Raw genomic sequence first — 57,671 nt, 5'->3', positions numbered from 1 at the left:
TAACTATGTAGGTTTATGTCCCTTCCATCAAGAAAAGACCCCATCTTTTACGGTTAGTAATAGTAAGAGATTTTTCTATTGTTTTGGTTGTAAAGCAGCCGGTGACGTTATAAAATTTACTTCTAATATTAGCGGTTTATCTTATAATGAGTCTGCTATAAAGCTTGCAATCGATTACGGTATAGAGATACCGAAATTAACTGCAAAACAGAAAGAATTTTATGAAGAATCCGATGAAATTCTAAATATTTTAGAACTCGCCAATAAGTTTTTCAGGACACAATTAACACCTGAAATATTACATTATCTACACGAAAGGGGTATTACCGAAGAAACAGTAAAAGAGTTTTCAATAGGTTTTGCCCCGAAGAATAATAAATTTGAAAAATTTTTTCACGATAAAAATATAGATATTATAAAACTTGGTAAAGCAGGGCTAATCGGCAAGCGAGAAAACGGTGAAATATATAATTTATTTTCTAACCGTATTACTATTCCAATTAGAAATATTTACAATAAAATTGTAGGCTTTGGCGGTAGAGTACTAGGGGAGGGGCTGCCTAAATACTTAAATTCACCTGAAACTACAGTATTTCAAAAAAGTGAAACTCTATACGGTGAGCATAAAGCGATAAGCAGTAGCTATAAAAAAAATCATTCGATTTTAGTAGAAGGTTATTTTGATGTTATAGCACTACATCAAGCAGGTTTTAGTGAAACGGTTGCGAGTCTCGGTACTAGCGTTACTGAGAATCACTTACATAAATTGTGGCGTGCTGGCGATGAAATTATATTATGTCTTGACGGAGATAATGCAGGCATAAAAGCTAGTATAAGAACTATTAACTTAGCATTACCGCTTATTAATAGTGAAAAGAAAATTTCTTTTATTAGGTTACCCAGCGGACTTGATCCCGATGATGCAGTAAATAAAAACGGTGCTGATTTTTTTGCAAAGCTTATAGATAAAAGAATAAGCTTATCAGAAATGATTTGGCATATTGAGTATAGCGGCAAGAGTTTTAAAACTGCGGAAGAAAAAGCTAATTTAGAGAAAAATTTAAAAAATTATTGCAGCAAAATATCGGATAGTGATTTAAAAGTAAGTTATTACAGGTTTTTTAAAGATCAAATATGGCAAAATTTAGTTACAACGCAGAAGAAAGCTACAACTAAAAACTCAAATTTGGCTCCTATAATTTCAAGTCACGGCTATTCGGAGCTTGAAATACTAGAACACGCTTTTTGTGCTTTGTTGGTTAAATTTCCTATAATACTTGAAGAAAAAGATATTAGAGATTTCATCTTAAATTTAAATTTTAATAATAAATCGCTTGAAGAATTCCGTAATTGGTATTTAAACGAGATTATAGATAATAACGTAGAAGCAAGTGAAATTACTGCAATTGTGGAAAAAACTAGCTTTTTTGATATTTTTTTATTATTATCAAAAACGGATAATTTGTTTTTAGATATCTCATGTAATAAAAATAATATCAGACTGGATTTATTATGGCAGTGGCTACATAAGAAATATTATCTAATAAATTTACAACAAGAATACGCTATTACCATAAACAGTACTGACAATCACGACTTTGAAAAAGTTTTACTATATAAAAAAGAAATTCTGAAGATTGCAAATGAACTGCAAGTTTTAAACGAATCTTTTATTAATCACACGATAACTTAATTATTTCAAACTTCTTTTAAAAGAAAAAAGCATATAGGTATTTAATGAGCAATAGCAATATAGACAATGATCTAGATAAAATAGATAGTTTACTTAAAAAAGCTAAATCTAAAAAGATACCGGTCACTTATGATGATATAAACAACGCTCTTCCTCTTAATAAAAATCCTTCAATAAGACAATTAGAGGAAGCTATATTAAAATTTTCCGATGCAGGAGTAGATATTTTAGAATCTAATGAAGATGATGAAATTAAGCTTGATATCGGAATGGATGAAGAATTTAAGCTATCTACCAATGTTGATAATGAACCTGAGGATGAGGTAGAAGAAGAAAATATAGGTACTACCGATGATCCTGTAAGATTATATCTTAAGGATATGGGGGGAGTCGATCTTTTAACTCGTGAACATGAAGTAGAAATAGCAAAAAGGATTGAGGAAGGACATAAAACAATGACTGCTTCCTTATGTAGAAGCCCTATTGCTATGCGTTGTTTTATAGTATGGTATGAAGATTTAGTTAATGAAAAAATGTTACTACGTGATCTGATAGATTTAGAAGCTAACATGTTACATGACGAAACACCCGAAAATGATGAAGAACATAGTAGTGAGACCGAAGGAGAAGAGCATGAGGATAATCACTTATCTATGTCTAGAGTAGAAACGCAGATATTACCTAATATTATAGAGCGTATGAAAAAGATTGCTTTTATCTGCGAAGAGCTACTCATTGAAGCTAAAAAATGTTATGAGAAATCTTTTGAGCCAAAGGTTTTACAAAATAGCAAAAAATATAATAATTTGGAATTATTAATAAATGAAGTTTCGGAAATACATTTTAATTCTAAAAGAACGGAAGAAATTTTAGGTAAGATGTATGGAATAAATCGTGATTTAATTAATAAAGAAACAGCTTTTTTAAAACTTGCTGAAAAATATGGAGTAACTCGCCAAAATTTCCTTGATGAATATATAGGATCGGTTATCAATGCAGCATGGAAAGAAAAAATGCTGAAAAATAAAAAAGTCGCTTGGAAAGAGTTAATGACTAAAGAATCGGATTATATAGATCAAATGATTGCTGAATTATCGGTTATAGAATCTAAAACCGGTCTTTTAGTTAATGATTTTAAAAAACTAGTGAATACTATACAAAAAAGCGAGAGACAAACGCTACAAGCAAAAAAAGATATGATAGAAGCGAATTTACGTTTAGTTATATCTATTGCTAAAAAATACGCTAATAGAGGATTGCAGTTTTTAGATTTAATTCAAGAAGGTAATATAGGACTTATGAAAGCAGTGGATAAATTTGAATATCGCCGTGGTTATAAATTCTCTACCTATGCTACGTGGTGGATTAGACAAGCTATAACAAGAGCTATTGCCGATCAAGCAAGGACTATACGTATTCCTGTGCATATGATTGAAACAATTAATAAGATACTACGTACTTCAAGACAAATGCTTAATGAACTCGGATACGAACCAACAGCAACGGAAATCGCTAACCGTCTTTCAATGCCGCTTGATAAAGTGCGTAAAGTCATGAAAATAGCTAAAGAACCTATAAGTCTTGAGAATCCCGTAGGTGATGATAGTGACGGCGGTCAATTAGGCGATTTTATCGAAGATAAGAATGCAGTAGCACCGATTGATGCGGCAATTCAGTCAAATTTACGAGAAGTTACCACTAGAGTACTTGCCACCCTTACGCCTCGTGAAGAAAGAGTGCTTAGAATGCGTTTCGGTATAGGTATGAATACTGACCATACATTAGAAGAAGTAGGGCAGCAATTTAAAGTAACTAGAGAACGTATAAGACAAATCGAGTCAAAAGCTTTAAGAAAGTTACAACATCCTATTAGATCCAAAAAACTTAATAGCTTTAGAAGCGGAGGAAAGCGTGGTGATGGTAATCCATCGGATTTACTAGAAGCATGATAATACTTATACTGTCATCCTGTGATTTGGGATCTCAGGACACGGGCTGTGATACAAGATCCCGTGGTCAAGCCACGGGATGACAGTGGGCTATTATGTATCGATATAAAATTACCATTGAATATTTAGGCACGGATCTTGCAGGTTGGCAAAGACAAGCAGGAGTAATGTCGGTACAGCAGATATTAGAAGAAGCGATTTATAAATTTTCCGGTGAACAGGTGATATTGTTTGGGGCAGGAAGGACAGATGCCGGTGTTCATGCTGTAGGTCAAGTAGCACATTTTGATCTTTCAAAATATTTAGAACCTCACAAAATTATTACAGCTATCAACTATTTTGTAAGACCGTATGCCGTAGGAGTATGGAATTGTGAATTAGCCCCCAATAATTTTCATGCTAGGTTTTCGGCTACCTCTCGTTATTATATATATAGAATTATTAATAGACCTTATCCATCGGTAATTGATTTAAATAGAGCATGGTGGATTAGTTCACCTTTAGATGTTCCGGCTATGCAACAAGCTGCCGCCTATCTATTAGGCAAACATGATTTTACTTCATTTAGGGCTAGCTCATGTCAATCAAAATCACCGATTAAAACTTTAACTGAACTTAATATTATTAAAGAAGACGAAGAAATAAAATTATATCTTTCAGCCCCGTCATTTTTGCATCATATGGTACGTAATATTGTTGGCAGTTTAGTACTTGTTGGTAAAAATATTTGGCAGGCAGAACAAATTAAAGATGTTTTAGAAGCCAAAGATAGAAAAGCCGCTGGTCCTACTGCTCCCGCCTCCGGTCTTTATTTTGTGAAAGCAGCGTATTAACAACCATAAATTTTGTCATTACAATGCCTCCCTGCATAGGCATTGTTATGTGGATACCACCTTGTCATTGCGAGGAAATTACGAAGTAATCTCAGGATATTTGACGAGATTGCCACACAAGTACTACTGTTGCTCACAATGACAACTGGGTATCCATCTACAAAGCACACTCGTAATGACGTCCTAAATTAGTACACTACTACACTGTCAATAAACTGTATAATTTTTCATGGATGTTAGTTAGCTTACCTATATCATTTCCACCGGCTTGAGCAAGGCTTGCTTGTCCACCTCCGCCGCTGCCACCTAAGAATAAAGAAAGTTTTTTTGCAATTATATCTGCATTGTATTTGTCTGTTATAGCTTTACTCACCGCAACCGTAATAGATAATTTACCAATTCCCTCGGCAATATATACCATTATCAAATCTTCTACTTTTTTTGTTAAATTTTCGGCAGCTTGACGTAATATTTTATTGTCTATATTTCCTACTTTTTTATATAATAGTTTTATTCCTGTTATTTGTGCAGCTTGCTTTTCAATTTGCTCTATACTTAAATCTAAACTAGCTAAAAGAGTTTTTTCTAACTCTTTCTCAACTTCCTTGTTACGCTCTAAGATATTATTAACCTTAGTAATAAGTTCATTTTTATTAGTTTTGAAACTGCTTTCTATCGATTTAAGTAAACTATCATTTTCTCTCATTAATGTAATTACGAATTCACCGCAAACTGCTTCAATTCTACGAACACCTGCTGCTATAGCACTTTCGCTTGTGATTTTAAAGCAACCGATGTCACCGGTACGTCTGACATGCGTACCGCCGCATAATTCTAAAGAAGTCTCACCCATCTTAACTACTCTTACTTCAGAGTCGTATTTCTCGCCAAACAGTGCCATAGCTCCTTGTTTAATTGCATCTTCAGTTGCCATTAATGTAGTAGTTACTTCATGATTATCTCTAATAATCTCATTTACCTTATCTTCGATTAAAGTGATTTCTTCATTAGTCACAGCTTTAGAATGGCTAATATCAAAGCGTAAATAAGTCGGAGCGACTAACGAACCTTTTTGAGTAACATGTTTCCCAAGTACCTCATGCAGTACTGCATGTAATATATGCGTTGCCGAATGATGAATTCTTAAATTTTGCCTATATCTTATGTCTATACTAAAATTAGCATTCTCGCCTACGTTAATCTGCCCCTTTTTCAAAATACATTTGTGGACTATAATAGAACCTAAATATTTTAAAGTATCTATTACTTCTACTTCAGAATCTTTTGCAGATATCGTTCCGATGTCACCTATTTGACCGCCTGATTCACCGTAGAAAGGAGTTTGGTTGCTGATTAATAGGAATTGTGTATCTATTTCTTTTATATCATTAACTAAATTATTATTTTTGATTAATGCAATTATTTTACATTTTGCTTCATTAAGTGTATATCCTAAAAACTCCGTGCTACCATGTTGCTCTTTGATATCAAACCACAACTGATTGGTTTTTGATTCACCGGAGCCAAGCCAAGATTTTCTAGCAAGTTCTTTTTGCATAAGCATTTGTTCTTCAAACCCTTTGTGATCAACGGCAATATCACGGTTTTTTAGAATATCTTCGGTTAAATCAAGCGGAAATCCGTAAGTATCGTATAGTTTAAATGCTACTTCTCCTGATAATTTATTACCTTTTGTTAGCGTTTCTGTTTCTTCGGTAAGAAGTTTGAGACCACGTTCTAATGTGGCTTTAAATCTAATTTCTTCTTGTTCTAAGATACTGCTTATAAAGCTTTCTGCTCTTTTAAGTTCAGGATAAACATTCCCCATTAAATCAACAAGTTTTGGCAGTAATTTATACATTAAAGGTTCTTTTGACCCAAGCATATGAGCATGCCTCATGGATCTTCGCATAATGCGGCGAAGTACGTAACCACGCCCCTCATTTGAAGGAATAACGCCGTCAGCTATTAAAAAGCTACTTGCTCGTAAGTGGTCGGCAATAACTCGGTAAGAAAATTTAGCTTCTCCCTCTGCTTTCACTTTTACTATATTTTCGGTAAAATTAATTATTTCCTGAAATAAATCTATATCATAATTGTTGTTAACATGCTGTAATACTGCCGTCATACGCTCAAGACCCATACCGGTATCGATAGATTTTTGCGATAATTCTATGCTAGTATCTTTATCGATTTGTTCATATTGCATAAATACCATATTCCAAATCTCGATAAATCTATCACCGTCTTCATCTTTAGTACCAGGAAGTCCGCCATATATTTGTTCACCGTGGTCGTAAAAAATTTCGGAACAAGGACCGCAAGGGCCAGTATCACCCATTGACCAAAAATTATCGTTTGTTTTGATCTTTATGATGCGATCATCCCCAAAACCTGCTATTTTTTTCCAATAAGCAGCTGCTTCGTCATCAGTATGATAAATTGTTGCATACAGCTTGTCTTTTGGGAGTTCAAATTCTTTAGTCAATAAATTCCAAGCGTAATATATGGCTTGTTCTTTAAAATAGTCACCGAATGAAAAATTACCTAGCATTTCAAAAAAGGTATGATGTCTTGCCGTATAACCTACATTCTCAAGGTCATTATGCTTGCCGCCGGCTCTAAGAGACTTTTGACTAGTTACCGCTTTGTTATAAGGTCTTTTTCCTTGTCCGGTAAAAACATTTTTAAATTGTACCATTCCGGAATTAACAAACATTAAGCTAGGGTCATTGTGTGGAATTAACGAGCTGGCCGGTACATGTGTATGATTATTTGCTTTAAAGTAAGTTATAAATTTACTTCTAACTTCTTCAGTGGTAAATTTAGTCATGGTAAGATATATTATTTAATGTTATGTCATTCCGGAGAGGATCATTTTTCGTCATGGCGAGGAAAATTACGTAGTAATTGTACGTACGCAATCTCGTGCCAAAGTCCTGAGATTGCCACGCTCCTTTTAGTCGTTCGCAATGACGGTTCAGGTATCCACGCAGAAATGACGTCCAGTATAGTAAAATACACTGAATTATGATTAAAATAAATTTATTTATGAAAAATATTTTTGATTCGATCAAATTACATTTTGTTCAATTTGCTACAAAATTAAAAATATTTTTTTTCAAAAGAAAAAAGATTGTGGTGTTACTAGGTAATAAAGGTGTATTTCTTAGTACTTTTCTCGATAATAAATTATTAGATAAATTATTTATCCCTACTCGGGAACAGATAGACTTAAATCCTTATAAAAACTTTTTTAGTAAATTTCCAAAAAGCGATATTTATTTTTTACTTGACGGCAGTGAATGTAAAACACGGCACGATCAAATACCTATATTACAGTCAATAGTTAAACTTGATCCTATTGAACAATTTATTGAAGGTTATTTTAATAAAGAAGACATTATAGCACATTGTGTTTACGAAATTACTACTACCCCAAGTGAAATTTGGTCGACTTTAATTATGTCGTGTCCATTTGAAACACCTTTAAGTGATATAATTTCATGCATTATAGATAAAAGATCTCTTGATTTAAAAGGAATTTACTTTTTAACGTTAGAGCTAAAAGTTATTATAAATAAAATAGTGCAGAATATAGAAAATGATAAATATAACGATTATTTTCAAATTTGTGTATATGCGTCACAAGCTAGCGGTATAAAATTTATTATCAAACATAAAAATAATATAATAACAATTAGAAATCTTGAGTATCCATTTGATAAAACAATCGGCTATGTTCAAGGTATTATAGAACAAGAAATTAATGATTGTTTGATATTATTTAAAAACTATATAAGTAATCTTGACCAAAGAGCCTGTATAATTCTTATAGTAGATGAAGAGTTAAAATCTTTATTAGAATCAACAAACTTTGAAGAACGCCCTGTAATCTTTATACCGGTTGATAATATACTAAATAAGCGAACTCTAGAAAAAGAAAGATTTATAGATACGAATATTAGTAGACTGTTTCTAGAATATAAGAGTTTTCCCGCTTATAATAATAATTTAAAATCAATAAAAAAACTAGTTACTATAAAGGATCTGACATTTAAATTATATAGTGCATTACTTATAATATTAATATTAGTGGTTGGTATTATCAAATATAATACAAAACAAAATTACAAAGACATAAACTCTATTAATGAAAAATATTATGCAACAAATCAAGAATATGATGAGATCAAATATAAATATCCTTATATTAAAAATACTACTAGCCTAGCTGATTTATATGTAATAGAAAAATTACTAGAAGCACCGGTACCACTGCCGTTTGATTTACTTAAAAGGCTAATAATTACTTTAAATCCGGCTTTTAAATTAGAAGAAATTAAATGGGAATTAACAAATATAGATAATATTTTGTTAGTTTCTAAGAGACAATTAATAATCAAGTTAATACTTAAATATCATACTAATAATCTATCGGTATATGAATCTCTAAAGATGCTAGATGATCATATGACAAACGTAAAAAATAAATTATCTAATTTGCAGATAGATTATGTTATATATAAGGATAAAATACTTGATATATTCGGTAAGGTAGTAATTCCTTTATCGGTTAATATAGTTGATAATAAAACGTAATATTCCATGTCATTCCCACGTAGGCGGGAATGACATAAACCATGCAACGGCACTAATAACCCAAGGTAAAAATAATGTTTGAAAAATATATTATGTATTTAAAGAATCTTATATTTTTTCAATTTATTATATATTTCTTCTTTATTTCCTTAACTATTTGGATAATAAAAATTTTCCAGCAAGAATACAGTAAATCTATTCTTGATAAACAAGTTTTACAAGAAAATCTAACAGAGGAAGTTTTAAAGCTTTATTCTGTCATTAACTCTAAAGAAGAAATATTAGAATCGTACAAAAAATATGTAGATTTAAGCGTGCCAAGTAGTGTGAGTTACTTAAATTATCAAGAACTAATTCCTAAAATAAAAAGCTTAAGCAATAAATATGATTTAGTAGAACCTATAGATGTATTTATAAATTCAGTATTTTTTAAAAATAATGTTCAGGCGATTGAAGGAGAAGGTGAATCGATTTATGTAAATAATTATAGCATAAATATAAAATATGCATGTGCAGATTTTTTGACTTTTCTAAAAATATTCTCTGAAATTTATTCTTATATGCCTCCTAATACTCTTATATCTTTTGTACGAGTACGTAATGAAGAAGTATTAACACCTAAGAATATATATAAACTTTCAGTAAATCATGCTCCTAATCTTATTTATGCTAAATTGATATTATATATCAGAGAATTAGCCTCAAAATAAATTACCAAAATGAATAATGCAATAGTACTTAATAACGTAAATACTAATTTATTTAAAAAAGATATTGTTAATAATTTTGTCAATAATCTTATGAAATCTACTTGCTCTACTATTGCAAATATGCTTGCTATAGATTATACGCTAAGGCTTAATTCTAAACCAGAGGCTGAAAAATATATTAATAAATGTATTTCTAGACTCAAAAATTATTTAGGTATGCGGGTTATTAACGATGATAATTTTTCCGTAGCATTAGAGTTATTTGCAATAATGATTACTTCTGAAGACGAAAATGAGCAAAATAAGAATAATATTTTAGAGCAATCACAAGATATAATAGCAGCAAATCTTGTAGAAGTTTATTTTGGAGATGAAATAAATAGTACCGAAAAAGAAAAAATTAAAAATATATTTAAAACTCTTTTAAAAGAGAAGAATTTTGATAAAATAATAAATTATGCGGAGTCTCACAAAAAATTATTTAAGGCTTCTGTAATGTATGTAATGAAGAAATATAATAATATTGATGAAGCAACCATCTATATAAAGAAAGAATTTAATAAAATATTAGAGATGTCTTTAGTATTTACACAAAAAAGTAATATATTTAAACAAGCAACTGGAAAAATCGCCGGTGCTGTTTGTGCTTTATTAGTCGGAGCAATCAGTGTTGCGACTGCAGGAGCGGCTTTTTCTATAATAGTTGTACCGGCATCAATTTTTGCCGTCAGATATGCACCTGAACTTGGTGAAAAAATTGGAGGATTAATTTTGAATAATGATAATGCAATAAAACTAGAACAAAGCAATATAGATAAGTTTATGAAAACATTACAAAATGATAAAGAACGTCTTCTATCTCAAGAAAAAACAAAAAACATCAAACAAAATATTAAAGTTTCTCCTTCTCAAATCAATGTTAAATTAACTAAGAAAGTGGTTAATGAAAAACATAGATAGGGTATAGTCATTGCGAGAAGAATTACGCAGTAATTCGACGAAGCAATCCAGTAAAAATTCTGTAAATCAGAATTGTTTTAATTATTTTTCTAGATTGCCACATCTCTACGCTCCTCGCAATGACGACTACGGTATCAACGCAAGCAAAGCTATTCGCATGAAATAAAGCTATTTTTACTTGAGAATATAAAATATTACTCTTATTATCTTTTTTTAAATCAATAAAATAACTTAATGAGAAAAGTAGTAATATCCGGTATGATCGGCAACGCTTTAGAATGGTATGATTATGCATTATATGCGCAATTTGCTTATATTATAGGGCAGCATTTTTTCCGGATCCAGAAATGCAAGAGACGTTAACTTTTGCGGTATTTGCTGTAGGCTTTGTAGTACGACCGCTCGGCGGTATTATTTTCGGTAATATAGGTGATAGATTCGGTAGACGTACTGCTTTGGTGATGGGTATTATAGCTATGGCAATAACGACGCCGGGATAGGGCTCTTACCAAGTTATAAAACTATTGGAATTGCCTCTCCTATTATTTTAACTATTATCAGACTCATACAAGGTTTTTCTTTAGGAGGGGAATTTAGCGGTTGTATTTCGTATATTGTAGAACATGCTTCGTTCGAGCAGCGAGGACTTGCGGGGAGTAGTTCATTTGTTAGTATGTGCAGCGGTATGCTGCTTGGACTTGGTACAGCAGCCGGTTTTTCTTATTTTATGCCTGCCGATATGCTATTTGAATGGGGTTGGAGGATACCTTTTATTGCCGGTTTATTTATTAGCTCCGTAGGTTTATATATTAGAAAGAACCTAGCAGAAAGTCCTATTTATAAAAAAGCTAAGGGAACAAGGCGTTTAGCACGTTTTCCTTTACGAGAAACATTAACAAAATACCCAAAAGAACTAATTATCGCACTTGGTCTGTATATTACCGTAACTGCTCCTTTTTATACTTCTACGGTTTTTATTGGTAATTTTATGCAAACACTCGGTTATACTAATCAGCAAAGCACAATTGTTAGTAGTATAATATTAATCGTAATGATGATAGTATTTCCTATATCTGCGTATGTTTCGGATAAGGTGGGGCGACGTCCTATACTAATATGGGGGATTATCTTGTTAATTTTATCAGTCTATCCTATTTTTGTAGTCTTAGGATCGATGAATTTTACTTTAGCTATAATATCTCAAGTAATATTTGCTGGAGTTATTAGCATCTATATGAGGCCTATTCCAATGGTTTTAGTAGAGATATTTCCGACTAGCATAAGATTTACCGGTGTTGCACTTTCATATAACCTTGCAGCTGCTATATTTGGCGGTACTGCTCCAATGTTAGCAATGATGTTAACGAAAGTGACTGGAGACAATTATGCTATTGCATATTATTTAATTGCACTTGCCTTGTTATCTTATATAATTCTAAAATTCTATAAAGAAACCTATAAAAAGAATCTAGTAAATTAATATGAGCGAAGTTTTTGAAATACCAAACGGTGAAAGCAAGGTTTTACTCCATTGTTGTTGTGCTCCTTGTGTTGGCCCTTTAATGGAAAAAATGATCGATACCGGCATTAAGTTTATGCTTTTTTTCTATAATCCTAATATTCATCCTAAAAAAGAATATGAGCTTCGTAAAAACGAAAATATTAAATTTGCCGAGAAACATAATATAGAATTTATCGATGCAGATTATGATCCACAAAATTGGTTTAGGCGTGCTAAAGGGATGGAGCTTGAGCCTGAGAGAGGTATACGCTGTACAATGTGTTTTGATATGCGTTTCGAGCGTACGGCTTTATATGCTTATGAGAACGGCTTTAAAGTTATAACTAGCTCGCTTGGTATTTCTAGATGGAAAGATATGAACCAAATTAATGAATCAGGAACTAGGGCGGCATCTCATTATGAAGGGGTGACCTATTGGACTTATAATTGGCGTAAAGATGGCGGTGCTAGCAGAATGTACGAAATTGCAAAAGAAGAGAACTTTTATAAACAAGAATTTTGCGGCTGTGTTTATTCTTTCCGTGATACTAACGATTGGCGAGTAGCAAACAATCGTCCTAAAATCGAGATCGGCAAGGAGTATTATTAAGACCTCAAATTAATAAAAAAATATTTTATTTTTTTGCATCTTTATATTCTAATAATCTAGACAATCTAGCTATATGAGGATTTTATATGAATAAATGGCAGTTACACGAAGCAAAGAATAAGTTAAGTAATATTATTGATATTGCAATGCATGGTACCCCTCAATGTATTACAAAAAGGGGTAAAGAAGCAGTTGTAATTATTAGTATAAAAGACTATAAACAACTTACTAAACAAAAACCTGATTTCAAAGAATATTTATTGAGCATACCTAAGACAGATAATTTGGATATTCAGAGAGCAAAAGGATATGCTAGAGATTTTGAATTATGAAATATTTATTAGATACTAATGTTGTATCTGAAATTCAAAAGAAAAAATCCAATTCTCAAGTAGCAGCATTGTTTTCAATTATTCATTCTAGCCAGTTATACTTAAGTTGTATTACTATCGGCGAAATAAGAAAGGGAATATCAAAATTAGCCAAGAAAGATAAAATAGCAAGTTTGAAATTAGAAAAATGGTTAGAAAGAATAATAATAGATTATAATGAAAAAATTCTTAATATGGACAAAAAAATATGTGAGGAGTGGGGTGAATTAATGAGTATTGATAGTACGAATGTAATCGATGCTTTAATAGCTGCACAGGCAAAACAAAGTAATATGATACTAGTTACTAGAAATATTAAACATTATAATATGTTTAATTAAAAATATTTGATCCTTTTAACTGATCAAAATTTTCTTTCCCAATAATAATACCCTATGAAAAAACTATCATTTCAGCAAATTATTCTGACATTACAAAATTATTGGCAGGATTATGGCTGTGCAATATTGCAACCTTACGATGCCTATGTTGGAGCCGGTACGTTTCACCCTGCAACTGTACTTCGCTGCCTTGGTACTAAACCTTGGTCTGTTGCATATGTTCAGCCATCAAGAAGACCAGGAGATAGCAGGTATGGTATGCATCCTAATAGAATGCAGCATTATTATCAGTTTCAAGTTATCTTAAAGCCGTCTCCGGATAATATTCAAGAGTTATATCTTAAAAGCTTAGAATGTTTAGGCATAGATTTAAAAATTCATGATATCAGATTTGTTGAAGATGATTGGGAGTCGCCAACCTTAGGTGCTGCCGGGCTTGGCTGGGAAGTATGGTGTAACGGTATGGAAGTATCGCAATTTACTTATATGCAGCAAATCGGTGGTATTGAATGCCGTCCCGTTGCCGGTGAAATCACTTATGGACTCGAGAGGCTTGCTTTATATATTCAAGGTGTTGATGAAGTAAGAGAGCTTGATTGGAACGGGCAAGTAGGCGAAAAAGCTTTAAAATACGGTGAAGTGGATTTCGAAGCTGAATGGCAATTTTCAAAATATAATTTAGAGCTTGCCGATAGTGAAATGTTACTGCGACATTTCAAGGATAGCGAAGACCAGTGTGAGAGATTAATCAAAGCTAATTTACCTATGCCGGCTTATGATGAATGCCTTAAGGCAAGTCATGCATTTAATCAACTAAATGCACTTGGAGTAATCAGCGTCACTGAGCGTGCTTCTTATGTTTTAAGAGTGCGTCATTTAGCTAGAATTTGTTGTACAAAATGGTTGGAGATGAACAAGTGAGCGAGTTATTATTAGAACTATTTAGCGAAGAAATTCCGGCTTTTATGCAAAAAAATGCTGAAGAGGGTTATTTAAATATATTCACAAAAATTTTTGAAGAAAACGAAATATTTGCAAAAGTACAAGTATTCGCGGGACCTCGCAGGATAACGCTGCATGCTACCCATTTGCCAAAGATAACTTTGCCAAAAGAGGAAGAAATTAAAGGACCAAGCATAGAAGCTCCGGAAGCCGCTATTAACGGCTTTTGTAAAGCTCATAATGTTAGTAAATTAGAGCTTCCTACTAAATTAATTAGTAATCAGCTATATTATTTCTTTGTCAAAAAAACAGAAGAAAGAGAAATAAAAGAGATTTTGCCGGAGATTATTATAGAGGCTATTAATAAATATAGCTGGGCAAAATCGATGTTTTGGGGTGATTACAAAATAAAATGGATTAGACCTCTGCGAAATATTTTATGTATATTTGACGGCGAAATATTACCGATGCAATTTGGGCATTTAACCGCTAATAATATTACGTATGGGCATCGTCTTACTGATAATAAAAAATTAGAAGTAACAGATTTTGAAGATTATAGAAATAAGCTTTTAGAAAATCATGTTATTTTAGAAAGAGCAAAGAGAGAGGAGATAATTAAAACCGGTTTACTGGAACTAGCAAATTCTCATGAGTTAATTATAAAAGAAGATAATCGTTTAGTAGAAGAAGTAGTAGGGCTTAGCGAATTTCCTGTTGTGCTGCTTGGAAAAATACCGCAAAAATTTTTAGAGTTACCTAAAGAAGTACTTATTTCTTCGATGCGTACGCATCAGAAATATTTTTGTTTATTTGATAAAACAGGAAATTTCACACCGTATTTTCTCTTTGTCAGTAATGGCAGATTTACAAATGCTGAACTAGTTATTCAAGGTAACGAGAAAGTTCTATCGGCACGTCTTTCGGATGCTTTATATTTTTGTAAGCAGGATATAGCTAAAACTTTAGAATCAAGATTAGGCCAATTAGAAGCTGTAACATTTCATGCAAAGCTTGGTAATTTAAGAGAAAAAATTGAACGCATAACCGATATTTGTAATTATATAGCTCCAAATAATAAGGATTTAATTACAGCAGCTAGACTTTGCAAAAGTGATCTTGTTTCTGAGATGGTCAGGGAATTTCCTGATTTACAGGGGATTATGGGTTATTATTATGCAAAACATGAAGGGCTAAATGCAGAAATAGCCGCTGCAATTAAAGACCATTATAAACCGCAAGGTTTGAGCGACAATGTACCAAGTGGAAATGCGGCTTTACTTGCTTTAGCCGATAAGCTAGATAGTTTAGTAGGTTTGATGATAGCAGGGGAAACACCAACAGGCTCAGGTGATCCATATGCCTTAAGACGTCAAGCTCTTGGTATAATAAGAATAATACTTGAAAATAAATTAGAGCTAAATTTTAATGATTTAATTAATTTTTCTATAAACTTATATAAAGATTCATCTGACGAAAATAAGAATTTAATAATATCTTTTTTTGAAGAAAGAGCAAAATTTTACTTTAAAAATGACTATGATATTGCGTTAATTAATGCAGTGCTTGACTTAAATTTAGTAGATACAAACTTTAAGCTTGATGAGTTAAAAGAATTTTTAATAGAAGACGCAGGCAAGCAATTATTAAATGCTTACAAACGAGCTAGCAATATAATTGGTGATCAGAAAATTACCGGCTTAGTTGATGTGAGTCTCTTTAGTACACAACCTGAAAAAGAATTATTTGAAGTAATCCAAAAAATTTCTCCGCAAATTATAGATAGTATAGCTGATAAAGATTATAAGAAAGCCTTAAATTTATTATCGTCTCTATTAACTCCCATTACTAGCTTTTTTGATAATGTACTCGTTAATGACTCTGATCCAAAGATCGCTCAAAATCGTTTGTCGTTATTACAGAATATTTGTGAATTATTTGATAAAGTAGCTAAGTTTAACCGCTTATGATAAACAAAGCAGTTCAATTTATAAAATCAGGTAAAGTGGTTGTTTTTCCGACTGAAACAGTCTATGGGATTGGTGCGGATGCCACAAATAATGAGGCGTGTTTAAAGATTTTTCAGTTCAAAGAGCGCCCTGCTATCAATCCGCTTATCGTGCATGTCTCCTCCATAGAGCAAGCAAAGGAAATAGGGGAGTTTGATGATTTAGCTACAAAAATAGCAGAAAAATTTTGGTCTGGACCATTATCTATAGTTGTCCCTTTAAAAGAGAATGCAAATATTGCCCCTAGCGTAACAGCAGGACTAAATACCATAGCACTTCGGATACCATCTTATCCTGTAGCGTTAGAGCTTATCAAACAATCAGGCATACCTATAGCTGCCCCAAGTGCTAACCCTTCAAACTATATTAGTCCGACTAACGCTGAGCATGTCACAAAACATTTTAAGGATAATCAGGAAATTTTTATTTTAGCACCTGAAATCTATCAATCTAAATATGGGCTAGAGTCAACGATAATTGATACAACAACTGTTACTCCTACTATTCTTAGAGAAGGGTTTATAACTGCTGAAATTTTAGGAGAAATACTAGGGATAGAAGTTTTGAAAGCATCAGAGACAAGTATTATAAAAGCTTCGGGAATGCTTGCAAAACACTATTCACCAAAAGTACCGGTTAGGCTAAATGCTATAAATTTAGAGGATAAAGAAATCGGATTAAATTTTAGCAATAGCAATCTTACAGGAAGATTTTCATTAAACTTAAGTGTAAAAGGTGACTTTATAGAAGCCGCTGCAAATCTTTATGCTTATTTAAGAATACTTGACGATTATGCTGCATCTCATGATGTAAGAGGTATAGCAGTTAGCCCTATACCTCAAGTGAATATAGGGGCTGCAATTAATGATCGCCTAAAACGTGCCGCAAAATAATAAATTTCGGCGTTCTATTCGCCTTAATAGCTTTTTGATGATATTTGGTAATTACATAGTTATCGTGCGGTTTTAAATAATCGTTTTTATTTATAATTTCAAAATTACTGTTCTGTTGTATTAACTCTATTGCTTCATAAAAATAATTTTCGATATCGGAAGCAAATACTAAATTACCATTGTCTTTTAGCTTATCTTGTAAAAGCTTAAGTCGTTCTTTATTGAAAATACGTTTCTTTTTTTGCTTATTTTTTATCCATGGATCGGGAAATAAAATATAAATTCCGTCAAGGCTATTACTTGGTATCTCATTTAATATTAAATCCAAATTATTAGGGAATAATAAAAAATTCGTGATATTTTGTTCGCCTGCAAGCTTTAAAATATTTGCAACTCCGTTTAAATATACCTCTATCCCAATAAAAAGTGCATTAGGATTCATTTTAGCTTGATTAATGAAATGCTCACCCATACCAAAGCCTATCTCAAGAAATACTTTACGTTTTTCATTTACAAGCTTTTCTTTAGAAAATAAATATTTTGGTAGTTTGTTATCTAATAAATTCTTTTGCACTCCTGATAAGCTTTTACCGATACGTCTTGCATATGACCGATTGAGATTAATAGGAGACAATAATATTACCCTACTGTGACCTTGTAGATCCTTATAAACGCTTTCAATATTATAACCATGATCTAAGAAAATTTGGGTTACCGCTTCTTCCTGTTTAAACCCTATTTCTAATATAATCTTACCGTTTGGTTTTAAGAATTGTTTGGCATTTTCGGCGATGAGAAAGTAAGCTTGCAGTCCGTCTTTTTCAGCAAATAAAGCAATAGACGGTTCATAATTGATTGTTTCAATTGCCATCTCTGATTTTTCGCTGTGAGCTATATATGGCGGGTTGCTAACGATAAAATCAAATTTCTGAGTTTCAATATTCTCAAACCAATTACTGTGAATAATCTGAATGCGATCCGTTACCTCATATTTTGCCGCGTTACTTTTGATAATGTCTATAGCATCAAGACTTATATCGGTTGCAACTACATTAGCATTCGGTAACTCACATAATAGACTGATAGCAATGCAGCCGCTACCTGTGCCAAGTTCTAGGATATTTAAGAATTTGTCATTGCAGTTTTTGCTTATGTCATTCCCGCGAAAGCAGGGATCCGGTTGTTTTTTTTCTGGATTCCCGCTTTCGCGGGAATGACATTGAAATACAACATCCACCAAAACTTCAGTATCGCTTCTTGGAATTAATACATGTTTATTAACAATAAATTCACGTGAGTAAAATTCTTTAACACCTGTAATATATACTATCGGTTCATGCTTTAATCTTCTCGCTAACAGTTTTTCAAAAGCTTCTATCTTGGCTTCATTTAACTGTTCATCAAGATTAATAAGTAAATACTCAATAGGTTTATTTATAACATGCTGTAGTAAAATTCGTGCTTCTAATTGCGGCGAACTAATACCTATTTTATTTAATTTATCTGTAGCGTCACTAAGAATTTGCTTTATAGAACATTGCATGGAAAGTTTTATTTTCTGCCAAAATTTTTCATTTCTAAAATCTCATCTACACTACCTATCAGTGCTCGTTTTTTAAGTTCAGTAAATTCATGAAATATATTATTACCAAATTTATTCTTATAATATTCGGGTTCTAGAGTTATAATATCTATTTTAAGATAATTTTTGGTTTTAGGTATTTTAATTATTTTCATAAACCGTTTTATGTTATTATATCACCAATTATTTTTTTTCATCTATTTTACTGAAATCAAATTCAGAGAAAATCCGCAGAGCTTGTATATATTGCATGTCTATATTATCAGGTGCTTTTGCTTCTTTGCATGCAACTTTTATAAATTTATTTAATTGTTCTTCTTGCTCATTAAAATCATTTTTTTTAAATCTGCTAAAAATTTTTTTAATAAAAGTTCTTTCCTATAATTTGCATCATCAATATACGTACTATTATTAATATCTATGCCTGTTTTTAATCTTAGAGAAAGAAGTTCATTGACGAATTCAGCAATTTTAATTTCATGTTCTGTACTATATTGGGAAGAGCTAGCAATTTTCATAGATTGCGGTTTAAAAGATAAATTATTACCTAATTTTAAAATAAAATCTTTTATTTTTGGCCAATCTCTATAATTTGATATATCTAAGGAAATAATTTTGTCTGTGGCGGTACTTAAATTTTGCAGAAAAGTAAAAATCTTTTCTAAGCTCGCTTTTTGTTTTTAAGGTTTAAAATACCCTCTTCCATAGAATATAAGGCTTCTTATAATTTAGCATTAGCTTTTTTCATTTTATAAATAAATATTAATTTTTAATATAATATTAAGGATTAATATTTTGTCAATTATAAACTAATTATCTCTTCCATATCCCTTGGCAACTCACAAGAAAATTCCATAATCTCATTACTAGTCGGATGAGTAAAACTTAAATACCAAGAATGCAGGGCTTGACGTTTAAAATCAATTAATTTTGCTTTTAGTTCAGGGGGAGAATAAGCAATTTTTCGGTCGTTATTGCCGTAAGTTTGGTCGCCGACTACCGAATGCTTTAAATGGCTTAGCTGTACTCTAATTTGGTGAGTTCTACCCGTACTAAGCTTGCACTCCACCATACTAATACTACCTTTATAAAATAATTCTAGAGTCTTATAATGTGTAACGGCTTCTTTGCCGCCATATTTTAATATGGTCATTTTTTGACGATCGCTTCGGCTGCGACCTATATTATTCTTAATGACTCCTTCTAGTGGATTTATTACTCCCCACACTAACACTTTATATTTCCGTATTACCTGCTTTTGTTCTATCTGATTTGCAAGTAGCATATGTGCTTTATTATTTTTAGCAACTACCATCAAGCCCGTAGTGTCTTTATCTAAACGATGTACTATCCCGGGTCTTTCTGATGAGCCGATATCCGATAAGTTTTTTGTATGATGTAATAAAGCATTAACAAGCGTATCGTCATGATGCCCTGCTCCTGGGTGTACCGTCATACCTGCAGCTTTGTTAATTACTATCAAATCATCGTCTTCATATATTATATCAAGTGCTACATTTGCTGCTGCAATTTTTAGCTCTTCAGGTTCTTTAAAAGAAAATAATATAATATCATTCTCCTTGACCAAAACATCAGGATCAGAAATAATTACATCATTAACTAGTACTTGCGAATCTTTAATAGCTTTTTGGATTTGATTCCTTGAAACATTTTCAAGAAGCGATGATAGAGCTTTATCAAGCCTTATGCCATTTAGTTCGTGTGGTACGGAATATTTTAACATATTTTATTTTAAGATAATGAATAATACGCTTAAATGGTTAAGTGCAATCGGTGTTGAATATTATTGCCATGAACATCCACCGCAATTAAAGGTACGTAATAATACTGAACTAACTGAAAAGCCACAAGTAAAACTTATGTCTACAAAAGAAACTGTATTCAATATGAATGATAAAGTTCATGATAATATAACCCTAGCAAGATCTCTTGCCGATAAAGCTAATAATATCGAAGAACTAAAAGAATCTCTACTACATTTTAATGGTTGTGAACTTAAGAAATTTGCTACTAATACGGTTTTCGGTGACGGTAATTTGGAAGCTAAAATTATGTTAATAGGCGAAGCCCCGGGAAGTACCGAAGATTTGAAAGGAATACCTTTTTACGGCGAAAGTGGCAATTTACTTGATAATATGCTACATGCTATCGGAATTTCACGAAAAAATAACGCTTATATTACTAATACGGTATTTTGGCGTCCTCCTGCTAATAGACAGCCGACGTTCGAAGAAGTCGATATTTGTAGACCTTTTGTCGAGAAGCATATTGCTCTTATTAACCCGCAGCTAATTATTCTAGTCGGTAGCACGGCTGCAACTAGCTTACTTGGAAAAAATTCGGGTATTACTAAAATTAGACAAGAATATTATTTTTATACCAATAAATATCTATCCGCTCCTATTCAAACTACGGCAATCTTCCACCCTGCCTATTTACTCCGCCAACCTATGCAAAAACGCACCTCTTGGTATGATTTACTCAAGATTAAGGAGTATTTAGTCAATAATAGACTTCTTGCATAACTTGTACATTAATCTAGTACTAACAGCTTCACGTACTTTTCAAAATAATTTTCTACTGGACAATTAGTCGTATATATGCGACAGTGTAATCATCTCTAGTTAAGCTTAATATGCAAAACACTAAACAAATACAATTTTTATAACAGATATTCTGCTATTAAATGCAGGTAATAAAGATACTCAAGGCAAAGGTATTAAAAAAGCCTTAGAAATAATAGAAGAAGTTTATAAACGAAATTGAGGGTGTTATATGGAAAGTTTACAGATTATTTAAAGGAAAAATTACAACATGAGGAAATATTAGTAGGGTATATTAATGAAGCGTTAGAGTAATATTTCGTGGATCATAATAATGAGCTATAATGGCTGTTTTAAAAGAAGCCATTATAGCAAGAGGAGGTATAGCAAAAATCTCTAAAGAAGCTCATATAAATAGGGAACATATATATAGAGAATATTATCTATTAAACGCTTTAGGCTTGCAGTTGAAAGTAGAAGCATGTGCGTTTTAAATTTTCATTAACCTTGCAAGTTGAGCAAGATATCAAAGAAAATTTTTAAATCCTAATAAATCATAATTCATTTCTAATTTCATTAAATTAGGGTTATATTTACTGATGTATAAAAATAAGGTATATCCATATGACCAATGAAAATAATAATGATTCAGAATTTGCTGAATTAAAAATCAGAGGAAAAATATTTAAATTACCTATACTTAAAGCAAGTATCGGTGAGGATGTAATCGATATAAGTAGGGTATCTGCGGAAGCCGATTGCTTTACTTACGACCCGGGTTTTATGTCTACTGCTTCTTGTCAGTCTACTATCACCTATATAGACGGTGATAAAGGAATCTTGCGGCATCGAGGATATGATATTAAAGACTTAGCTGAGAAAAGTGATTTTTTAGAAGTAGCATATTTACTGATTTATGGGGAACTACCAAGTGGCGAGCAGTATAATAATTTCACTAAACAGGTTGCTCATCATTCATTAGTGAATGAAAGATTACACTATTTATTTCAGACCTTTTGTAGCTCTTCTCATCCTATGGCTATTATGCTTGCGGCTGTCGGTTCTCTTGCGGCATTTTATCCTGATTTATTGAATTTTAAGGAAGCAGATTACGAACTTACCGCTATTAGAATGATTGCTAAGATACCTACCATCGCTGCAATGTCTTATAAATATTCTATAGGACAACCGTTTATTTATCCTGATAATTCGTTAGATTTTACCGAAAATTTTCTGCATATGATGTTTGCAACGCCTTGTACGAAATATACAGTAAATCCAATAATAAAAAATGCTCTTAATAAGATATTTATCCTACATGCCGATCATGAGCAGAATGCTTCTACTTCAACAGTCCGAATTGCCGGCTCATCCGGAGCTAACCCTTTTGCTTGTATTAGCACGGGTATTGCCTCACTTTGGGGACCTGCTCACGGCGGGGCTAATGAAGCGGTAATAAATATGCTTAAAGAAATCGGTAGTTCTGAGTATATTCCTAAATATATAGCTAAAGCTAAGGATAAAAATGATCCATTTAGATTAATGGGTTTTGGTCATCGTGTATATAAAAACTATGACCCGCGTGCCGTAGTACTTAAAGAAACGTGCAAAGAAGTATTAAAGGAACTCGGGCAGCTAGACAACAATCCGCTATTACAAATAGCAATAGAACTTGAAGCTATCGCTCTTAAAGATGAATATTTTATTGAGAGAAAATTATATCCAAATGTTGATTTTTATTCGGGTATTATCTATAAAGCTATGGGTATACCGTCGCAAATGTTCACGGTACTTTTTGCAATAGCAAGAACCGTAGGCTGGATGGCACAATGGAAAGAAATGCACGAAGACCCTGAACAAAAAATCAGCAGACCTAGACAGCTTTACACCGGTTATGTACATAGAGAGTATAAGGGTATTCGGGAGAGGTAAACATTTTCGTCATTGCGAGCGACTGCAAGGAGCATAGCAATCTCAAGAGATTTGATGAGATTGCCACGTCGCTTCGTGCCTCGCAATGACGTTGAAAATATAAATCATATGCATTTTATTGATGAAGTTAAAATATATATAAAAGGTGGGAACGGCGGCAATGGTTGTGTTAGTTTCCATCGTGAGAAATTTATTGACAGAGGCGGACCGGACGGTGGTGATGGTGGACGTGGCGGTAGTGTTATTTTCAGGAGTAATCACCATCTTAATACGCTAGTAAATTATCGATATAAACAGCATTTTACCGCAGAAAACGGCGAAAACGGTAAAGATTCAAATAGAAGCGGTAAATCAGGAAAATCATTAGTTCTTGATGTCCCGATCGGTACTCAAATCTTTTCCGAGGACGGCAATATATTATTTTATGATTTCACTGTGGATGATCAAAGCTTTGAAATAATTAAAGGAGGAAGTGGTGGTCTTGGTAACAGCCATTTCAAATCGTCGGTTAATCAAGCTCCAAGAAAGCGTACGGAAGGAGAAATTGCCGAAGAAATGTGGATTCATTTAAGTTTAAAACTTCTCTCTGATGTTGGGCTTGTGGGGCTTCCAAATGCCGGTAAATCTACTTTTTTATCCGTTGTAACGGCAGCCAAGCCTAAAATTGCCGATTATCCCTTTACTACTTTAGTGCCAAATCTTGGAGTGGTATATGTTGATGACGAAGAGTTTGTCATAGCCGATATTCCTGGTTTAATTGAGGGGGCTCATCAAGGTCACGGACTTGGCGATAAATTCTTAAAGCATATAGAAAGATGTAATGTATTAATACATTTAATAGATGGCTCTAGTAATGATGTAGTTGCAGATTATAATACGGTACGTCTTGAGCTTGAATCATATTCCGATTATCTAAAAAATAAAATCGAAACCATATGTCTTAATAAATGCGATGTTCTCACAGATGAGGAAATACAGGAAAAAATAAATAAGCTGCAGAAAGTTACTAATAAAGAAGTTTTTCCTATCTCTACCTGCACTAATGCTGGAGTAAATAAAATAGTTAAACTTGCTTTAGAGACTATAAAAAATCAGGAGTAATACTACTAGGTATTGCCTGGGTGGATACTGAGGATTGTCATTACGAGGATTCCTGAGATTGCCACGTTCACTAACGTTCGCTTGCAATGACAATGAATAAGCTTTAAATTAAAGTAATACGTTGCTCTTCTGCTTCTAGATATTTCTCTAGCTCTTCCTTAGTATATTTCTTTTCTTTAAGCTTTATTTCGTGATTAAATATATATTGTACAGCTTTATCTTCTAAGGCAGGACCTTTAAGTCCTTCAATTGCTCTAGGATTATTTTTATAAAAATCAAATATCATATTTTCCTGCCCAGGAAAATTACGTGCTTGTTGCATAATAACTTTTCTTAAATCATCAGGCTCTAATTGCAAATTTTTAGATTTTGCATATTCAGCAAGTAATAAGCCTATTCGCACACGGCGTAGGGCTAATTTATTATAATATGCTGTTATTTCTTTAGAGGATTTATCTTTCAATAATGATTCATCTTGTTCATTTTTATCGGTTCCGGACTTTAGAATATTTTTTTCTTGCTCTAATAAAGATTCCGGTACATCAAAATCTAACAATTTTTCTAACTTATCAAATAAGTTCATTTTCATTATAGTATTAATAGCTTCTTCCGACTCATTTTCTATTTGTTTAGTAAAATGTGTACGCAATTCTTCAAGGCTATTACTTTGGAATTTTTTAGCAAATTCGTCATCGATAACGGTAGGTTCTGCAGTATGTACTGCTTTAATTTGTACTACAAAACGAGCATCCTTACCTGCTAAATCTTTAGCATGGTAATTTTCAGGAAAAGTAACATTAACATCTACTTTACTACCTGTTTTAGAACCTATTAATTGTTTCTCAAAACCGGGAATAAGTGCATTACTACCTATTATTACCTTAAAATCATTTAATTTACCGTCCTCAAAAGTTTTCTCCTTGATGTACCCGATTGCATCAATAGTAACCTGATCTCCGTCTTTTATTTTTGCTTTACTTTCTTTAGTATAATTTTTTGTTAATGCAGCAAGTTTTTCTAGTTGTTCTTCAACATCTTTAGAGTTTACTTCTAATTTTGGACGATCTAGTGAGATTTTTTTTAAATCCGGAATAGTAATTTTAGGTAATAGCTCTATTTTTACGGTAAATTCTAAAGCTTTATCGGATTCGTTTTGTAATTCTTCAATTTTGGGTCTACCGATTATATTTAGATTATGCTCTTTAATAATGTGATTTACTGAATGGTTAATTCTTCTTTCTATTATATCATTCCTGACGGAAGTACCGTATTTTTTCTTAACAATTGAAACTGGTACTTTACCGGCTCTAAAACCTGGTATTTTAACTTTTTTGGTTAAATCAAGTAATTCTTTTTGAATATCGTCATCTATCTCACTTAAAGGAGTAGAAATTCTTGCATGAAAATCCAATCCTTCGTTTTTTAATACGGTAATTCCCATTTTAATAATCCATTAATTCTGTATATAGTTTGCTAATCAAAATAAACTAAAGAGCTGCAATATGCAATAGTTTTTGTAAAATCCCATTAGGATTAGGCATTGCTAACTGTGAGTTTCGCAGAACTCACCTTTGCTGGCATATAGTCGTCTATTTTTGCAATCACTAACTATTTCGCGTTAGCACTTAACAGCAATTGAGCCATTTCCATAGCAGTAAGCTCCTACTTCTTATAATTTTCAAGGGCTTTAATAATTTTGGATATATCAAATATCTTATCGGTATTATTAATATAACAATATTTAGCCCGATTTCCCTTTTTTATTGTATTAATGTTCGGTTCGATGTTTGATATAGTAAGTAATAACCTTAATTTGTGTCTATAACTCATTATGATAATTTTTTTCTGCTACTTTATTCTTAGTGCTAAGTAATCGTTTGCCGTTGCTTGTTTGTACTTTTCGTTTTGTTTCATCAGGATAAGTATTAAGCAATCCATGTAGGCTATTTGAGCATTACTAAATTCTTTTCCTGGATGAGCTTTAAGGAACTCAATAACTGCATTTTTACGGTCAAGTTTTTTATTATAATATACCTCATTATAATTAACCGCTCTATTAGTATTATTAACATAACAATATTTAGTCAAAAGCCCTTTTTTTATTATCTTAATGTTCGGTTTTATTTTTTGTATAGCGTTCAATAGCTTTCATTGCTATAAATCATGATAATAATTTTTCTCTTTCTTACTTTGCTTTTAGCATTAAGTAATCGTTTATCATTGCTTGCTTTCTCTTTTTTCTTTGCTTCTTCAGGATAAGTATCAACTAGCTAGGTTGCTATTTTAGAAGCAGTAAACTCTTTGCCGGAATGAGTTTTTAAGAGTTTAATAATTGCAGTTTTGCGGTCAAAAAAAGACATATTCGGTAATTATATTAAGTTAAAATTTAGACATTGCTAAATTAAAGATGGATATTGTCATGAGCTAAGCGACTAGCCGTAGTCGATTTTGTAGAAGTACTTTTTTCTTTTTTGTTATTGCTCGTTTGTGCTTTATCTGAGTTAACTTTAAAAGCGCAATAATTACAGCCTTGTATTGAAATTTTGCAGCAAAAACAAATTATAAATTCTTCAAAGTAAACAAATTAATTATATAGAAATAAAAAATTAATATTATAGTGGTATAAAAATACAACTATTTTTTAAATTATATAAAGATAAGGTATTTATGGGGTAACCCTTTATTTTTTAAAAAGAATTTAAAGGGTTATATCCTACTTTTTTAGAGTATATTGCAATAAACTAGATGATTTAGGAGCAAAAGCAAGTAAATAAATTGGGTATAAGATTTGTGGTATTGTTAACCAAAGATAGATATCGTTATGAGCTAAATAACTGAAAGTGTTGTTACGTGGAGGCCAAATCGTCATTGCTAGGCGCGAAGCGACGTGGCAATCCAAAAAAATAATTAAAAAAATTCTGATTTACAGAATTTTTTACTGAATTGCTTCGTCGAATTACTACGTAATTCTTCTCGCAATGACGGAAAACCAATCCACTCAACAATGCCACGCAGGAATTAAGAGCATTTTTTATTAGACTGCTTAGTCAATTACTATTTAAGCGTACTTCTTCGTTTAGTTCTTTAGCAGAAGATAATTCTATATCAAGTTCGGCAAATATCTGCACTAAAGCTACAGATAAATCATTGATCATTTTGTCGGTATGGGCAGGGGTTGGGATGATGCGGAGGCGTTCCGTACCTCTCGGCACGGTTGGAAAATTGATATGTTGAACGTAAATACCGTATTCATTAAGGAGCATATTTGAGGCTTTCGCCGTTTTAATCGGATCACCAATAATTATCGGCACTATATGACTTTCATTTTTCAAATACGGTATATTAAAACGTTCAAAAGAATTTTTAAGTTTTGTAACTACTTCTTGATGTTTTATTCGTTCTTCATTCGATTCTTTAAGATGTCTAATACTATGCGTTGCAGCGGTAGAAATTACCGGCGGCAATGAAGTAGTGAAAATAAACCCTGGAGCGGTTAGTCTTATAGCGTCAACTAAATTATGATTGCTAGTGATATAACCGCCGATAGTACCATATGCTTTGGCAAGTGTCCCTTGAATAATATCGATTTGATCACTACAATTAAGAAGCTCGGCAATACCGCCACCCCGTTTACCGTATAAACCGACCGTATGAACTTCATCGATAAAGGTTAAAGCATTATATTTTTTGGCTAAGTTGATTATATCTTTGATAGGTGAGAAAAAACCGTCCATAGAGTAAGCCGATTCAAAAACAACAATTTTCGGTCTATTAATATCGACTGATTGTAAAAGCTCTTCTAGATGCTTAACATCTAAATGTTTATATATATATTTCTCGGCTCTTGAACTTGTAATCCCTGCAATTATTGATGCATGATTTAACTCATCGGAGAAAAATACTATATCTGGCATGATTTTAGCAAGACTTGCAAGCGTTGTATCATTTGCAACAAAACCGGATGTAAAAACTAAAGCTGCTTGCTTTTTGTGTAAATTTGCAAGTTCTTTTTCAAGCCCAAGAATGGCAATATTATTACCGCCGATATTGCGAGTTCCACCTGATCCAACACCGTATTTTATCAAGGCATCTATAGAAGCGTGCATTACTTTTGCATGTTTACTCATACCCAAATAGTCATTAATGCACCACATAACTATTTGTTTATTAGCGTGTTCTGCAAAAGGAAAATTATCGGCTTGTCTTTTTAAGGCCTTAAATTCTCGATATCTTCCTTCGCTTTTGATCTTATCTATATGTTTGCTAAATATAATATCGTAATAAGACATTTTCTCGATGTCATTCCCGCGTAGGCGGGAATCCAATTTTATTAATTATAAAATTCTATAATCAGATATTTTGAATGTTCTTTCTAGATTCCCGCCTACTCGGGAATGACATCGAACAGAACAATACTTCCAAACTCACGTTTGCAGCTATTCTACATTAAAATTAAAAAAGTTTAAAGTTATAATATGGCTTTTTGTACAATATCGTTTAATCTCTTTGAAAATGCACCTGTATCAGCAACCGGTTCACCTTCTAAAATACAGGCTTGATCAAATATTAGATTAACCAATTCTTCATTATTTTTATTATTTGCTTTTAAGTCGTTAAAGATTTTCTCTATGATTTTATTTTTAGGGTTTAACTCTAGATTTTTAGCTGAGGCATTAGCTATTTGTTTCTGTTCAATCAAAAATCTCTCCATACGAATATCCATAGCAGCGTCGCTAACGGCAAGACAAGCAGGACTTGAAGTAAGTTTTTTAGAGATCTTAACTTCTTTTACCAACTCCCCCAGTGTCTCTTTAAAATAATCTGTTAGCAATTTATATTCATCATCGGATTTTTTACTATCTGTATTTTTTGCCTCAGATTGTGAAGTAGTTTGCTCTACATCGATATCGCTTCTTGTCGCTGATTTAATAGCATGTTCTTTATATTTGCTATTAACATTTACCCAAAAATCATCCACTGTATCGGTAAAAAGTAATACATCGATTTTTTTACTTAACAACCCTTCGATTTGTGGGCTTGAAAGTAATTTATCGGGGTTATCACCGCTTAAATAATATATAGTACTCTGCCCTTCTTTAAAATTCGCTATATATTCGTCAAGGCTGATCATTTTATTATGCAAGGCACTTCTGAATATGCATACCTCTAATAATTTTTCATGGTTGGTAGTAGCCTCACATAAACCCTCTTTTAAAGCACCGCCGAAATTAGCCCAAAACTTATTATATTCTTCAGGTGATTCCTCTTTCTTTTTTCTAAGCTCGCCAAGCACTCTTTTTGTAATAGCATTTTTGATTTTCTCAAGCACGCTATTATGCTGCAGTGATTCACGGCTAATATTTAGTGGTAAATCTTCTGAATCAACCACGCCTCGTAAAAATCTTAAATATGACGGGATTAAATCTATATTCTCATCAGATATAAATACTCTTTTTATATATAATTTTACTCGCCTTTTGCGATCAGGGTGGAATAAATCAAATGTTTTGCTTGATGGAATGAAAAGTAGGTTAGTAAATTCTATAGCTCCCTCGTTTTTATTATGCATAGTTATCCAAGGGTCATCAATGGCATAAGATAGACTTTTGTAGAATTCTTTATATTGTTCTTCCGTAATTTCCGATTTCGGTCTTGTCCATAATGCAGAAGCTGAATTAAGCTGGATTTCATTATTACCAGCTTCATCAAAGAAATATATTGGTACTGCTATGTGATCGGAATAGCTTTTAACGATGTGTTTTAATCTAAAATGATCAAGGAATGTATCTTCTTCCTTTTTGATATGTAAAATGATTTCCGTGCCTCTTGTGAACTCTTTATCTGAATCTGAGACAGTATATTCACCAAGCCCGTCTGATTCCCAAATATGGACTTTATCTTCCCCAGCTTTTCTTGAGGTTACAGTCACTTTATCGGCTACCATAAAGCTTGAATAAAATCCAACACCAAATTGACCGATTAGCATATTGTCTTTTTTAGAATCACCGGATAGGCTTTTAAGAAAATTTGCCGTACCCGATCTTGCAATAGTACCGAGATTTTCAATTAAATCGTCTTTATTCATGCCGATGCCGTTATCACGGATAATGATTTGTCCGTTATCTTTATCGACTTTAACCGTAATTTTAAAATTGCTATCGCCGGCTACTAATTCACTATTACTTTGAGATAAATAACGTAATTTATCACAAGCATCCGAAGCATTGGAAATTAACTCCCTCATAAAAATCTCTTTATTACTATAAAGAGAGTGAATCATTAAATTTAAAATCTTGCCAACCTCGGCATCAAATTTCTTTTTTTCTTGTATCATAATTATTCCAGTTAATAAATTATTTTTTCGTCATATGACTGCTTATGTCATTCCTGCGAAAGCAGGAATCTAGAAAATAATAAATATAAACTGGATTCCCGCATAGGCGGGAATGACATTGGAAGTCTAGCAACAACTGCACCTTATTTAATATAGGAATTAATAATCAAATTTAAATAGTCTTCGTTAATATTTTTTATCAATATCGTTTTTAAGCTATGAGTATGACCTTTAATAATTTCGATATTACTACGTGATAATTTCCATTCTTTTGCTAAATAATTTATGATTTCTGCATTCGCTTTACCTTGTTCCGGTATTGCTTTTATAGATAATTTTAGATATTGGATATTATTAATAATTACAAAATTGCTAATTAGATTTTGTTTAGAATTAGGCTTTACTTTAAAACTAAGTAAAGCCTGATGTGAAGAAGAATTGTAATTGTAGAATTTATCCATGAATATTTTTTATCATATTTGCTTATTATATAAAAAAAGAATCCTTGAAAAACTTTGCTTAAACTGATATAATGCTTACCATGAATGTTTAGCACCCTTAGCTCAGCTGGATAGAGCAACAGATTTCTAATCTGTGGGTCAGAGGTTCGAATCCTTTAGGGTGCGCCATTCTGCATTTCTCGGTATTTCTAAAAACGTATCAAACCGCAGATGCAGCATAAAATCAAGCTTTTGACCGTTTAACTGAATATTAATTGTCTTTCACCAAGTCTCTAAACTAAGCAGCTTTTCTCTTTCTTCTAAATAGTATAATGTATCACCTTATAAAACGAAATATTAAAAATATTTCTCAAGTTTATTAATTAAAGCTTTAATTTCTTTTGTGTTAACTAATATTTAATAATCATGATATCACAAGTATCGTTCCATATGTAGACATAAATATGAAAATTTGCTTAATGGAGCTAATAATGGATTAAAAGAAGAAATGATTATTAATACCCTCACAGAACTATCATCAGACCATTCTGGTGTAATGCTTAATTTAAAACCGAGTAATAACGAAAAAGAGTTTAAAGAAAAATTAGAAAAGATTATTAATATTTATGAAAAATGGAATGCAAATCCTGAAAACAAAAAAGCAATTTCTCAAGAACTCAAAAAAGAATTAGAGAATCTAGATATATGGTGCAAAGAAACAGCTAAAAAAGATAATTCGCATGTTTTTAAAAATATTGGACAAGTTATAAAACATAGTTTTAAAGCTTTGGCTAACATAGGAAATAAAGAAGCTTTCACAAAAGAACAGAAAGAAGTAGGTATTTTATATGGATGCTATAACACATGCTAATAAAAATACTAAACAAACACTAGAATGCATAAGGGCTACTATTAACAAACATAAATCTCCCCTTCCTCATTTCTTATTACTACTCCCAAGAATATATAGCAAAAAAGCAAACTAGGATCTGTAGAAAGATAAATAATAATTACTCGAAGCTGGTAAATGTATCGATAATCGTCTACTAGGGTGTGTGCCATTAACCGAAAACCAACAAGCCGCCTTAATCTCGTTTATTTTCAACTGTGGGGCTGGGGCATTTCAAGCATCAACATTGCAGCAAAAGCTAAACCGAGGGGAATATGCAAACGCTGCTAACGAGTTACTGCGATAGATGTGTGCTAAAGGCGGTCTTAAGCTGCAAGGCTTAGTGAAACGTCGACAATATTATAGATTATAATTATTACTAATTATTAAAACTTTTGATTATTTCCTGTAATTCTCTAATAATACGCTTAAACTAATAGATATTACAGGAAACCTGCTATAAATATTTATCAATTAAGCAGACATCACCGGAGAAGGAGCAAAAGATTTTGTCGGATAATTTCCACTTTCTTGCTCCAATTTTTCAAAATGAAATATACCAAATTCAATACTTGTTGGAATCATAATAATTAATACTTCCCAGTTTCTAAAGGTTTTTATTAAGTGAGGAAAAGCAAAAGAGCTAATAACATACATACAAGCAGTTGATACAGCATATGTAAATGTTACGGAAGTAAAGCGTTTAAAGATTGGAAAATGTCTAAAACAATTTGGTACAGCCGGCATAACATTAAGGGCAAAAGCCATGATAAGTGCTTGAATATAAATTAATAATATTTCCTAATGCCTAATTACAAATCAGAGGAATCTCTAATATATTAGACCAAACTTTATCCCAACCTTTTGTATGAGAAATATTAGGAAAAGTTTGCTTTTTTACACACGGTGAGTTACTTGCTTTTACGTAAAGTGCTGCTATGAAAGGCGGGACTCTTTTGTCATCTATGCCGGAGAGATGTAATTGAGGGATATTATTAACCTGTTTTGCATAATTTATCGGGTTTAAGGATTTAACTAAGTAACCACGATAATTATGATATTTATCAAACTTTTTAGTATCTAAATTACCGGCAATCGTTATAATATCTTTAACATTACTATTTTGAGCGGCAATTAATATTGTAAGCCCGCCGCCACCGGAGAAGCCGACTAAGCTAAATTTTTGTCCGTTATTGATAATATTTATTACATTGTTAATTGAATCTACAACTTCCTGCCCCATTCTTTTATCTAACCAATAATCGCTAATGCATTTTGGGTTCATGTCTAAAGGAGTATATTGGCAAGGTCTTGCTATATAAACAATATTCGGTCTTTTATCCATTGTAGCAAGCTTTAAGAGCATCGGATTAACGGGAGTAGGGTTGTCGGAATTAGCAGATCCATCCGCAAGATGTCCATCTCCTTCAATATAGAATACAAAAGGTAGGTTACGGTCGGTAATACGCTGATAAGTCGTAAGAGTAAAATCACCACCGTTTACTAGCCCCATCTGAAAGTTATTTTGAGTTGCTATATCTTGCGAATGCTTTACCCTTCTAGCTACATCATGAGTAGTAGAACACCCTGAAAGAAATATTGGTATTAAAAATATTATTGCCTAAATAAAATTTTTCATAACAATTTTGATTAAAACGGTATTTCGTCGTCTAAGTCGCTATGGTCAAAGGAATGATTTTTAGTTTCAGGATGTTTATATTCGCTATGCCCTGAATCTTGATTATGATTATTAGAGTTTTTACTATCTAATAATATTAATTGTGAATTAAAGTTTTGTAACACAACTTCCGTGGTATATTTTTCTTGACCTGAATTATCATTCCACTTACGGGTTTGCAATGAACCTTCAATATATAATTTGCTACCTTTTGTGACATAGCGTTCTACAACAGATACTAACCCTTCACTAAATATCACTACTCTATGCCATTCAGTGCGTTCTTTTCGTTCGCTGGTAATGCGATCTTTCCAAGTTTCGGTTGTTGCTAAGGAAAGATTAATGATTTTTTTTCCTTCGCCCGTAGTTCTCATTTCCGGATCACGCCCTACATTACCTATTAATATTACTTTATTTAAACTACCTGCCATTAATACCTACTTTAAAATATTACTATTGCAATAATAAAATAAAAGAGCCTATAATACTACAGGTTTTTTAAAAAATATCTCAAAAATTTTGTAGTGAAGTGATTATGAACCAAGAATACATTAAGGTACGCGGTGCTAAAGAGCATAATCTAAAAAATATAAATGTTAATATTCCAAGGAATAAATTTGTTGTTATCACCGGTCTTAGCGGTTCAGGCAAGTCTTCTTTAGCGTTTGATACTATTTATGCAGAAGGTCAAAGGCGATATGTTGAAAGTTTATCTTCATATGCAAGGCAATTCTTACATTTACAAAATAAACCTAATGTAGAATCTATTTCCGGATTATCGCCTGCTATTGCAATTGACCAAAAAACTACTTCCAAAAATCCACGTTCTACGGTTGGAACTATAACGGAAATTTACGATTATCTTAGGTTATTATATGCAAGGGTGGGTATTCCTTACTCTCCGGCAACCGGTCTTCCGATACATAGCCAAACAGTTTCCGAGATGGTAGATATAATTAACGAACTACCTAAGGGTACGAAAATATATTTACTCGCTCCTATTGTTAGAGGACATAAGGGTGAGTTCAAGCGTGAAATTATGAATTTGAAAAAGCAAGGCTTTCAGAAATTAATAGTTAACGGGGAAGTTTGCGAAATTGATGATTTACCGAAACTTGATAAAAATAAGAAGCATAATATAGAAGTGATCGTTGATAGAATAGTTCTAGACGAAAGTTTAGGTAATAGACTTGCAGATAGCTTAGAGAGTTCGTTAAATCTTGCCGAGGGTATTACTTATTTGGAAATTGTAGAATTACCGCCGGCAGTTAAGAGCGAGTTTGAAAAAAATCAGCGTATTACTTTTTCCGAGCAATATTCTTGTCCGGTATCGGGTTTTCAGCTTACTGAAATAGAGCCTCGAATCTTTTCTTTTAATAGTCCTTTTGGAGCATGTCCTAAATGTGAAGGGATAGGTAAGGAGTTTTTCTTTGATAGAGATTTAATAGTGCCGGATCAAAGAATTGCTATTAAAGACGGTGCAATAGTGCCTTGGGGTAGTACAGCTTCTAAATTTATCCTAGAGACATTAAAGGCTCTTGCCGATCATTATAAATTTTCTATTGAAGTACCTTTTGTAAGTTTATCACAAAATGTTAAGGATATTTTATTTGAAGGTTCAGGAGAAGAGGCAATAAAGTTTGAATTTCACGATGGTTCTAAAACGCAAATAATAAAACAACCTTTTGCCGGTATAATACCAAGTTTGCAAGAAAAGGACCGTACTATAGAATCGGTTTTAATTAAAGAAGAACTAGCTAAATTTAAGTCAGAGCATAAATGTACTGCTTGTTCAGGGTTTAGATTAAAAGACGAAGCATTATGCGTTAAAATAGCAAATTTTCATATAGGCGAAGTAGCAGGTATGAGTATTGCAGCCTTGCAAAAATGGTTTAGTCACTTAGAAGAAAAATTAAATAAAAAGCAATTATTTATTGCTGAGCGTATACTCAAAGAAATTACCGAGAGATTAAAATTTCTTATGAATGTCGGGCTTGATTATCTAACGTTATCACGAGAAGCAGGTACTTTATCGGGGGGGGAAAGTCAGCGTATTCGTCTTGCATCTCAAATAGGTTCAGGACTGAGCGGTGTTTTATATGTACTTGATGAGCCGTCTATTGGTCTTCATCAACGAGATAATACAAGATTAATTGAGACACTAAAAAGGCTTAGAGATTTGGGTAATACCGTTTTGGTAGTTGAGCATGATGAAGAAACAATATATGAAGCAGACCATATTATTGATATAGGACCGGGAGCCGGTATTCACGGCGGTCGTGTTATTGCGGAAGGAAATGCTGAAGAAATAAAGAATTGTGAAGAAAGTATCACAGGTAGGTATCTAAGTGGTCGTCAAACAATCAAAGTGCCGTCTGAAACAAGAGTAGGGCATGATAATAGGGCAATTGAATTACTTGGGGCGGTTTCCAACAATTTAGATAATGTTGATATCAAAATTCCGCTTGGTACTTTTACTGCTATAACGGGAGTATCGGGAAGCGGTAAATCAAGCTTGATGATTCATACTCTATATAAAGCGGCTCTAAAGCATTTAGAGCCAACTAGCAAAGTATTTCCCGGCAAATATAGAGAGTTAAAAGGACTTGAATATATTGATAAAATTATCGATATTAATCAATCTCCGATAGGTAGAACTCCTCGTTCAAATCCTGCGACTTATACAGGTGCCTTTACCCATATTAGGGATTGGTTTGTGGAGTTACCTGAATCAAAAGCTAGAGGGTATAAAGTAGGCAGATTTTCGTTTAACGTTAAAGGTGGTAGATGTGAAGCATGCCAAGGTGATGGGCTAATAAAAATAGAGATGCATTTCCTACCTGACGTATATGTAAAGTGTGATATTTGTAACGGTCACAGATATAATAGAGAAACGCTTGAAATAAAATATAAAGGTAAATCTATTGCCGATATTTTGATGATGACTGTAGAAGATGCGATGCAGTTTTTTGAAAAAATACCGTTAATCTATGAAAAATTAATTACCTTAAATGAAGTGGGTCTAGGCTATATTAAAATCGGTCAGTCTGCTACTACTCTTTCAGGTGGTGAAGCACAACGCGTTAAGCTTGCTAAAGAATTATCAAGACGTTCAACCGGTAAAACGCTTTATATACTTGATGAACCGACTACGGGATTACATATCGACGATATTAATAAATTGTTAAAAGTGTTACATAAACTTGTTGATATGGGCAATACCGTTTTAGTTATCGAGCATAATTTAGATGTTATAAAAACTGCAGATTATATTATTGACGTCGGTCCTGAAGGTGGCGACAAAGGCGGTAAGATAGTTGTATGTGGCACCCCTGCCGATATCGCTGCCTGTGAGGAAAGCCATACCGGTAGATATTTAAAGCAATATTTGGTGTGATCTAATATAAATAGTAAGTTACTCTATATAATTTGCTATTTGATGTATTTCTAAATTATCCTTAACACTCATCCCTTGATTTCGTTAAGAAAAATTAATCTAATCCTTGCTATTTTCTAAAAATTACATGTTTTATGGTTTTTTGTAGAATAATTATAAAAGAAGAAATTAATGAAAGTTACATTTAATAGTATTGAAAAAATTTATAATTTATTAACTACCGAAGAATGGATAGATAAACAAGATCCAAAGCAACGCTTGGAACAATTAAACAAAAAACTAGCGAAAGCTAGTGATCCAAAAGAAAAAATTAATTTAGAAAAGGCCATAACAACCTTAGAAGAAAATGCTAAAAGTAATCCCATGACTTTAAAAAAAGCTGGAATAAACCAAGACGATGCTGAAATATATTATATAAAGAGGGCTTTAATAAAAAGTCTAGTGATACATTAAAAGAATTATTAGAAAATAATTTTGATCAATTAAATACTAATGATGTTTTTGAAAAAATACATAAGCAATATTTAAGTACAAATACACGCCTTAAAAAAATCTTATTAGTAAAGAACTATGTAAGGAATATTGCCATATTGTCGAAAATCGCTGACTTATATAAGGAGAATGGCGGTTTAAATTCTTTAGAAATGGCTAAAAAAGTATCTACTTACTTTGGAAATTTAGAAGATATAAAAAGTTACTTAAAAACTGTTAATTATGATACAAAAGAAACAATAGAATTGAGTTTTCAATTTAATTTACCAAAAACATTGTCTTCTAAAACATTAGAATTTTTTCAAATTTTAAATAAATCTGGAAGAGACTCATTATATATTTTCAGTAATGCACACTTACTGGAAAAAACTGCAAAAAATTCTTAAAGAAAATAAATTAAATGATTTTCAGCAGATAACTAAAAATGATTTAAAGAATTAGTAAATCAAGTAACTGAAATAGTAATTAAAGAATCTTATAAGTACAACGCAGAAGAATTATCAGAAGAAAATAAATTACATGCAAAAAATTTAGCTAATTTTTCTTTAAAAGGAAAACTAGATAATAATAGTTTTCAAAAAGCATTGAACTTTATAAAAGAATATTATATGCCTGATATTAATTTTGATATAGAGGTAACAGGCAAAAAGTATAATTTTCCTAAATTACCTGCCGATGATATGAAAGGTTTTATGCTTGGTAAATTTAGTAATTCTTGCCAATCTATAGGACATGATTCCGAAAGATGTATTTTAGACGGTATGAGTAAAGCAAATGCCGGTTTTTATATAATTACGGATGATAAAGGAAATATAAGAGCTCAGTCATATGCTTGGCTTGCTGGAGAGGGAAAAAAGAATGAAAAAGCCACTTCTATGTATGGTACTAGATTCATTTGAGCATTTAGGGAAAGAAGATAAATTATTATTTGTACCTATAATAAATAAATTGAGAGAAGCATTACAAAAATAAGCATTAAATTTATATTTAGGATGTGGCGGACAAACTCCTAAACTTGATATAAACACTATACTTCATCCAAAACCAATTGAGCAAGATTTATATATGGCGATGCAACAAATGTTTATCCTATTACAAGAGAAGTACCAACAATAGAATTAAACTTAGGAAAAAATGCTAATAACCAGGTTAATCAATATTCTACTATTGAAGAGCTAAAAACTGATAGTAAATTACTACAACAAATTATAATAAGTAAGCAAATGAACCGAGATTTAACAGAAGAGGAAATATCGTTGCTTAACATAGGTTTTACTTTTGCACAAATTTCGAATATAGAAAACAATAAACAAGAATTCTTTGTTGAAAATGACGATAATATAAAAAGGTTGACTGACGCCGGTGTTAGTGTGAAAGAATTACTTGCAATGAAACCAAGTCAGCAGAAACTCTTTATTGAAAATAGTTATTACGAAAGAATTGTTTAATGTGATAACAGGCCAACAAGAATCAGGTAATACAAATGAAAATGATTTAACTCAGTTCGATAATACGGATCACAATGCATTAACAGTAGAGTTGATAGGTGATGCTACAGAACAAGCTTAGGTGAGCGTGGAATACAATTCAAGTATAATAGAATTCTTGCATAACATAGCTAATAAGGAGAGATCCTTTTGGAGACAAATAAGTTATGCAAGAATTCTAATGCTTATGGTCATGGTGGTGAGTATAGAAGCCTAGAGCAGAAAGTGCATTTGAGAATTCAGAGTTAGGAGTTATTGCATTTGGTATTCCGCTGCAACATATGTGACCGTTTAAGCATATCACTTGATCGGAGTTTTTTATTACAGTAAATAAATCATGAGAAATCATAAAAACCGTAATATTGAGCTTTTTACGAATCAAATTAATAAGCTGATAAAATTCTTGTTGGCTTGTTACGTCTAAAGACTGTAACGGTTCATCTAAAATAATTAAGTCGGGATTATTAACTATTGAACATGCAAGAACTACCTTTTGAAACTGCCCTCCTGAGAGCTTAGAAATTTCTTGATCTTTTATATGTTCCAAATCAATAAATGAGTTAATCTCTTTAATATTGTTATTAAAATTACTCGGTGCTAACAACTCTAAAAAATTTTTTACTGTAATAGGTAAATCAGGGGTTAATCCGAACTTCTGCGGTACATATCCAATTTTTAGTTTGGAATCAATTATAATCTCGCCGCTTGTAGGTTTTTCAAGTCCAAGCATTAGGCGTACTATGGTAGTTTTACCTGCACCGTTAGGTCCGATTAAAGTAGTGATATTATTTTTTTTGACAGTGAAACTAACGTTATTTATCAGCAATTTATTACCGAATTTTTTAGATACGTTACGAAACTCGATTATAGGTTTTTGCATGTGTCAGTTCACTTCTGTCATCCCGTAGCTTGACCACGGGATCCAGTAATAAATACTAAAGTTATTAATGTTTTAAGTTATTTTTCTAGATCCCGTGGTTAAGCCACGGGATGATAAATAGAATAAATGCCGATTAGTGCTGCCTCGGCAAGTAAAAATGTTTTTGCAGGGCTAATACTAAATCTGGCTTGCTAGCATTCTCATCAAGCTCAAGATAATCATTTAGGGCATATAGTTTAAAAAAATAACGATGAGGCTTGCCGGCAGGTGGACAAAGACCGCCGTATTTTTTTCTTGCCAGCTATTATTTTAAATTTTAATACTACTATCTATTTGTCCTTCTGAAAGCTTAGTAATAGAAGCAGAAATATTATATATTACCCAATGATCCCATATACCGTGTGGCGGTGCTATTTCTACCGGTGCATCCGGATTATCCATTATAAGTGCAAAAGATTTAGTATCTGAAGGAGCATTACTCCACTCTAGATGCGGTGAAACATTTTGTCCTTTACAAGTAAATTTATCAGGAATGTGATCATTATGTTTAAATGCCGTACTTGTTATTATGAAAGTCATAGGTTGCTCCTTTTGTTATAACGTCATTGCGAGCAGCCATAAGCTGCGTGGCAATCTCATGAAATAATAAAATTCCTGAGATTGCTTCGGCAATTACTTCGTAATTTTCCTCGCAATGACGTTTTGTCTATCAATTCACAACTTGCCATTGTCCGTCAGGTTGGCGGCATGCATTACCGTATGCTTTTTGTTGTTTTCCGCCTATTACAACTGTTTGAGTGTACTCACGGCAATATTGACCAGTGCTATTTCTATAAGTTTTATTAGGTGTTACGTAACCGTAATTGCCGTTATCCGGATTACGCCATTCTACGTTACTACCACTAGGAGCTGTTTCTAAAGCTCTCTGTGAGGTAAGCTCTGCAAGTCTTCTATCCTGTTCATCCATACCTGCACCGATTTGTCCACCAAGAACTGCTCCAAGTAATGCACCTACACCTACTCCAACAAGCTGTCCTTTGCCCTTACCGAATTGAGAACCAAGTAATGCGCCGCCAGCACCGCCAAGAAGTGTTCCTGTACCTTGTTTATTCATACCGCCCGGACCGTTACAGGCTTGTAACATAGAAGTTGCAAGAGCTATAATCATAATTTTAGATAATAGTTTCATATAATTCTCTCTAAATTAATATATAATTAATAAGTATATGGTTTTTAGAATTTTGTAAAGCTAAAACTAAATTTTGTTCACAGAACCTCATTATAATTGAATTTTATATTTTCTTTGTTAAACTACAAATAAATAAATTGGAAAGATTTGTCATGGATACTAATAGCCGTAATCGGTTAATAAAATCGGCATCTTATTTATCGGTTACTACGGCATTAATTATTTTAAGTATAAAATTATATGCTTGGGTTGTTACCGATTCACAATCAATCCTTGCTGCTTTAATTGATTCAATGCTTGATATAACTTCCTCCTTTATTAATCTAATAGCTTTAAGATTTGCCCTGCAACCGCCAGATCATCATCATCGATTCGGGTATGAAAAACTGCAGGATTTAACAATTTTTTCTCAATCGATATTTTTCTTTGCTTCAGCTTTTTTTGTAGGCTTTTCTTCGGTTAAATCTTTATTTGAAAAAACAAAACCGGAGAATATTAGCGACGGTACTACTGTAATGTATGTATGTATATTCTTAACAATTATTTTAGTGTTTTACCAAACTTATGTAATTAAAAAAACAGGATCGGAAATAGTAAAAGCCGATAAGCTTCATTATTTCACGGACTTACTAACTAATGTTATAGTAATTATCTCTATAAATTTAAGTGATTATTTTTGGTTTGTTGACCCATTATTTGGTGTAGTTATTTCGTTATATATATTTCACTCTTCTTATTCTTTATTTAAAAAGGCATTTAAAAATTTAGTAGATCATGAATTACCCGAACAAGACAGACAAAAAATTATCTCGATAGTGAATAACCATTTAGGGGCAAAAGGTATGCACGAAATGAAAACTAGATATGCCGGTCAAAAAGCTTTTATCCAGTGCCATCTGGAAATGGACGGCAATATGTCGCTTTATAATGCTCATAAAATTAGCGATGAGATTGCTTTTGAAATATTGCAGGAATTTCCGGAGGCTGAAATAATTATCCACCAAGATCCTTTTGGAATCGAAGAACACGTAAAGTACCGTGAATATATTGTTAGATAAAGAAGCTAATTTTAATAATTTTTTCATGGAGCAAGCTTTAAAACAAGCAAAGATTGCTTTTGATAAAAATGAAGTCCCGGTCGGAGCGGTAGTTGTAGATAGGTTAAATCAGAAAATTATTGCTAGTACCCATAACAATACGGAAGAAAAAAATAACGCTCTTTATCATGCTGAAATTATTGCTATTAATGAAGCATGTAATCTTATATCTTCTAAAAATTTAAATGATTATGATATTTACGTTACTTTAGAACCTTGTGCTATGTGTGCGGCAGCTATAGCTCATAGCAGGTTAAAACGTTTATTTTATGGGGCTTCTGATTCCAAGCACGGAGCAATCGAAAGTAATTTGCGATATTTTAACAGTAGTGCTTGTTTTCATAGACCGGAAATATATAGCGGAATTCTTGCCGAAGATTCGGGGCTATTAATGAAAGAGTTTTTTAAGAGGATAAGAACTGTTATTTCTAGCCACAGAATGAAATAAAGAAGTAAGAAAACATGCTAAAACTATTAACCCCCTATTATTTTAATAAATTATCAAAGGTTATAATACCTATATTAGCTATATCTACTTGCGTAATGATGATTATAGGTCTTTATTTAGCCCTCATAGTTTCGCCGGTAGATTATCAGCAAGGTGATTTTGTACGCATTATGTATGTTCATGTCCCTGCCTCTTGGATGGCTCTTGGTGTTTATGTTTTCATGGCAGTATGCAGCTTTAGCTGTTTAGTATGGAAAACTACTATTAGCTATTTGCTAGCCGTAGCTTCTAGTTACGTTGGGGCTACTTTTACTTTGATTAGTTTAGTAACAGGTTCTTTATGGGGAAAACCTATATGGGGGACATGGTGGGTTTGGGATGCAAGACTTACCTCCATGCTCATATTATTTTTATTATATTTAAGCTATATTATTATGGTGAATAGTGCGGATAATATAAGAAAGGCACAAAATCCTTCTTCTATTATTGCTCTTATCGGACTGATTAACATACCGATAGTAAAATTCTCGGTAAATATTTGGTATAGTCTGCATCAGCCTGCTAGTGTTTTAAGGCTAGGGAGTCCAACTATTCACTCTTCAATGCTAAAGCCTTTAATTATCATGTTTATTAGTTTTATATTATATTTTCTATTAGTATTACTTTTAAGAACTGCTATATTAATCGACAAAATCAAAAACAGATAATAAAATGACTTATGTTGTAACCGATGAATGCGTAAAATGTAAATATACCGATTGTGTTGAAGTATGTCCTGTAGATTGTTTTTATGAAGGTGAAAGGGAAGATGATTTTATGTTAGTCATTAATCCCGATGAATGTATAGATTGCGGCGTTTGTGTTCCTGATTGTCCTATAGGTGCTATTAAACCTGAATCACCGGGGTTAATAGAATGGGTAGAACGTGCAAAAGATTTTATAGAAAATAAAGGATGGAAAAATATTACCAAAAAAAAAACTGCTTTGCCTGATGCCGATAAATTTAAAGATGAGAAAGATAAGTTTAATAAATACATAGGTTCTGTGAAGATTTCTAATTGATTTGTTATTTTGAGATATTTTTAAGCGAAAATTATAAGATTTTTGAATGAATAGTTAATCCTATTCATTCAAAATCTTATACATGAATTAACTACATGTGTTTATTTTATCACAAAACTTAATAAAAGTTTTATTATGTGAATCTAATTGCCGATTAAATATAGAACTAAAAAATATAATATGTTATATATGCCATTAAGATAATGTTTAATTATTTAATTTGAGGTGCTAATCATGAAAAAGTTACTTTTAATAGCTGCTACAAGTGCAACAATTTTATCTTCTAGCGTATCATTTGCTGAGGGCATGGATCATGAGTGGTATTTAAGAATAGATACCGGTGCAGCAATGTTTAATGAAGAAAAAGATAAGGCAACCGGTGTTAAATTAAAATCTAATACAACTGTTCCAGTTGCTTTAGGTATCGGTTATTATATTTCCGAAAACTTTAGAGCCGATTTAACTTTAGGTACTATAATCGGTGGTAAGTTAAAGAAATCCGGAGCTGCGACTAATGCACCTTTTACCCGTACTAATGTTTCAGCAAGCCATAAACCTACTATTACACGTTTACTTATTAACGGTTATGTAGATTTAACTAATTTTGATATGTTCGATGTTTTTGCTGGTGCCGGTGTTGGTCCTGCATTAGTTAAAGAAAAAATTACATATAATGGGATAACCGGTCTTTCATCTAACACTAAAAACAGAACTAATATTTCTTACAAGCTAACTTTAGGTACTTCTGCACAAATTGTCGACGGTGTTAAAGTAGAACTAGCTTATAGCTGGATAGATGATGGTAGAACAAAAAGTAAGAATGTAATTTACCAAGGAACAAGTGTACCAACCGGTGGTATGCATTATCAAAGCCATAACTTAACAGCCGGTATAAGATTTGATATATAATTAGAATATATTAATAGTTTTAGGTAATAACCTAATATCATACCGTGGCTTAACCACGGTATCTAGAAATAAAAAAAAAGACTGGATTCCGGCGGTGGTTAAGCCACGGAGTGATATTAGATGACAACTCAGAAATGTCACTTAAAGCTATTTTTTATCGAATTTAGGTAACAATTGTAAAATTATTATCTAATATCGTTTTTACTAACAACTAATAAAATTTAAAGGAAAAATTTAACAATATGAAAAAATTACTTTTAATAGCAGCTGCAAGCACCGCACTTTTAACTTCTGGTCTTTCATTTGCTGATTGCGATATGAATTCTTCTGTAGCTTCATCTACTAATTCATCGATGTCATCATCTGTGGAAAATCAATGGTATTTAAAACTTAATGCCGGTGGTGTGATTTTTAACAAAACAAAACCTAAAGGAGCAGATTTTAAGTTAAATAATATAAAAAAGTCTAATACAGGATTTACAGGTGAGATCGGTGCGGGTTACTATATCATGGATAATCTAAGAACCGATTTAACAATTGGAACGGTAGCAAGTAGTAATTTAAAGAAATCAAAAACTTATCCAGACGGTAATTCTTTCTCAGTAAAAAATAAACCTACTATTGTAAGTGTATTACTTAACGGTTATGTTGATTTCGTCGATTTAAGCATGTTTAAAGTATTTGCAGGTGCAGGTGTTGGTGCTGCTTTTGTAAAGGAAAAAATTAACTCTAAAGATATTAAAGGTGGTGTAACTGACACTTTCAACGGTACTACTAAAAACAAAACTAACTTTGTTTATCAATTATCTTTAGGAACTTCATTTGAAGTTGCACAAGGTGTAAAAGCTGAACTAGTTTATAGCTGGAGAGATTATGGTAAAACAAAAAATACCACCAAAACTATTGACGGGGATAAAGTTAAATTTGGTGGAACCCGTTATAAAGGTCATAACTTAATTGCAGGATTAAGATTTGATATGTAATTAGTCTGAAATCTTTTTACAAGCTATTAACACGAAAAAGGAGTCTTTATTAAGGGCTCCTTTTTTTGTTTGTATGTCTTGGTATTGCCTACGTGGATACTGAGACGTCATGAGCTAAGCGACTGCAAGGTATTATCGCATGATTCAGCTTTTTTGTCATTGCGAGGAAAATTACGAAGTAATTGACGAAGCAATCCAGTAAAAAATTCTGATTTACAGTATTTTGATTATTTTTCCTAGATCCTACGGCTGCAGAGTTGTTGTATGGTTAGCCCGTACGATGTTATTCCCGCAGAAGCGGGAATCCAGAAAAATAACTTCAATATTGATATACATATTTGGTAAACTAAAAAAACTTGTTTTTTGATGTTTTACTAGATTCCCGCTTCTGCGGGAATGACATAAACTGAGCCAGGCAACAACACCTACAAGCTTGCAGAGTTATAGTAGAGATGGCATTGATATTCATGCCAACAAACTCTTAAAGACTCTTTTTGCCTTTATAAAACGTTACGTTTATTTGATGTATTGCTGCAAAGCCTAAATAAATTTTAATACGTTCTAGAATAATATCTTGATAATAAGGTAATTTTGCTGCAGTAGCATTATCTTCAGCTTGTATAAACAGCGTATTAATCTTTTGTTTTTTATAAGTATAGGTGGTGATTTTTAAAGGTAATGCTTTAGTGCTGAAGTTAAATCCGACTATTTTATTCCAGTTAATCATGATTTCAGGCAGCAATGGATGTTGTTTAGCAAATATACGCCTAACTATTTTATCGATATCCTCTTTAATTAGCTTCATTTTAATAAACTCTGCACTGTTAAAGTTATGACGGCTAAAGCAAGCATTATAGATATTACGGGAAAATGTAAAGATGTAACCGATATGATCATTAAAAATATATTACAAACTGCTATAATCGATACTACTTGTTTATGAGATTTGCCTTTTTGTACTGCTTTTTGAAAAAAATGTTTTAAATGAGGCTGCCAAATTTTTTCTTTATTGAGTAGCCGAATTAATATGGTTAGCACTGCATCAGTGATGTAATATAAGCTAGCAATAGCACAAGCTATAAATAAATTAGTGCTTGTAAGAGCCAGCAGGAGCAAACAAAGACCCGTTAAGAATCCAAGACTAATACTTCCCACGTCGCCTAAAAATATTTTTGCCGGGTGCCAATTAAATATTAAAAAACCACAAGAACAACCAAGAATAATAACATTTACACTAGCTATAAAATATGGATTATTAATAGTCGGAAATTGTAAAAAACATAATATAAGCATAGTGCTAGATAGATGGATAGATTCCACACAACTCATACCGTCTATACCGTCCATAAAATTATATATATTAATAAAACCGCTTAAAGCTATAACTAAAATAGAATATATTAGTATATGTACAGAGTTTAGCTGCGAAAAAAGAAAAATAGCAAAAGCTGCACAAATTAAGTGGACTATTAAACGAATTAGAATAGGTACGGCTTTTAAGTCATCTAAAAAGGAAATCGAAGCAATTGCCAATAATAACGGTAATATTTTTATTGAATTAACAAAGTTATTGCTCGTTATATATTCAAACCCGCTCAAAGCAATCATTACAACAACTACAATAGCAAGACCGCCGCCGCGCGGTGTTATCTTATCATGAGAACGACGGTTACTTGGTATATCAACTAAACCGATAGTAGGAAGATATTTAGTTAATATATATGTTAATATAGCGGTGGATATAAAAGAAAAAATAAATAATGTGCTGTAGCTATTTATATTCATAGGAACATATTAGATTTAAAACTATAATATTTACGGTTTGGCATGTCTCTACTATCTTATTTGTCATATGAATGTTGGTTTTTGAAGGTTCAGGGCTACCGCTTGGATGATGATGCACAAGTATAAGGCTGCTTGCTTCGTTAAATAAAGCTCGTTTAATTATCTCACGTGGATATACCGTAGCTTGGTCTATAGTTCCTTGACTTAAAACCTCATCAGCAATTAAAATATTTTTCTTATTCAAAAATAATATACGAAATTGCTCGAGTCGCATATTGCCCATATTAACTTTTAAATAATCAATCCAAGAACTCCAAGAAGCATTAATATTTTTATTTATTATTTTTTGTTTCAATACTCTAATGTATCAGCTCACGTAGAGCAAAATTGATATATAAATTTTCATTGGTGCCTTTAATACTAAGTAGCCTTTCCTTATCAAGGTTAATTAAATCCGTAATATCAAAATGATCAAGTAATTTTTTAGCAAGAGGTTTGATGTCTTTACGAGGGATAGCCGAAAATAACATTACTTCAAGTAATTCGTAATCAGAAAAATGTTCTGCTTCAGCGGCAACGAAGCGTTCTTTTACTCTTTTACGGTGACCTATATAATGAGGCGTATCTATTATTTCATCATTACTAAATTCTAACAAATTATTTTCTAACATTCTTTATGTTTATTCAAATTATAAATAAAGTAAAATGTTGCTGATGTCATTCCTAGCTAAAAGCGGGAATCCAGTAATCTTTAATGTCATCCTAGCTAACTTGATTGCGGGATCTAGTCTTTTTAAATGCTTTTTGGATCCCGTGGTCAAGCCACGGGATGACACTGAGTGCGTTTTTTGATCCACGCAACAATGTCCCGCAGGCATGACATAGATAGCCATACAACAAAATCAATTTTTACCCTACAGTTTAGTATGGAGGATAATCAAGTTTTTTAGGTGATAACGTAAATATTTCAAAACCGTCTTTAGTCACGCCTATAGTATGCTCAAATTGAGCCGATAATGATTTATCACGTGTAGTAACTGTCCATCCATCTAGTTTACTTAATATAGTGTCATAATTACCGGCATTTATCATAGGTTCAACGGTGAAAAACATCCCTTCTTCTAACGTTAGACCCGTGCCGCTGCGACCGTAATTTAATATTGACGGTTCGTCATGAAAAACTCTTCCGATACCGTGACCCGTATAATCCCTAACCACAGAATAATTATGTTTCTCGGCATAGCTTTGAATAGCATGTCCGATATCACCGAGTTTAGCACCGGGTCTAACTACTTCAATCCCTTTCATCATTGCATCATAAGTTACTTGAATAAGACGCTTGGGCTTAATTGCTACGTCACCGACATAATACATACGGCTAGTATCACCGTACCAACCGTCTAAAATTACCGTAACATCAATATTTACTATATCACCGTTTTTTAACGGTTTATCGTTTGGAATGCCGTGACAAACCACATGATTTATAGAAGTACAAATCGATTTCGGAAAGCCTTTGTAATTTAACGGTGCAGGAATGGCATTATGAGAAGTAATAAAATTATGACAAAGGCCATTTAAACTATTAGTAGTGACATTCGGTTTTACGTGATCAGTAATAAAATCGAGCGTCTCTGCAGCTAATTTTCCTGCTGCCCGCATCTTTATGAAATCTTTGCCCGTGTGGATTTTTATGGTCATGAATTTTGGTTACCTTTCCCTCAAAAAAATATATTTTCATAATACAAAATGGCTCTTTTAATGTAAATAACTTATCCTATTATTGTGAGAAGTGCTGCTATGTTACTTGATGTAGGTTTTGGATATTATATAATTGCTAATATAATTATTATTTAATATAATGGGTGTAGTGAGGTTATTATTTGCTCTTTCTGTTGTGGCTGCACATTCAACTTCTTATCCATTGCTTAAATTTATAGGTACAACAATTGCAGTACAATCTTTTTTCATGATTTCCCGCTTTTATATGGCTATGATTCAGAGCAATTATACAAGCAAAATAAAATTTTGGAAACGTAGATATTTAAGGCTTTATCCTACTTATATCTTTTGTATTTTAGTTACTTTCTTCTTGCAGCAAAAATTTTCTTTTTTAAGCAATTGTGTAATCTTTCATTTCCGGCTGGTTTTTTTAATTTTTGCAAACCTAACAATGTTGTTGCAAGATGTAACAATGTTTATTGGAATTAATAATAATACAGTACATTTTACAAAATACTTTATTGACTCCACGCCTCCTCTTTATCAATTTGTGTTGATACCTCCTGGTTGGTCAATTGGGCTAGAAATTTCTTTTTATTTAATGGCACCTTGGATTCTAAAAAAGAAAAATATCTATATTTTATCCATAATTTGTATATCTTTAATTACTAGAATTATTCTTCAGTTTAATGGATTTATAGGAGATTCTTGGTCTTATAGATTCTTTCCTTCTGAACTTGCAGTTTTCTTAATTGGTAGTCAAGCATTTTATATTTATACTAATCAAGAAATAAACGAAAAAAAGTCTTGGCTTAGTCAATTACTCTATTTATATATTATATTAATAATTATTACTTTTCCGTTTATCCCAATAGAGCCTCAACTAAAAAAATTACTTTTTTATTGTTTATTTGCTCTATCTTTAGGAAAAATATTTGACTTAACCAAAGATAATAAGTTAGACAAATTAATTGCTTTACTCTCTACCCAATATATTGTTGTCATTTAATTGTCTTGTATAATATATTACCTGTTATTTCATATTGGGCTGATAATGGGACATGTCTTAATACGTTGGTTACTTTTATAACAGTAATAATATTTCTTTATTGAAAAGCCTATAGAGTATTATAGAAAAAGATATAAAACTCATAATTTAGCTTAATATTTAAAACTATGCTATATTACATAAATAAAATTCTTTCAAACAATAAGGTACAAGCGGTTATCTTAGGGATAATCGGGCTTGGGATTGTTACTGTTCTCACGTCATATAATATAGACGATCCGTCGTTTAACTCGGTCACAACAGAGTACCATAGTAATTTAGTAGGAATTTTTGGCTCTTATTTATCGGATTGTTTATATCAATTTTTTGGGTTGGCTGCTTTTATCATACCGCTTGCTTGCTTTGTTTGGGGGAGAAATTGTTGGTATGGAAGATATCGCGGCTCATTTATCCGTATGTTTGTAATGTTGCTTGCTCTCGTTAGCAGTAGCACATTATTATCTAAGATTAAGCTAGAATTCATACCGGCAAATGCAGGTGGAGCTATCGGAATAATAGCTTCTAATTTTTTTGAGCGATTTACAAATCAACTATACTTATTATTAATATTTTTTACCTTTATTATATTAGTTGTTTTATTTGAAATTAAATTTACTTCTTTAAGTAATTTTATTATTAAGATAGGGAAATTTTTAATCTATCGGATACAATCTTTTTTACATAATGTATTTTCACGATTGTCGTCGATAAGATTATTCCTTACTAAAAACAATGATAAGATAAATATAACTTCTTCTTACCAAAAGCCTGTAAGTGAAAAAGTAAAATTTCCTGAAGAAGCGAGATCCGTACCTGCAAATCCTATAAAATTCTTTAGCAAACCTGTTAGCCCTAAAATATCTCAAAGCGAAATAGCAGAATTGCCGCCTATTTCGTTATTACGTGATCCTGAAAAACATCATGTAAAAGGAGCTTCGTCCTCAGAGCTTAAACAAAAGGCTGAAGAGTTATTAACCGTGCTGAATGATTTTGGAGTTAAAGGGCAGATAATTAATATCAATCAAGGACCGGTGGTAACTCAATATGAATTTGAGCCGGCAGCAGGTACGAAAACATCAAGGGTAGTAGGATTATCTGACGATATAGCACGCTCACTATCTGCTTTATCAACAAGGATAGCAGTCATACCCGGCAAAAATGTACTTGGTATTGAGCTTCCTAATAAGCAGCGTGAATTCTTTTGCTTAAAAGAACTTATAGAGACCCCAGAATACCAAGACAAATCAACTTTATTGCCGTTAGTCTTGGGTAAAGATTTAGCAGGTAAGCCGCTGATTGCCGATCTTGCTAAAATGCCTCATTTATTAGTAGCAGGAACCACCGGCTCGGGTAAATCCGTCGGTATTAATGTGATGATTGTGTCGCTCTTATACCGCTATACTCCCGAAGAATGTCGCTTTATCATGATTGATCCGAAAATGCTTGAATTATCGGCTTATGATGGAATACCGCATTTGCTAACTCCTGTGGTAACCGAGCCTTCTAAAGCGGTAGTTGCTCTTAAATGGGCAGTTAAGGAAATGGAAAACCGTTATAGAATGATGAGCAATATCGGTGTTAAGAATATCGCAGGTTATAATGCAAAAATCTTAGAAGCGGTTAAAGAGAATAGGGTAATTGAGCGTTCGATTCAAACTGGTTTTGACCCTGAAACAGGTAAGCCTATTTACGAAACCGTTACAATGAACATGGAAAAACTGCCTTACATAGTGGTTATTGTTGATGAGATGGCTGATTTAATGTTAGTTGCCGGTAAGGATATTGAAATGCTGATTCAAAGGCTTGCTCAGATGGCAAGAGCGGCAGGCATCCATATTATTATGGCAACGCAAAGACCTTCTGTAGACGTTATTACTGGTGTCATTAAAGCCAATTTTCCAAGTCGTATTAGTTTTAAAGTTACCTCTAAAATCGATAGCCGAACGATTTTAGGAGAGCAAGGCTCCGAGCAGTTACTCGGTATGGGTGATATGTTATTTATGGGGAGTACTTCCAAGATAAGTAGGGTACACGGACCGTTTGTTAATGAAGCCGAAATTGAGCAAATTACGGAATATTTGAAAGAGAGAGGTACGCCTGAATATATCTCTGCCGTTATCGAGCAACCTGAAGAAGACGATAGTAGCATTGATATCGGTGACGGCACCTCTGATGACGTGCTTTACAAAAAAGCTGTGCAGATAGTGCGTGACGAACGCAAATCTTCCATTAGCTATATCCAAAGGTCGCTTAGAATTGGCTATAACAAAGCTGCCAACTTAGTTGAGAAGATGGAGAAAGAGGGAATAGTCTCACCACCGAATCATACAGGTAAAAGAGAGATATTATTGCCTGAGAGGTAGGGTATTTTTTCGTCATGTGCTACGCAGCCGTAGGCGTTGTTGCATGGCTCTTATGTCATTCCTGCGAAAGCAGGAATCCAAGAAAAAATTATAGATACAGCAAATTTTTGAAATTTAAAGCTCGCTTTATGCTGGATTTCTGCTTTCGCAGGAATGACATAAATATATTTATCATTGACATTCGAATTTGATAAAGCTTTAGGACAAAAGCTTTTACAAAAAGCAATATATGCCGGTGATTTAGAGTTAGTAGAAACTTTATTTATATAGTAAAGGTGTTGATGCCCAGTACAAAGACCAATTAGGACGTATAGCTCTGCATCATGCTATAAAAGCTAATTGCGGTGAAGAATTAATACAGTTTTTAATTGAACACACTGCGTATATTAATTATCGTGATAAATCAGGTCTAACACCGCTGGTTATGGTGAAGAGTAATCATTGTATCCCGGCTATAGAATTATTGCTCAAAACTAATGCTTCTGAATATTATATGTATGATGATGTTATTAAGGTGTTAGGAGAATATGGATACTAAATAGTCATTGCGAGCAGGCATTGCCCGCGTGGAGCGATTCCCTCCCTGTCATCCCATGTTTTGTCCACGGGATGACACCCAGCAGATTTCTCGAGCCATGCAACAAGGCCAACACCGCTACGGAATGACATATAATCTATACATAAAAATATCATCTATGTTATTAATTATAATAGACATATTAAAAAAGTTGCGTTATAACACTTTTTAAGTGATTTAATTTTGATTAAGGTTTTACATATGGCGAATATTTCTCCAAAATTATTTAAAAAAGCAATACAACAAGGTCTTAAAGCCGCTTTATTCACCACCTCAACCGCAGCGATAATGCTGAGTAGTAGCGGGGCACTCGGTGTTGCTACAGGTGTTATTGCTACTAATAATAATGCAGCATTTAGTAATAATGTTGGCAATAATAATTGGAATGAGATAACGGCTGCAGGGGTAGCTAATGGTACTCCTGCTGGCGGTCCTCAAAACAATTGGGCATTTACTTACGGTGGTGATTATACTGTCACTGCAGATGCAGCCGATCGTATTATTAAGGCTATAAATGTTGCGGGTACTACTCCCGTAGGTCTAAATATTACTCAAAATACTGTCGTTGGTTCGATTATAACGAAAGGTAACTTGTTGCCTGTTACTCTTAATGCCGGCAAAAGCTTAACTTTAAATGGTAATAATGCTGTTGCTGCAAATCATGGTTTTGATGCGCCTGCCGATAATTATACAGGTTTAGGAAATATAGCTTTAGGGGGAGCGAATGCTGCACTAATTATACAATCTGCAGCTCCGTCAAAGATAACACTTGCAGGAAATATAGATGGAGGAGGTATAATAACTGTCAAGACAGATGCTGCCATTAACGGAACAATAGGTAATACAAATGCATTAGCAACAGTGAATGTAGGAGCAGGTACAGCCACGTTAGGGGGAGCGGTTATTAAAGCTACTACGACTAAATTAACGAATGCTGCGTCGGTATTAACCCTTACAAATGCAAATGCAGTATTAACAGGTGCGATTGATAACACCACAGGCGGTGATAATGTAGGTGTCTTAAATTTAAATGGTGCATTAAGTCAAGTAACTGGGAATATAGGTAATACAAATTCATTAGCCACGATAAGTGTAGGAGCAGGTACAGCCACGTTAGGGGGAGCGGTTATTAAAGCTACTACGACTAAGTTGACAGATGCTGCGTCAGCAGTGAAATTTACGAATCCTGTAGTGGTGACTGGAGCGATAGATAATACCGGTAATGCAAATAATGGTATAGTAACGTTTACCGGTAATAGTACAGTAACTGGGAATGTAGGTAATACAAATGCATTAGCAACAGTGAATGTAGGAGCAGGTTTGCTACAAGTACAAGGTGGAGTGGTAAAAGCAAATACAATAAACTTAACGGATAATGCGTCAGCAGTGACATTTACGAATCCTGTAGTGGTGACCGGAGCGATAGATAATACCGGTAATGCAAATAATGGTATAGTAACGTTTACCGGTAATAGTACAGTAACTGGGGATATAGGTAATACAAATGCATTAGCAACAGTGAATGTAGGAGCAGGTACAGCCACGCTAGGGGGAGCGGTTATTAAAGCTACTACGACTAAATTAACGAATGCTGCGTCGGTATTAACCCTTACAAATGCAAATGCAGTATTAACAGGTGCGATTGATAACACCACAGGCGGTGATAATGTAGGTGTCTTAAATTTAAATGGTGCATTAAGTCAAGTAACTGGGAATATAGGTAATACAAATTCATTAGCCACGATAAGTGTAGGAGCAGGTACAGCCACGTTAGGGGGAGCGGTTATTAAAGCTACTACGACTAAGTTGACAGATGCTGCGTCAGCAGTGAAATTTACGAATCCTGTAGTGGTGACTGGAGCGATAGATAATACCGGTAATGCAAATAATGGTATAGTAACGTTTACCGGTAATAGTACAGTAACTGGGGATATAGGTAATACAAATGCATTAGCAACAGTGAATGTAGGAGCAGGTACAGCCACGTTAGGGGGAGCAGTTATTAAAGCTACTACGACTAAATTAACGAATGCTGCGTCGGTATTAACCCTTACAAATGCAAATGCAGTATTAACAGGTGCGATTGATAACACCACAGGCGGTGATAATGTAGGTGTCTTAAATTTAAATGGTGCATTAAGTCAAGTAACTGGGGATATAGGTAATACAAATTCATTAGCCACGATAAGTGTAGGAGCAGGTACAGCCACGTTAGGGGGAGCGGTTATTAAAGCTACTACGACTAAATTAACGAATGCTGCGTCAGCAGTGACATTTACGAATCCTGTAGTGGTGACCGGAGCGATAGATAATACCGGTAATGCAAATAATGGTATAGTAACGTTTACCGGTAATAGTACAGTAACTGGGAATGTAGGTAATACAAATGCATTAGCAACAGTGAATGTAGGAGCAGGTTTGCTACAAGTACAAGGTGGAGTGGTAAAAGCAAATACAATAAACTTAACGGATAATGCGTCAGCAGTGACATTTACGAATCCTGTAGTGGTGACCGGAGCGATAGATAATACCGGTAATGCAAATAATGGTATAGTAACGTTTACCGGTAATAGTACAGTAACTGGGAATGTAGGTAATACAAATGCATTAGCAACAGTGAATGTAGGAGCAGGTTTGCTACAAGTACAAGGTGGAGTGGTAAAAGCAAATACAATAAACTTAACGGATAATGCGTCAGCAGTGACATTTACGAATCCTGTAGTGGTGACCGGAGCGATAGATAATACCGGTAATGCAAATAATGGTATAGTAACGTTTACCGGTAATAGTACAGTAACTGGGGATATAGGTAATACAAATGCATTAGCAACAGTGAATGTAGGAGCAGGAATAACATTACAAGCTGGAGGAAGCCTAGCTGCGAATAATATAGATTTTGGAGCCAGGAGTACTTTAGAGTTTAACGGACCTCTTGATGGTGGTGGTAAAGCAATCCCTTATTATTTTAAAGGAGCTATAGCAAACGGCAATAATGCTATATTAAATGTTAATACAAAGTTACTTACGGCATCTCATTTAACTATAGGAACAGTTGCAGAAATCAATATTGGAGCTGGTAATCTTTTTACAATTGATGCAAGTGTTGGTGATGTTACTATATTAAATGCTCAAAATATTAATTTTAGAGCTCGAGATTCTGTTTTAGTACTTTCTAACTTAACCGGAGTCGGAGTAAATAATATATTATTAGCAGCTGATTTAGTAGCTCCCGGTGCTGATGAAGGTACGGTAGTCTTTAATGGTGGGGTTAATGGCCTGAATATTGGGAGTAATGTAGCAGGTACCGCTAGAAATATCGGTGATGGAGGCGGTAATAAATTTAACACTTTACTTATTTATAATGCTGTTACAATAACTGACGATGTAAATTTAGAAGGTATACAGAACGTGCTTATTAACAATAATGCAGATTTTACTAGTAGTACAGCATTTAATGCTGGTGCTATACAAATAAACGATGCTACTTATACGATTGATGCAAATAATGGTAATTTAAATATACCGGCAGGAAATATTCAATTTGCACATGCGGATGCTCAATTAGTATTACAAAATAGTTCAGGAAACGACCGTACGATAACACTAGGTGCGAATATAGACCCTGATAATGACGATGAGGGTATAGTAATATTAAATTCTGTAACTGCAGGAAAAAAATTAACGATAGCCGGAGGCAAGACGTTTGGTGGAGCTCATAAGTTACAAACTATATTGTTCAAAGGAGCGGGAGATTGTAGCACGGCAGGTACCACTTTTAATACAACAAATATAGTACTTGATATTACAGGTCAATTAGAACTTGGAGCTACTACGGCAAATGTAGTTTTATTTAATGATGCTGTTCAATTAACTCAAACCGGTAATATTGGCGGTTTCTTAGATTTTAATGCAAAAAACGGTATGGTAACATTAAATAACAATGTAAATGTTGCGGGAGCAGTCCAAAATACCGGCGGTACTAATAACGGTACGTTAATAGTTTTAGGTGCAAGTAATCTTAATAGAGTAAACGGGATTGCTATGTTAAAAGTAGGTGCAGGAAATGTAACTATTGCCAAAGGCGGTAAAGTTAAAATCGGCGAAATCCAAGGTACAGGCACAAATACTTTAACATTACCTGCACACTTTAACTTAACAGGCAGCATAAATAAAACCGGTGGTCAGGCTCTGAAGCTAAACTTCATGAATGGCGGTAGTGTTAGCGGTGTTGTAGGGACTGCGGCTAATTCGGTTGGTGATATCACAACGGCAGGTGCTACAAGTTTTGCAAGCAGTGT

General features: G+C 33.1%; 50 protein-coding genes, 1 tRNA gene and 6 pseudogenes (2 of these 57 cut by a window edge). 36 read left to right on the top strand and 21 right to left on the bottom strand.

Annotation, left to right across the window (positions count from 1 at the left end; genetic code table 11):
- The 3 genes from dnaG to truA form a co-directional block, all read left to right on the top strand.
- A protein-coding gene (gene dnaG / locus BTU51_RS07440; RefSeq protein WP_012151433.1) for a DNA primase crosses the window boundary here: on the top strand, positions 1–1,693 show its 3' portion. 95 nt of this gene lie to the left of the window's left edge; only the last 1,693 of its 1,788 coding nucleotides appear in the window; its start codon lies beyond the left edge, outside the window; its stop codon occupies positions 1,691–1,693.
- 44 nt (positions 1,694–1,737) lie between these two features.
- Positions 1,738–3,642, top strand: coding sequence for an RNA polymerase sigma factor RpoD (gene rpoD, locus BTU51_RS07435; RefSeq protein WP_012151432.1), 1,905 nt, complete (start codon positions 1,738–1,740; stop codon positions 3,640–3,642).
- 95 nt (positions 3,643–3,737) lie between these two features.
- Positions 3,738–4,475, top strand: a complete 738-nt coding sequence (gene truA, locus BTU51_RS07430; protein WP_012151431.1) for a tRNA pseudouridine(38-40) synthase TruA — start codon at positions 3,738–3,740, stop codon at positions 4,473–4,475.
- 199 nt (positions 4,476–4,674) lie between these two features.
- Here truA and alaS read toward each other — a convergent pair whose 3' ends face one another.
- Entirely contained in the window at positions 4,675–7,308 is a 2,634-nt protein-coding gene (gene alaS / locus BTU51_RS07425) for an alanine--tRNA ligase (protein WP_012151430.1), read from the bottom strand.
- 197 nt (positions 7,309–7,505) lie between these two features.
- On the opposite strand from alaS, the gene BTU51_RS07415 reads away from it, so the two are divergent.
- The 10 genes and pseudogenes from BTU51_RS07415 to BTU51_RS07370 all read left to right on the top strand — a co-directional run bounded on the left by BTU51_RS07415 (position 7,506) and on the right by BTU51_RS07370 (position 17,414).
- Complete coding sequence (locus tag BTU51_RS07415; RefSeq protein ID WP_012262638.1) at positions 7,506–9,077, top strand: hypothetical protein; 1,572 nt, start codon at positions 7,506–7,508, stop codon at positions 9,075–9,077.
- Positions 9,078–9,151: 74 nt separating this feature from the next.
- Positions 9,152–9,787, top strand: coding sequence for a hypothetical protein (locus BTU51_RS07410; protein WP_012151428.1), 636 nt, complete (start codon positions 9,152–9,154; stop codon positions 9,785–9,787).
- Between the two features lie 9 nt (positions 9,788–9,796).
- Positions 9,797–10,747: an RP853 family protein gene (locus tag BTU51_RS07405; RefSeq protein WP_012151427.1), complete on the top strand. Its 951-nt coding sequence runs from the start codon at positions 9,797–9,799 to the stop codon at positions 10,745–10,747.
- Positions 10,748–10,981: 234 nt separating this feature from the next.
- Positions 10,982–12,227: pseudogene (locus tag BTU51_RS07400) on the top strand (MFS transporter).
- A 1-nt stretch (position 12,228) separates the two neighbouring features.
- Entirely contained in the window at positions 12,229–12,858 is a 630-nt protein-coding gene (locus BTU51_RS07395; RefSeq protein WP_012151426.1) for an epoxyqueuosine reductase QueH, read from the top strand.
- Between the two features lie 86 nt (positions 12,859–12,944).
- The gene (locus BTU51_RS07390; RefSeq protein ID WP_012151425.1) at positions 12,945–13,190 is read left to right on the top strand and encodes a type II toxin-antitoxin system Phd/YefM family antitoxin; all 246 of its coding nucleotides are present in this window, start codon (positions 12,945–12,947) and stop codon (positions 13,188–13,190) included.
- Positions 13,187–13,593: pseudogene (locus tag BTU51_RS07385) on the top strand (PIN domain-containing protein). Before BTU51_RS07390 ends, BTU51_RS07385 begins: the two are co-directional and overlap by 4 nt.
- 31 nt (positions 13,594–13,624) lie before the next feature.
- The gene (locus BTU51_RS07380) at positions 13,625–14,491 is read left to right on the top strand and encodes a glycine--tRNA ligase subunit alpha (protein WP_012151423.1); all 867 of its coding nucleotides are present in this window, start codon (positions 13,625–13,627) and stop codon (positions 14,489–14,491) included.
- Complete coding sequence (gene glyS / locus BTU51_RS07375; RefSeq protein WP_014362507.1) at positions 14,488–16,482, top strand: glycine--tRNA ligase subunit beta; 1,995 nt, start codon at positions 14,488–14,490, stop codon at positions 16,480–16,482. Before BTU51_RS07380 ends, glyS begins: the two co-directional genes overlap by 4 nt.
- Positions 16,479–17,414 (top strand): L-threonylcarbamoyladenylate synthase, encoded by a 936-nt coding sequence (locus BTU51_RS07370; RefSeq protein WP_012151421.1) that lies wholly within the window; start codon positions 16,479–16,481, stop codon positions 17,412–17,414. Before glyS ends, BTU51_RS07370 begins: the two co-directional genes overlap by 4 nt.
- On the opposite strand, the gene trmB is transcribed toward BTU51_RS07370, so the two are convergent.
- The 4 genes from trmB to BTU51_RS07350 form a co-directional block, all read right to left on the bottom strand.
- Positions 17,383–18,957, bottom strand: coding sequence for a bifunctional peptide chain release factor N(5)-glutamine methyltransferase PrmC/tRNA (guanosine(46)-N7)-methyltransferase TrmB (gene trmB / locus BTU51_RS07365; protein ID WP_012151420.1), 1,575 nt, complete (start codon positions 18,955–18,957; stop codon positions 17,383–17,385). The two genes, BTU51_RS07370 and trmB, sit on opposite strands and share 32 nt — an antisense overlap.
- Positions 18,958–18,965: 8 nt before the next feature.
- Positions 18,966–19,151 carry a hypothetical protein gene (locus BTU51_RS07360; protein ID WP_012151419.1) on the bottom strand — a complete coding sequence of 62 codons (186 nt, stop codon included), beginning with the start codon at positions 19,149–19,151 and terminating at the stop codon, positions 18,966–18,968.
- 150 nt (positions 19,152–19,301) lie between these two features.
- The gene (locus tag BTU51_RS07355) at positions 19,302–19,514 is read right to left on the bottom strand and encodes a hypothetical protein (RefSeq protein ID WP_012151418.1); all 213 of its coding nucleotides are present in this window, start codon (positions 19,512–19,514) and stop codon (positions 19,302–19,304) included.
- A 284-nt stretch (positions 19,515–19,798) separates the two neighbouring features.
- The gene (locus BTU51_RS07350; protein WP_012262635.1) at positions 19,799–20,740 is read right to left on the bottom strand and encodes an RluA family pseudouridine synthase; all 942 of its coding nucleotides are present in this window, start codon (positions 20,738–20,740) and stop codon (positions 19,799–19,801) included.
- Positions 20,741–20,756: 16 nt separating this feature from the next.
- Here BTU51_RS07350 and BTU51_RS07345 point away from each other — a divergent pair, with 16 nt between their 5' ends.
- From BTU51_RS07345 to obgE, 4 genes are all read left to right on the top strand, one after another.
- Entirely contained in the window at positions 20,757–21,542 is a 786-nt protein-coding gene (locus tag BTU51_RS07345) for a uracil-DNA glycosylase (RefSeq protein WP_012151416.1), read from the top strand.
- Between the two features lie 362 nt (positions 21,543–21,904).
- Positions 21,905–22,054 carry a transcriptional regulator gene (locus BTU51_RS07340; protein ID WP_012151415.1) on the top strand — a complete coding sequence of 50 codons (150 nt, stop codon included), beginning with the start codon at positions 21,905–21,907 and terminating at the stop codon, positions 22,052–22,054.
- 130 nt (positions 22,055–22,184) lie between these two features.
- Positions 22,185–23,492 (top strand): citrate synthase, encoded by a 1,308-nt coding sequence (locus BTU51_RS07335; protein ID WP_012262633.1) that lies wholly within the window; start codon positions 22,185–22,187, stop codon positions 23,490–23,492.
- Positions 23,493–23,600: 108 nt separating this feature from the next.
- Positions 23,601–24,593: a GTPase ObgE gene (gene obgE / locus BTU51_RS07330; RefSeq protein ID WP_012737046.1), complete on the top strand. Its 993-nt coding sequence runs from the start codon at positions 23,601–23,603 to the stop codon at positions 24,591–24,593.
- A 103-nt stretch (positions 24,594–24,696) separates the two neighbouring features.
- On the opposite strand, the gene tig is transcribed toward obgE, so the two are convergent.
- The 5 genes from tig to BTU51_RS07305 form a co-directional block, all read right to left on the bottom strand.
- A complete protein-coding gene (gene tig, locus BTU51_RS07325; protein WP_012151412.1) occupies positions 24,697–26,034 on the bottom strand; it encodes a trigger factor in 1,338 nt (445 codons plus the stop codon).
- A gap of 407 nt (positions 26,035–26,441) precedes the next feature.
- Positions 26,442–26,735: a hypothetical protein gene (locus tag BTU51_RS07320; protein WP_012151411.1), complete on the bottom strand. Its 294-nt coding sequence runs from the start codon at positions 26,733–26,735 to the stop codon at positions 26,442–26,444.
- A gap of 905 nt (positions 26,736–27,640) precedes the next feature.
- Positions 27,641–28,882 (bottom strand): 5-aminolevulinate synthase, encoded by a 1,242-nt coding sequence (gene hemA, locus BTU51_RS07315; RefSeq protein WP_014362432.1) that lies wholly within the window; start codon positions 28,880–28,882, stop codon positions 27,641–27,643.
- A 179-nt stretch (positions 28,883–29,061) separates the two neighbouring features.
- Positions 29,062–30,927, bottom strand: a complete 1,866-nt coding sequence (gene htpG / locus BTU51_RS07310) for a molecular chaperone HtpG (RefSeq protein ID WP_012151409.1) — start codon at positions 30,925–30,927, stop codon at positions 29,062–29,064.
- Between the two features lie 143 nt (positions 30,928–31,070).
- A complete protein-coding gene (locus BTU51_RS07305) occupies positions 31,071–31,388 on the bottom strand; it encodes an A1G_07140 family DUF167 domain protein (RefSeq protein WP_012262629.1) in 318 nt (105 codons plus the stop codon).
- A gap of 91 nt (positions 31,389–31,479) precedes the next feature.
- Here BTU51_RS07305 and BTU51_RS07300 point away from each other — a divergent pair.
- From BTU51_RS07300 to BTU51_RS09585, 3 genes and pseudogenes are all read left to right on the top strand, one after another.
- Positions 31,480–31,556: transfer RNA gene (locus tag BTU51_RS07300), tRNA-Arg, on the top strand.
- 283 nt (positions 31,557–31,839) lie between these two features.
- Positions 31,840–32,238: a hypothetical protein gene (locus tag BTU51_RS07295; RefSeq protein ID WP_012262628.1), complete on the top strand. Its 399-nt coding sequence runs from the start codon at positions 31,840–31,842 to the stop codon at positions 32,236–32,238.
- A gap of 184 nt (positions 32,239–32,422) precedes the next feature.
- Positions 32,423–32,629 (top strand): annotated as a pseudogene (locus tag BTU51_RS09585) (glycoside hydrolase family protein).
- A gap of 101 nt (positions 32,630–32,730) precedes the next feature.
- Here BTU51_RS09585 and BTU51_RS07285 read toward each other — a convergent pair.
- Genes BTU51_RS07285 through BTU51_RS07275 form a run of 3 tightly spaced genes read right to left on the bottom strand, consistent with a single transcriptional unit; the run spans position 32,731 to position 34,365 of the window.
- The gene (locus tag BTU51_RS07285) at positions 32,731–33,024 is read right to left on the bottom strand and encodes a hypothetical protein (protein WP_012262625.1); all 294 of its coding nucleotides are present in this window, start codon (positions 33,022–33,024) and stop codon (positions 32,731–32,733) included.
- Between the two features lie 40 nt (positions 33,025–33,064).
- Positions 33,065–33,874: an alpha/beta hydrolase family protein gene (locus tag BTU51_RS07280; protein ID WP_155367613.1), complete on the bottom strand. Its 810-nt coding sequence runs from the start codon at positions 33,872–33,874 to the stop codon at positions 33,065–33,067.
- Positions 33,875–33,906: 32 nt separating this feature from the next.
- Positions 33,907–34,365: a single-stranded DNA-binding protein gene (locus tag BTU51_RS07275; RefSeq protein ID WP_010977855.1), complete on the bottom strand. Its 459-nt coding sequence runs from the start codon at positions 34,363–34,365 to the stop codon at positions 33,907–33,909.
- A 104-nt stretch (positions 34,366–34,469) separates the two neighbouring features.
- Between BTU51_RS07275 and uvrA the strand changes: the two genes are divergently transcribed.
- From uvrA to BTU51_RS09580, 5 genes and pseudogenes are all read left to right on the top strand, one after another.
- Complete coding sequence (gene uvrA / locus BTU51_RS07270; protein WP_012151403.1) at positions 34,470–37,331, top strand: excinuclease ABC subunit UvrA; 2,862 nt, start codon at positions 34,470–34,472, stop codon at positions 37,329–37,331.
- A gap of 171 nt (positions 37,332–37,502) precedes the next feature.
- Positions 37,503–37,784, top strand: a complete 282-nt coding sequence (locus tag BTU51_RS07265) for a hypothetical protein (protein WP_012151402.1) — start codon at positions 37,503–37,505, stop codon at positions 37,782–37,784.
- A gap of 137 nt (positions 37,785–37,921) precedes the next feature.
- Positions 37,922–38,264 (top strand): annotated as a pseudogene (locus BTU51_RS07255) (hypothetical protein).
- A gap of 167 nt (positions 38,265–38,431) precedes the next feature.
- Positions 38,432–38,722 (top strand): hypothetical protein, encoded by a 291-nt coding sequence (locus tag BTU51_RS07250; protein WP_014362505.1) that lies wholly within the window; start codon positions 38,432–38,434, stop codon positions 38,720–38,722.
- Positions 38,723–39,046: 324 nt separating this feature from the next.
- Positions 39,047–39,271, top strand: a complete 225-nt coding sequence (locus BTU51_RS09580; protein ID WP_012262621.1) for a hypothetical protein — start codon at positions 39,047–39,049, stop codon at positions 39,269–39,271.
- Between the two features lie 217 nt (positions 39,272–39,488).
- On the opposite strand, the gene BTU51_RS07240 is transcribed toward BTU51_RS09580, so the two are convergent.
- Together BTU51_RS07240 and BTU51_RS10090 are read right to left on the bottom strand one after the other, a co-directional pair.
- The gene (locus BTU51_RS07240) at positions 39,489–40,190 is read right to left on the bottom strand and encodes an ATP-binding cassette domain-containing protein (RefSeq protein ID WP_012151397.1); all 702 of its coding nucleotides are present in this window, start codon (positions 40,188–40,190) and stop codon (positions 39,489–39,491) included.
- A gap of 98 nt (positions 40,191–40,288) precedes the next feature.
- A pseudogene (locus tag BTU51_RS10090) lies at positions 40,289–40,769 on the bottom strand (YbhB/YbcL family Raf kinase inhibitor-like protein).
- 45 nt (positions 40,770–40,814) lie between these two features.
- Here BTU51_RS10090 and BTU51_RS10215 point away from each other — a divergent pair.
- Positions 40,815–40,901, top strand: a pseudogene (locus BTU51_RS10215) (lytic transglycosylase domain-containing protein); the annotation flags it as partial.
- Here BTU51_RS10215 and BTU51_RS07225 read toward each other — a convergent pair.
- The gene (locus BTU51_RS07225) at positions 40,900–41,379 is read right to left on the bottom strand and encodes an RT0821/Lpp0805 family surface protein (RefSeq protein ID WP_004997204.1); all 480 of its coding nucleotides are present in this window, start codon (positions 41,377–41,379) and stop codon (positions 40,900–40,902) included. The pseudogene BTU51_RS10215 and the gene BTU51_RS07225 overlap by 2 nt on opposite strands.
- Before the next feature lie 152 nt (positions 41,380–41,531).
- Here BTU51_RS07225 and BTU51_RS07220 point away from each other — a divergent pair, with 152 nt between their 5' ends.
- The 6 genes from BTU51_RS07220 (at position 41,532) to BTU51_RS07190 (ending at position 45,878) form a co-directional block, all read left to right on the top strand.
- Positions 41,532–42,437, top strand: a complete 906-nt coding sequence (locus BTU51_RS07220; protein ID WP_012151395.1) for a cation diffusion facilitator family transporter — start codon at positions 41,532–41,534, stop codon at positions 42,435–42,437.
- Positions 42,418–42,924 carry a nucleoside deaminase gene (locus BTU51_RS07215; RefSeq protein ID WP_012151394.1) on the top strand — a complete coding sequence of 169 codons (507 nt, stop codon included), beginning with the start codon at positions 42,418–42,420 and terminating at the stop codon, positions 42,922–42,924. The genes BTU51_RS07220 and BTU51_RS07215 overlap by 20 nt, the downstream gene beginning before the upstream one ends.
- 14 nt (positions 42,925–42,938) lie before the next feature.
- Positions 42,939–43,631: a heme ABC transporter permease gene (locus BTU51_RS07210; RefSeq protein ID WP_012151393.1), complete on the top strand. Its 693-nt coding sequence runs from the start codon at positions 42,939–42,941 to the stop codon at positions 43,629–43,631.
- 4 nt (positions 43,632–43,635) lie between these two features.
- On the top strand, positions 43,636–43,986 hold the full coding sequence (locus BTU51_RS07205) for a ferredoxin family protein (RefSeq protein WP_012151392.1): 351 nt from the start codon (positions 43,636–43,638) through the stop codon (positions 43,984–43,986).
- 234 nt (positions 43,987–44,220) lie between these two features.
- Positions 44,221–44,895: an outer membrane beta-barrel protein gene (locus tag BTU51_RS07200; protein WP_012151391.1), complete on the top strand. Its 675-nt coding sequence runs from the start codon at positions 44,221–44,223 to the stop codon at positions 44,893–44,895.
- A gap of 242 nt (positions 44,896–45,137) precedes the next feature.
- Entirely contained in the window at positions 45,138–45,878 is a 741-nt protein-coding gene (locus BTU51_RS07190; RefSeq protein WP_012151390.1) for an outer membrane beta-barrel protein, read from the top strand.
- Positions 45,879–46,359: 481 nt separating this feature from the next.
- Here BTU51_RS07190 and BTU51_RS07185 read toward each other — a convergent pair whose 3' ends face one another.
- The 5 genes from BTU51_RS07185 to map form a co-directional block, all read right to left on the bottom strand.
- Positions 46,360–46,683, bottom strand: coding sequence for a DUF721 domain-containing protein (locus tag BTU51_RS07185; protein WP_012151389.1), 324 nt, complete (start codon positions 46,681–46,683; stop codon positions 46,360–46,362).
- The gene (locus tag BTU51_RS07180) at positions 46,680–47,663 is read right to left on the bottom strand and encodes an MraY family glycosyltransferase (RefSeq protein ID WP_012151388.1); all 984 of its coding nucleotides are present in this window, start codon (positions 47,661–47,663) and stop codon (positions 46,680–46,682) included. The genes BTU51_RS07185 and BTU51_RS07180 overlap by 4 nt, the downstream gene beginning before the upstream one ends.
- Positions 47,650–48,018 carry a JAB domain-containing protein gene (locus tag BTU51_RS07175; RefSeq protein ID WP_012151387.1) on the bottom strand — a complete coding sequence of 123 codons (369 nt, stop codon included), beginning with the start codon at positions 48,016–48,018 and terminating at the stop codon, positions 47,650–47,652. Before BTU51_RS07175 ends, BTU51_RS07180 begins: the two co-directional genes overlap by 14 nt.
- A 4-nt stretch (positions 48,019–48,022) precedes the next feature.
- The gene (locus BTU51_RS07170; protein WP_012151386.1) at positions 48,023–48,334 is read right to left on the bottom strand and encodes a UPF0758 domain-containing protein; all 312 of its coding nucleotides are present in this window, start codon (positions 48,332–48,334) and stop codon (positions 48,023–48,025) included.
- 250 nt (positions 48,335–48,584) lie between these two features.
- Positions 48,585–49,364: a type I methionyl aminopeptidase gene (gene map, locus BTU51_RS07160; RefSeq protein WP_012151385.1), complete on the bottom strand. Its 780-nt coding sequence runs from the start codon at positions 49,362–49,364 to the stop codon at positions 48,585–48,587.
- A gap of 160 nt (positions 49,365–49,524) precedes the next feature.
- On the opposite strand from map, the gene BTU51_RS10085 reads away from it, so the two are divergent.
- The 4 genes from BTU51_RS10085 to BTU51_RS07140 form a co-directional block, all read left to right on the top strand.
- Positions 49,525–50,394 carry an acyltransferase family protein gene (locus BTU51_RS10085; RefSeq protein ID WP_012262616.1) on the top strand — a complete coding sequence of 290 codons (870 nt, stop codon included), beginning with the start codon at positions 49,525–49,527 and terminating at the stop codon, positions 50,392–50,394.
- Positions 50,395–50,561: 167 nt separating this feature from the next.
- Positions 50,562–52,796 carry a DNA translocase FtsK gene (locus BTU51_RS07150; RefSeq protein WP_012151383.1) on the top strand — a complete coding sequence of 745 codons (2,235 nt, stop codon included), beginning with the start codon at positions 50,562–50,564 and terminating at the stop codon, positions 52,794–52,796.
- Positions 52,797–53,106: 310 nt separating this feature from the next.
- Positions 53,107–53,334, top strand: a complete 228-nt coding sequence (locus BTU51_RS09570) for an ankyrin repeat domain-containing protein (RefSeq protein WP_080508235.1) — start codon at positions 53,107–53,109, stop codon at positions 53,332–53,334.
- Positions 53,335–53,574: 240 nt separating this feature from the next.
- On the top strand, positions 53,575–57,671 hold the 5' portion of the coding sequence (locus BTU51_RS07140) for an autotransporter outer membrane beta-barrel domain-containing protein (RefSeq protein WP_075825599.1). The gene runs 1,762 nt beyond the window's last position; the window shows 4,097 of its 5,859 coding nt (coding positions 1–4,097); its start codon is at positions 53,575–53,577; its stop codon lies off the right edge, out of view.

This window comes from Rickettsia rickettsii (genome assembly GCF_001951015.1).
In the GTDB taxonomy this organism is placed as follows: domain Bacteria; phylum Pseudomonadota; class Alphaproteobacteria; order Rickettsiales; family Rickettsiaceae; genus Rickettsia; species Rickettsia rickettsii.
This window is presented reverse-complemented; position numbering and strand designations above follow the sequence as displayed.

What these genes read in the sequence shown, in the direction of transcription:
- rpoD (WP_012151432.1), top strand. Translation starts at nt 1,738, where the DNA reads ATGAGCAATAGCAATATAGACAATGATCTAGATAAAATAGATAGTTTA.
- truA (WP_012151431.1), top strand. Translation starts at nt 3,738, where the DNA reads ATGTATCGATATAAAATTACCATTGAATATTTAGGCACGGATCTTGCA.
- alaS (WP_012151430.1), bottom strand. Translation starts at nt 7,308, where the DNA reads ATGACTAAATTTACCACTGAAGAAGTTAGAAGTAAATTTATAACTTAC.
- BTU51_RS07415 (WP_012262638.1), top strand. Translation starts at nt 7,506, where the DNA reads ATGATTAAAATAAATTTATTTATGAAAAATATTTTTGATTCGATCAAA.
- BTU51_RS07410 (WP_012151428.1), top strand. Translation starts at nt 9,152, where the DNA reads ATGTTTGAAAAATATATTATGTATTTAAAGAATCTTATATTTTTTCAA.
- BTU51_RS07405 (WP_012151427.1), top strand. Translation starts at nt 9,797, where the DNA reads ATGAATAATGCAATAGTACTTAATAACGTAAATACTAATTTATTTAAA.
- BTU51_RS07395 (WP_012151426.1), top strand. Translation starts at nt 12,229, where the DNA reads ATGAGCGAAGTTTTTGAAATACCAAACGGTGAAAGCAAGGTTTTACTC.
- BTU51_RS07390 (WP_012151425.1), top strand. Translation starts at nt 12,945, where the DNA reads ATGAATAAATGGCAGTTACACGAAGCAAAGAATAAGTTAAGTAATATT.
- BTU51_RS07380 (WP_012151423.1), top strand. Translation starts at nt 13,625, where the DNA reads ATGAAAAAACTATCATTTCAGCAAATTATTCTGACATTACAAAATTAT.
- BTU51_RS07370 (WP_012151421.1), top strand. Translation starts at nt 16,479, where the DNA reads ATGATAAACAAAGCAGTTCAATTTATAAAATCAGGTAAAGTGGTTGTT.
- trmB (WP_012151420.1), bottom strand. Translation starts at nt 18,957, where the DNA reads ATGCAATGTTCTATAAAGCAAATTCTTAGTGACGCTACAGATAAATTA.
- BTU51_RS07360 (WP_012151419.1), bottom strand. Translation starts at nt 19,151, where the DNA reads ATGAAAATAATTAAAATACCTAAAACCAAAAATTATCTTAAAATAGAT.
- BTU51_RS07355 (WP_012151418.1), bottom strand. Translation starts at nt 19,514, where the DNA reads ATGAAAATTGCTAGCTCTTCCCAATATAGTACAGAACATGAAATTAAA.
- BTU51_RS07350 (WP_012262635.1), bottom strand. Translation starts at nt 20,740, where the DNA reads ATGTTAAAATATTCCGTACCACACGAACTAAATGGCATAAGGCTTGAT.
- BTU51_RS07345 (WP_012151416.1), top strand. Translation starts at nt 20,757, where the DNA reads ATGAATAATACGCTTAAATGGTTAAGTGCAATCGGTGTTGAATATTAT.
- BTU51_RS07340 (WP_012151415.1), top strand. Translation starts at nt 21,905, where the DNA reads ATGGCTGTTTTAAAAGAAGCCATTATAGCAAGAGGAGGTATAGCAAAA.
- BTU51_RS07335 (WP_012262633.1), top strand. Translation starts at nt 22,185, where the DNA reads ATGACCAATGAAAATAATAATGATTCAGAATTTGCTGAATTAAAAATC.
- obgE (WP_012737046.1), top strand. Translation starts at nt 23,601, where the DNA reads ATGCATTTTATTGATGAAGTTAAAATATATATAAAAGGTGGGAACGGC.
- tig (WP_012151412.1), bottom strand. Translation starts at nt 26,034, where the DNA reads ATGGGAATTACCGTATTAAAAAACGAAGGATTGGATTTTCATGCAAGA.
- hemA (WP_014362432.1), bottom strand. Translation starts at nt 28,882, where the DNA reads ATGTCTTATTACGATATTATATTTAGCAAACATATAGATAAGATCAAA.
- htpG (WP_012151409.1), bottom strand. Translation starts at nt 30,927, where the DNA reads ATGATACAAGAAAAAAAGAAATTTGATGCCGAGGTTGGCAAGATTTTA.
- BTU51_RS07305 (WP_012262629.1), bottom strand. Translation starts at nt 31,388, where the DNA reads ATGGATAAATTCTACAATTACAATTCTTCTTCACATCAGGCTTTACTT.
- BTU51_RS07285 (WP_012262625.1), bottom strand. Translation starts at nt 33,024, where the DNA reads ATGGCTTTTGCCCTTAATGTTATGCCGGCTGTACCAAATTGTTTTAGA.
- BTU51_RS07275 (WP_010977855.1), bottom strand. Translation starts at nt 34,365, where the DNA reads ATGGCAGGTAGTTTAAATAAAGTAATATTAATAGGTAATGTAGGGCGT.
- uvrA (WP_012151403.1), top strand. Translation starts at nt 34,470, where the DNA reads ATGAACCAAGAATACATTAAGGTACGCGGTGCTAAAGAGCATAATCTA.
- BTU51_RS07265 (WP_012151402.1), top strand. Translation starts at nt 37,503, where the DNA reads ATGAAAGTTACATTTAATAGTATTGAAAAAATTTATAATTTATTAACT.
- BTU51_RS07250 (WP_014362505.1), top strand. Translation starts at nt 38,432, where the DNA reads ATGCCTGATATTAATTTTGATATAGAGGTAACAGGCAAAAAGTATAAT.
- BTU51_RS09580 (WP_012262621.1), top strand. Translation starts at nt 39,047, where the DNA reads ATGAACCGAGATTTAACAGAAGAGGAAATATCGTTGCTTAACATAGGT.
- BTU51_RS07240 (WP_012151397.1), bottom strand. Translation starts at nt 40,190, where the DNA reads ATGCAAAAACCTATAATCGAGTTTCGTAACGTATCTAAAAAATTCGGT.
- BTU51_RS07225 (WP_004997204.1), bottom strand. Translation starts at nt 41,379, where the DNA reads ATGAAACTATTATCTAAAATTATGATTATAGCTCTTGCAACTTCTATG.
- BTU51_RS07220 (WP_012151395.1), top strand. Translation starts at nt 41,532, where the DNA reads ATGGATACTAATAGCCGTAATCGGTTAATAAAATCGGCATCTTATTTA.
- BTU51_RS07210 (WP_012151393.1), top strand. Translation starts at nt 42,939, where the DNA reads ATGCTAAAACTATTAACCCCCTATTATTTTAATAAATTATCAAAGGTT.
- BTU51_RS07205 (WP_012151392.1), top strand. Translation starts at nt 43,636, where the DNA reads ATGACTTATGTTGTAACCGATGAATGCGTAAAATGTAAATATACCGAT.
- BTU51_RS07200 (WP_012151391.1), top strand. Translation starts at nt 44,221, where the DNA reads ATGAAAAAGTTACTTTTAATAGCTGCTACAAGTGCAACAATTTTATCT.
- BTU51_RS07190 (WP_012151390.1), top strand. Translation starts at nt 45,138, where the DNA reads ATGAAAAAATTACTTTTAATAGCAGCTGCAAGCACCGCACTTTTAACT.
- BTU51_RS07185 (WP_012151389.1), bottom strand. Translation starts at nt 46,683, where the DNA reads ATGAAGCTAATTAAAGAGGATATCGATAAAATAGTTAGGCGTATATTT.
- BTU51_RS07180 (WP_012151388.1), bottom strand. Translation starts at nt 47,663, where the DNA reads ATGAATATAAATAGCTACAGCACATTATTTATTTTTTCTTTTATATCC.
- BTU51_RS07170 (WP_012151386.1), bottom strand. Translation starts at nt 48,334, where the DNA reads ATGTTAGAAAATAATTTGTTAGAATTTAGTAATGATGAAATAATAGAT.
- map (WP_012151385.1), bottom strand. Translation starts at nt 49,364, where the DNA reads ATGACCATAAAAATCCACACGGGCAAAGATTTCATAAAGATGCGGGCA.
- BTU51_RS10085 (WP_012262616.1), top strand. Translation starts at nt 49,525, where the DNA reads ATGGGTGTAGTGAGGTTATTATTTGCTCTTTCTGTTGTGGCTGCACAT.
- BTU51_RS07150 (WP_012151383.1), top strand. Translation starts at nt 50,562, where the DNA reads ATGCTATATTACATAAATAAAATTCTTTCAAACAATAAGGTACAAGCG.